Source organism: Pseudomonas sp. UMAB-40 (assembly GCF_900095275.1).
Taxonomy (GTDB): domain Bacteria; phylum Pseudomonadota; class Gammaproteobacteria; order Pseudomonadales; family Pseudomonadaceae; genus Aquipseudomonas; species Aquipseudomonas mandelii_B.
Genome location: NZ_LT607560.1, coordinates 1 through 56,959, shown reverse-complemented (window position 1 = coordinate 56,959; position 56,959 = coordinate 1). Strand labels below are relative to the sequence as shown.

Annotated in this window: 54 protein-coding genes and 1 tRNA gene (1 of these 55 cut by a window edge); 26 read left to right on the top strand and 29 right to left on the bottom strand. The window is 57.8% G+C overall.

Translation table 11 applies throughout. The features are described from left to right. From K0F88_RS15255 to minC, 4 genes are all read right to left on the bottom strand, one after another. Positions 1–435 carry the 5' portion of an RluA family pseudouridine synthase gene (locus K0F88_RS15255; protein WP_030131660.1) on the bottom strand. 201 nt of this gene lie to the left of the window's left edge, so 435 of the gene's 636 nt are visible here — the first part of the coding sequence; its start codon is at positions 433–435; the stop codon falls past the left edge of the window. A 90-nt stretch (positions 436–525) separates the two neighbouring features. Then, complete coding sequence (gene minE, locus K0F88_RS15250; RefSeq protein WP_007898843.1) at positions 526–780, bottom strand: cell division topological specificity factor MinE; 255 nt, start codon at positions 778–780, stop codon at positions 526–528. Continuing rightward, positions 780–1,592, bottom strand: a complete 813-nt coding sequence (gene minD, locus K0F88_RS15245; RefSeq protein ID WP_219095579.1) for a septum site-determining protein MinD — start codon at positions 1,590–1,592, stop codon at positions 780–782. Before minD ends, minE begins: the two co-directional genes overlap by 1 nt. Positions 1,593–1,783: 191 nt before the next feature. Next, a complete protein-coding gene (gene minC, locus K0F88_RS15240) occupies positions 1,784–2,521 on the bottom strand; it encodes a septum site-determining protein MinC (RefSeq protein ID WP_219095578.1) in 738 nt (245 codons plus the stop codon). A 118-nt stretch (positions 2,522–2,639) separates the two neighbouring features. Between minC and K0F88_RS15235 the strand changes: the two genes are divergently transcribed. Next, complete coding sequence (locus K0F88_RS15235; protein WP_219095577.1) at positions 2,640–3,572, top strand: lipid A biosynthesis lauroyl acyltransferase; 933 nt, start codon at positions 2,640–2,642, stop codon at positions 3,570–3,572. A gap of 36 nt (positions 3,573–3,608) precedes the next feature. After that, entirely contained in the window at positions 3,609–4,781 is a 1,173-nt protein-coding gene (locus K0F88_RS15230) for a patatin-like phospholipase family protein (RefSeq protein WP_219095576.1), read from the top strand. Between the two features lie 147 nt (positions 4,782–4,928). Here K0F88_RS15230 and K0F88_RS15225 read toward each other — a convergent pair whose 3' ends face one another. The 8 genes from K0F88_RS15225 to puuE all read right to left on the bottom strand — a co-directional run bounded on the left by K0F88_RS15225 (position 4,929) and on the right by puuE (position 13,025). Next, positions 4,929–5,714, bottom strand: coding sequence for an outer membrane protein OmpK (locus tag K0F88_RS15225; RefSeq protein WP_094471378.1), 786 nt, complete (start codon positions 5,712–5,714; stop codon positions 4,929–4,931). 376 nt (positions 5,715–6,090) lie between these two features. Then, positions 6,091–6,876, bottom strand: a complete 786-nt coding sequence (locus K0F88_RS15220; RefSeq protein ID WP_219095575.1) for an outer membrane protein OmpK — start codon at positions 6,874–6,876, stop codon at positions 6,091–6,093. Between the two features lie 161 nt (positions 6,877–7,037). Then, positions 7,038–8,390 (bottom strand): nucleobase:cation symporter-2 family protein, encoded by a 1,353-nt coding sequence (locus K0F88_RS15215; protein ID WP_219095574.1) that lies wholly within the window; start codon positions 8,388–8,390, stop codon positions 7,038–7,040. 138 nt (positions 8,391–8,528) lie between these two features. Beyond that, a complete protein-coding gene (locus K0F88_RS15210) occupies positions 8,529–9,821 on the bottom strand; it encodes a urate hydroxylase PuuD (protein ID WP_219095573.1) in 1,293 nt (430 codons plus the stop codon). A gap of 50 nt (positions 9,822–9,871) precedes the next feature. Then, positions 9,872–10,375, bottom strand: a complete 504-nt coding sequence (locus tag K0F88_RS15205) for an ureidoglycolate lyase (protein ID WP_010456681.1) — start codon at positions 10,373–10,375, stop codon at positions 9,872–9,874. A 127-nt stretch (positions 10,376–10,502) separates the two neighbouring features. Further along, the gene (alc, locus tag K0F88_RS15200) at positions 10,503–11,498 is read right to left on the bottom strand and encodes an allantoicase (RefSeq protein ID WP_219095572.1); all 996 of its coding nucleotides are present in this window, start codon (positions 11,496–11,498) and stop codon (positions 10,503–10,505) included. Positions 11,499–11,586: 88 nt separating this feature from the next. Beyond that, positions 11,587–12,102 (bottom strand): 2-oxo-4-hydroxy-4-carboxy-5-ureidoimidazoline decarboxylase, encoded by a 516-nt coding sequence (gene uraD, locus K0F88_RS15195; protein WP_219095571.1) that lies wholly within the window; start codon positions 12,100–12,102, stop codon positions 11,587–11,589. After that, the gene (puuE, locus tag K0F88_RS15190) at positions 12,099–13,025 is read right to left on the bottom strand and encodes an allantoinase PuuE (RefSeq protein ID WP_059404690.1); all 927 of its coding nucleotides are present in this window, start codon (positions 13,023–13,025) and stop codon (positions 12,099–12,101) included. Before puuE ends, uraD begins: the two co-directional genes overlap by 4 nt. Positions 13,026–13,444: 419 nt before the next feature. On the opposite strand from puuE, the gene uraH reads away from it, so the two are divergent. Beyond that, entirely contained in the window at positions 13,445–13,798 is a 354-nt protein-coding gene (uraH, locus tag K0F88_RS15185; protein ID WP_219095570.1) for a hydroxyisourate hydrolase, read from the top strand. A 156-nt stretch (positions 13,799–13,954) separates the two neighbouring features. Here uraH and K0F88_RS15180 read toward each other — a convergent pair whose 3' ends face one another. The 10 genes from K0F88_RS15180 to K0F88_RS15135 form a co-directional block, all read right to left on the bottom strand. Beyond that, a complete protein-coding gene (locus K0F88_RS15180) occupies positions 13,955–15,814 on the bottom strand; it encodes a hypothetical protein (RefSeq protein ID WP_176457778.1) in 1,860 nt (619 codons plus the stop codon). A 109-nt stretch (positions 15,815–15,923) separates the two neighbouring features. Next, positions 15,924–16,316: a hypothetical protein gene (locus K0F88_RS15175; protein WP_219095569.1), complete on the bottom strand. Its 393-nt coding sequence runs from the start codon at positions 16,314–16,316 to the stop codon at positions 15,924–15,926. A 573-nt stretch (positions 16,317–16,889) separates the two neighbouring features. After that, positions 16,890–20,489 carry a calcium-binding protein gene (locus K0F88_RS15170; protein WP_094471389.1) on the bottom strand — a complete coding sequence of 1,200 codons (3,600 nt, stop codon included), beginning with the start codon at positions 20,487–20,489 and terminating at the stop codon, positions 16,890–16,892. Positions 20,490–20,696: 207 nt separating this feature from the next. Then, on the bottom strand, positions 20,697–21,326 hold the full coding sequence (locus tag K0F88_RS15165; RefSeq protein ID WP_219095568.1) for a LysE family translocator: 630 nt from the start codon (positions 21,324–21,326) through the stop codon (positions 20,697–20,699). Positions 21,327–21,398: 72 nt separating this feature from the next. After that, positions 21,399–22,748: an NCS2 family permease gene (locus tag K0F88_RS15160; protein WP_109628747.1), complete on the bottom strand. Its 1,350-nt coding sequence runs from the start codon at positions 22,746–22,748 to the stop codon at positions 21,399–21,401. A 406-nt stretch (positions 22,749–23,154) separates the two neighbouring features. Further along, positions 23,155–23,526 (bottom strand): glutathione S-transferase N-terminal domain-containing protein, encoded by a 372-nt coding sequence (locus K0F88_RS15155; RefSeq protein WP_219095567.1) that lies wholly within the window; start codon positions 23,524–23,526, stop codon positions 23,155–23,157. A 101-nt stretch (positions 23,527–23,627) separates the two neighbouring features. Beyond that, a complete protein-coding gene (gene folE / locus K0F88_RS15150; protein WP_003204506.1) occupies positions 23,628–24,173 on the bottom strand; it encodes a GTP cyclohydrolase I FolE in 546 nt (181 codons plus the stop codon). A 77-nt stretch (positions 24,174–24,250) separates the two neighbouring features. Further along, entirely contained in the window at positions 24,251–24,808 is a 558-nt protein-coding gene (locus K0F88_RS15145) for a Smr/MutS family protein (RefSeq protein ID WP_219095566.1), read from the bottom strand. Positions 24,809–24,896: 88 nt separating this feature from the next. Next, positions 24,897–25,217, bottom strand: a complete 321-nt coding sequence (locus K0F88_RS15140) for a hypothetical protein (protein ID WP_010456650.1) — start codon at positions 25,215–25,217, stop codon at positions 24,897–24,899. Positions 25,218–25,347: 130 nt separating this feature from the next. Further along, a complete protein-coding gene (locus K0F88_RS15135) occupies positions 25,348–25,938 on the bottom strand; it encodes a cysteine hydrolase family protein (RefSeq protein ID WP_094471395.1) in 591 nt (196 codons plus the stop codon). Between the two features lie 238 nt (positions 25,939–26,176). Between K0F88_RS15135 and prmB the strand changes: the two genes are divergently transcribed. Beyond that, on the top strand, positions 26,177–27,085 hold the full coding sequence (gene prmB, locus K0F88_RS15130) for a 50S ribosomal protein L3 N(5)-glutamine methyltransferase (protein ID WP_219095565.1): 909 nt from the start codon (positions 26,177–26,179) through the stop codon (positions 27,083–27,085). A 121-nt stretch (positions 27,086–27,206) separates the two neighbouring features. Here the strand turns inward: prmB and K0F88_RS15125 are convergent, their stop codons facing one another. Together K0F88_RS15125 and K0F88_RS15120 are read right to left on the bottom strand one after the other, a co-directional pair. Beyond that, positions 27,207–27,998, bottom strand: a complete 792-nt coding sequence (locus tag K0F88_RS15125) for a hypothetical protein (protein WP_094471397.1) — start codon at positions 27,996–27,998, stop codon at positions 27,207–27,209. Between the two features lie 99 nt (positions 27,999–28,097). Next, complete coding sequence (locus K0F88_RS15120) at positions 28,098–29,051, bottom strand: alpha/beta hydrolase (RefSeq protein WP_094471398.1); 954 nt, start codon at positions 29,049–29,051, stop codon at positions 28,098–28,100. A gap of 129 nt (positions 29,052–29,180) precedes the next feature. Here K0F88_RS15120 and aroC point away from each other — a divergent pair, with 129 nt between their 5' ends. From aroC to mtnC, 5 genes are read left to right on the top strand one after another with little or no spacing between them, the layout of a single operon-like run. Further along, entirely contained in the window at positions 29,181–30,272 is a 1,092-nt protein-coding gene (gene aroC, locus K0F88_RS15115) for a chorismate synthase (RefSeq protein ID WP_219095564.1), read from the top strand. Between the two features lie 34 nt (positions 30,273–30,306). After that, the gene (locus K0F88_RS15110) at positions 30,307–31,452 is read left to right on the top strand and encodes an MFS transporter (protein ID WP_219095563.1); all 1,146 of its coding nucleotides are present in this window, start codon (positions 30,307–30,309) and stop codon (positions 31,450–31,452) included. Then, positions 31,449–32,075 (top strand): methylthioribulose 1-phosphate dehydratase, encoded by a 627-nt coding sequence (locus K0F88_RS15105; RefSeq protein WP_094471401.1) that lies wholly within the window; start codon positions 31,449–31,451, stop codon positions 32,073–32,075. Before K0F88_RS15110 ends, K0F88_RS15105 begins: the two co-directional genes overlap by 4 nt. Before the next feature lie 34 nt (positions 32,076–32,109). Beyond that, entirely contained in the window at positions 32,110–32,655 is a 546-nt protein-coding gene (locus K0F88_RS15100) for an acireductone dioxygenase (protein WP_010456634.1), read from the top strand. Between the two features lie 4 nt (positions 32,656–32,659). Beyond that, positions 32,660–33,343 carry an acireductone synthase gene (gene mtnC / locus K0F88_RS15095; protein WP_094471402.1) on the top strand — a complete coding sequence of 228 codons (684 nt, stop codon included), beginning with the start codon at positions 32,660–32,662 and terminating at the stop codon, positions 33,341–33,343. A 137-nt stretch (positions 33,344–33,480) separates the two neighbouring features. Here mtnC and K0F88_RS15090 read toward each other — a convergent pair whose 3' ends face one another. Then, positions 33,481–33,759, bottom strand: coding sequence for a DUF3509 domain-containing protein (locus K0F88_RS15090; protein WP_208671975.1), 279 nt, complete (start codon positions 33,757–33,759; stop codon positions 33,481–33,483). 344 nt (positions 33,760–34,103) lie between these two features. Between K0F88_RS15090 and K0F88_RS15085 the strand changes: the two genes are divergently transcribed. The 10 genes from K0F88_RS15085 (at position 34,104) to K0F88_RS15040 (ending at position 43,293) form a co-directional block, all read left to right on the top strand. Beyond that, positions 34,104–35,930 carry a long-chain-acyl-CoA synthetase gene (locus K0F88_RS15085; protein WP_219095562.1) on the top strand — a complete coding sequence of 609 codons (1,827 nt, stop codon included), beginning with the start codon at positions 34,104–34,106 and terminating at the stop codon, positions 35,928–35,930. A gap of 96 nt (positions 35,931–36,026) precedes the next feature. After that, entirely contained in the window at positions 36,027–36,545 is a 519-nt protein-coding gene (locus K0F88_RS15080) for an ankyrin repeat domain-containing protein (RefSeq protein ID WP_094471405.1), read from the top strand. A gap of 273 nt (positions 36,546–36,818) precedes the next feature. Continuing rightward, positions 36,819–37,349: a hypothetical protein gene (locus K0F88_RS15075; RefSeq protein WP_219095561.1), complete on the top strand. Its 531-nt coding sequence runs from the start codon at positions 36,819–36,821 to the stop codon at positions 37,347–37,349. 64 nt (positions 37,350–37,413) lie between these two features. Next, positions 37,414–37,605 (top strand): PLDc N-terminal domain-containing protein, encoded by a 192-nt coding sequence (locus K0F88_RS15070; protein WP_010456621.1) that lies wholly within the window; start codon positions 37,414–37,416, stop codon positions 37,603–37,605. 261 nt (positions 37,606–37,866) lie between these two features. Further along, the gene (speE, locus tag K0F88_RS15065; protein ID WP_094471407.1) at positions 37,867–38,742 is read left to right on the top strand and encodes a polyamine aminopropyltransferase; all 876 of its coding nucleotides are present in this window, start codon (positions 37,867–37,869) and stop codon (positions 38,740–38,742) included. Between the two features lie 177 nt (positions 38,743–38,919). Further along, positions 38,920–39,153, top strand: a complete 234-nt coding sequence (locus tag K0F88_RS15060) for a hypothetical protein (RefSeq protein ID WP_094471408.1) — start codon at positions 38,920–38,922, stop codon at positions 39,151–39,153. A 214-nt stretch (positions 39,154–39,367) separates the two neighbouring features. Further along, positions 39,368–39,709: a ribonuclease E inhibitor RraB gene (locus K0F88_RS15055; protein WP_219095560.1), complete on the top strand. Its 342-nt coding sequence runs from the start codon at positions 39,368–39,370 to the stop codon at positions 39,707–39,709. A 399-nt stretch (positions 39,710–40,108) separates the two neighbouring features. Then, entirely contained in the window at positions 40,109–41,518 is a 1,410-nt protein-coding gene (locus tag K0F88_RS15050) for a circularly permuted type 2 ATP-grasp protein (RefSeq protein ID WP_017337349.1), read from the top strand. Positions 41,519–41,530: 12 nt separating this feature from the next. Next, on the top strand, positions 41,531–42,481 hold the full coding sequence (locus K0F88_RS15045; protein ID WP_131062458.1) for an alpha-E domain-containing protein: 951 nt from the start codon (positions 41,531–41,533) through the stop codon (positions 42,479–42,481). Continuing rightward, the gene (locus tag K0F88_RS15040; RefSeq protein WP_219095559.1) at positions 42,478–43,293 is read left to right on the top strand and encodes a transglutaminase family protein; all 816 of its coding nucleotides are present in this window, start codon (positions 42,478–42,480) and stop codon (positions 43,291–43,293) included. Before K0F88_RS15045 ends, K0F88_RS15040 begins: the two co-directional genes overlap by 4 nt. A 118-nt stretch (positions 43,294–43,411) precedes the next feature. On the opposite strand, the gene K0F88_RS15035 is transcribed toward K0F88_RS15040, so the two are convergent. Beyond that, positions 43,412–44,233, bottom strand: a complete 822-nt coding sequence (locus K0F88_RS15035; RefSeq protein WP_094471413.1) for a cytochrome c — start codon at positions 44,231–44,233, stop codon at positions 43,412–43,414. 591 nt (positions 44,234–44,824) lie between these two features. On the opposite strand from K0F88_RS15035, the gene K0F88_RS15030 reads away from it, so the two are divergent. The 3 genes from K0F88_RS15030 (at position 44,825) to K0F88_RS15020 (ending at position 49,024) form a co-directional block, all read left to right on the top strand. Further along, positions 44,825–46,030 carry an acetyl-CoA C-acetyltransferase gene (locus tag K0F88_RS15030; protein WP_010456599.1) on the top strand — a complete coding sequence of 402 codons (1,206 nt, stop codon included), beginning with the start codon at positions 44,825–44,827 and terminating at the stop codon, positions 46,028–46,030. A gap of 25 nt (positions 46,031–46,055) precedes the next feature. Continuing rightward, positions 46,056–48,200 (top strand): 3-hydroxyacyl-CoA dehydrogenase NAD-binding domain-containing protein, encoded by a 2,145-nt coding sequence (locus K0F88_RS15025; protein ID WP_219095558.1) that lies wholly within the window; start codon positions 46,056–46,058, stop codon positions 48,198–48,200. A gap of 95 nt (positions 48,201–48,295) precedes the next feature. Continuing rightward, positions 48,296–49,024 (top strand): amidotransferase, encoded by a 729-nt coding sequence (locus tag K0F88_RS15020; protein ID WP_219095557.1) that lies wholly within the window; start codon positions 48,296–48,298, stop codon positions 49,022–49,024. 55 nt (positions 49,025–49,079) lie between these two features. Here K0F88_RS15020 and K0F88_RS15015 read toward each other — a convergent pair whose 3' ends face one another. The 3 genes from K0F88_RS15015 to K0F88_RS15005 form a co-directional block, all read right to left on the bottom strand. Next, positions 49,080–50,051, bottom strand: a complete 972-nt coding sequence (locus K0F88_RS15015) for a magnesium and cobalt transport protein CorA (protein ID WP_219095556.1) — start codon at positions 50,049–50,051, stop codon at positions 49,080–49,082. Positions 50,052–50,212: 161 nt separating this feature from the next. Continuing rightward, positions 50,213–50,935, bottom strand: a complete 723-nt coding sequence (locus K0F88_RS15010) for a 1-acyl-sn-glycerol-3-phosphate acyltransferase (RefSeq protein ID WP_219095555.1) — start codon at positions 50,933–50,935, stop codon at positions 50,213–50,215. A gap of 214 nt (positions 50,936–51,149) precedes the next feature. Beyond that, a complete protein-coding gene (locus K0F88_RS15005; RefSeq protein WP_219095554.1) occupies positions 51,150–51,839 on the bottom strand; it encodes a crotonase/enoyl-CoA hydratase family protein in 690 nt (229 codons plus the stop codon). A gap of 308 nt (positions 51,840–52,147) precedes the next feature. Here K0F88_RS15005 and K0F88_RS15000 point away from each other — a divergent pair. The 4 genes from K0F88_RS15000 to K0F88_RS14985 all read left to right on the top strand — a co-directional run bounded on the left by K0F88_RS15000 (position 52,148) and on the right by K0F88_RS14985 (position 56,925). Then, a tRNA-Ser gene (locus tag K0F88_RS15000) sits at positions 52,148–52,237 on the top strand. A gap of 907 nt (positions 52,238–53,144) precedes the next feature. Continuing rightward, a complete protein-coding gene (locus tag K0F88_RS14995) occupies positions 53,145–53,534 on the top strand; it encodes a hypothetical protein (protein ID WP_219095553.1) in 390 nt (129 codons plus the stop codon). A gap of 1,364 nt (positions 53,535–54,898) precedes the next feature. Next, positions 54,899–55,612: a recombinase family protein gene (locus K0F88_RS14990; protein WP_219095552.1), complete on the top strand. Its 714-nt coding sequence runs from the start codon at positions 54,899–54,901 to the stop codon at positions 55,610–55,612. Between the two features lie 593 nt (positions 55,613–56,205). Continuing rightward, on the top strand, positions 56,206–56,925 hold the full coding sequence (locus K0F88_RS14985; protein WP_219095551.1) for a hypothetical protein: 720 nt from the start codon (positions 56,206–56,208) through the stop codon (positions 56,923–56,925). Positions 56,926–56,959 lie beyond the last annotated feature (34 nt).

Sequence of the window (56,959 nt, the reverse complement as noted above, 5' to 3'; positions counted from 1 at the left end):
TTCGACGCGGCACCAGTCGCCACAACGTTCCAGCACTCGCCAGAAGGTCAGGGCGTGTTTGCCGAACTCGTGGTCCACCACATGGCGTGGCTTGGTCGGCGGATCGTAGCGCAAGGGCAGGTCGATGCTGCCGCTGTCCAGTTCCGGTTGTCCCCAGCACAGGGCGGTGTAGGCTTTTTCGGTTTCGCGGTCGTGAAATTGCCGAGACAACTCGCGATGAGTGTCCGGGTCACGGGCCAACAGGATGATGCCGGACGTTTCCCAGTCCAGTCGATGGACGATTCGCGCTTCCGGGTAGCCGTTTTCTTGCAGGCGGGTAATCAGGCAGTCCTTGTTGTCATCAGCCCGGCCAGGGACAGAGAGCAGCAGGGTCGGTTTATCCACCACCAGTACGGCGGCGTCCTGATGGATGATGCGGATGTTGGACAACGGCATTAAAACAGCCTCGTAACAAACGCCAACGGCGGCTCAGGCCCCGTCCAGTGAAAGAAGGGCCCTGAGCCGCCGTGGCTCCCGCTGGATCGACTAGCGATCCGGCAGGGTGATATTGAGTTCCAGAATCGAGCAGCTGCCCTGGTTTTCCAGCGCGACATGCACGTCGTCGGACCCGATATTGACGTACTTGCGGATCACTTCCACCAGTTCCTTCTGCAAGGCTGGCAAGTAGTCCGGCGTACTGCGCTGGCCGCGTTCATGCGCCACGATGATCTGTAGACGCTCTTTCGCTACCGACGCGGTGCTGACCTTTTTGCTGGCACGAAAGAAGTCAAAAAGATTCATTATCTACCTCCAAACAGGCGCTCGAAGAAGCCCTTCTTCGTCACATCGAGAAAACGATGTTCCACGGTTTTGCCCAGCAGACGATCGACCGCATCGCTGTACGCCTGACCGGCGTCGCTCTGGTCGTCGAGAATCACGGGCACGCCCGAGTTGGAAGCTTTCAGTACCGCTTGGGATTCCGGAATGACACCCAACAGGGCGACCGCCAGGATTTCCTTGACGTCTTCGACGCCCAGCATTTCGCCATCGCTCACACGCTGCGGGTTGTAGCGGGTCAGCAGCAGGTGTTCCTTGATCGGATCTTCGCCGTTTTCGGCACGACGGGATTTGCTCGCCAGCAGGCCGAGCATGCGGTCCGAGTCACGTACCGAGGACACTTCCGGGTTGGTCACGATAATCGCTTCATCAGCGAAGTACATGGCCAGGTGGGCGCCTTTCTCGATGCCGGCAGGGGAGTCGCAGACCACGTATTCGAAGTCTTCTTTCAACGCCATCAGGACTTTTTCCACGCCTTCCACAGTCAGCGCGTCTTTGTCGCGGGTCTGACTGGCGGCCAGGACGTAGAGATTTTCCAGGCGTTTGTCTTTGATCAGGGCTTGTTGCAGGTTGGCTTCGCCGTTGACCACGTTGACGAAGTCATACACCACGCGGCGCTCGCAACCCATGATCAGGTCGAGGTTACGCAAACCGACGTCGAAGTCGACGATCACTGTTTTGTGGCCGCGCAGTGCGAGGCCGGTACCGATAGCGGCGCTGGTGGTGGTCTTACCCACACCACCCTTGCCGGATGTAACCACTAGAATCTTGGCCAAGGTGTTTCACCCCTAAGGAAAAAGGACTTTTAGCCCCTGAAAAACATCTCTTGAAAAACTACTGCAGTCGGACAGCCTTGGCTGGAATCCGGTCCAGAACAGCGTTAAACACTGCGTTTGGCCTTTTTCCTACTTCGTTTGAGCCGTTTTCGCTACGTTTTAGAGATGCTTGGAAAATGCGGCAGTATCCGTTAAAGCCGAATGATGTTCAACACGTCGCCTGACAGGCTGACTTGCACGCCCGCGCCCCACAAAGGGTCGCGGCGCAGATCCTCGGAAACCTTGTAGTGGCCGGCGATGGAGACCAGTTCAGCGCTCATCTGCTGACAGAAAATCCTGGCTTTCGTGTCGCCTTTGACCCCGGCCAGCACGCGACCGCGCATCGGGCCGTATACATGGATGTTCCCATCGGCGAGAAGTTCCGCACCCGGGCTGACCGAGGAGATCACCACCAAGTCGCAACCCTGGGCATAAATCTGCTGGCCACCACGTACTGGCGACGTGATGATTTTCGTCGGTTTGAGGGTCGGCTCGGGCGGCTTTTCCGGCTTTTTCTTCACCTGGCCTTCGAGCGGGTCCAGGGGACGCTCACGCGCGCCGGACGGCGGCAGCACCGGCAAATCGACCGCGATGGCGGCGGCGATGTCTTCGATGCGGCTGGCTCGGATCGCCAGGGTGCGCAGGCCATGCTGGCGGCACACGCGCATCAGGCCCGGCAGATCGACCGCGCCTTCACTGGCCGGGAGTTTGTCCAGGGCCAGCACCAGCGGCGCATTGCTGAAGAAGTTAGGCGCCTGGGCGACCTTGGCGGCCAGTTGTCGATCAAGGTTCTCGAGGTCGTTGCGGGCCAGTTCCAGCACCGTAATGGCGAGCATGCTGCCCTTCAACTGGAACACGGGATCCTGGTCTTGCGGTTCGGTTTGGCTCATGGTCGGCATACAACGGCTTGTCACTAAAAGTGCCGAGACTTATAACGAGAACGCCCGCAAGCCGCAAGCCGGGTCGAACGATGTAGAATGCGCGGCCATTGTCTTTCCGGAACCTTTAATGGATCGCCCGCGTTTTCGAAAAACATTTCTTATGCCGCGTTTCTGGCCGCTATGGTGTGGCTTGGGGCTGTTGTGGCTGATTGTTCAGTTGCCGTATCCGGCGTTGCTGTTTATCGGTCGCCTGCTCGGCGCACTGATGTATCGGCTGGCCGGCGACCGACGGCGCATTGCCAAGCGCAATCTGGAACTGTGTTTCCCTGAAAAATCCACCGACGAGCGTAAGCGCCTGCTCAAGGAAAACTTCGCCTCCACCGGCATCGCTTTCTTTGAAATGGCCATGAGCTGGTGGTGGTCGCGTCAGCGGCTGGCGAAGCTGGCCCATGTCGAAGGCCTGGAGCATCTGAAAAAGGCTCAGCGCGAAGGCAAGGGTGTGATCCTGATGGCGGTGCATTTCACCACGCTGGAAATCGGCGCGGCGCTGTTGGGGCAGCAGCACACCATCGACGGCATGTACCGCGAGCACAAGAACCCGTTGTTCGACTACATCCAGCGCCGGGGTCGCGAGCGGCACAATCTCGATTCGCTGGCCGTGGAACGCGACGACGTGCGCGGCATGCTCAAATTGCTGCGCGCCGGTCGGGCGATCTGGTACGCACCGGATCAGGACTACGGCGCCAAGCAGAGCATCTTTGTGCCGCTGTTCGGGATTCAGGCCGCGACGGTCACGGCCACCAGCAAATTTGCCCGGTTGGGCAAGGCGCTGGTGGTGCCGTTTACCCAGGAGCGTCTGGCGGACGGCAGCGGCTATCGGTTGATGATCCACCCGCCGCTCGAAGGTTTCCCCGGCGAGACCGAAGAGGCCGATTGCCTGCGCATCAATCAGTGGGTCGAAGGTGCCCTGCGTGAGTGCCCCGAGCAATACCTTTGGGCCCATCGACGCTTCAAGAGCCGTCCACCGGGCGAGCCGAAGTTGTACAAGAAACGCGGCTGATCCCCAGATCCCTTTTTTGCACCATGGAGTGTTGCGATGAGTCCTGCTGAACCGGTTACAGGGTTGATTCTTTCCGGCGGCGGGGCTCGGGCGGCGTATCAGGTGGGGGTGCTGGCGGCGATTGCGGAGTTGCTGCCGGTGGGCGCATCGAATCCGTTTCCGGTGATTGTCGGCACCTCGGCCGGGGCGATCAATGCGGTGAGCCTGGCCAGTGGGGCGATGGACTTTCGTGGCGCGATCGAGCGCCTGACCGCCTTCTGGCAGGGCTTTCGCAGTCATCTGGTGTTGCGCAGCGACTGGCCCGGCGTGATCAGCCAAGCCAGCCGCTTTGTCAGCCACAGTCTGCTCGGGCTTGGCGCCCAGGTTCCGGTGGCGCTGCTCAACAGTTCGCCGCTGCGCGGTTTGCTCGACGACAAACTGCACATGAACGGCATCGCCGAGGCCATCGCCCAGAAGCAGTTGCAGGCGGTGGCGGTCACGGCGTTCGGTTACGAGTCCGGGCAGGCCGTCACGTTCTATCAGGGTGGCGGCACCATCGATGCCTGGTTGCGCCACCGGCGGATCGGCGTCCCCACGCAATTGACCGTCGATCACTTGCTGGCCAGTTCAGCGATTCCCTTGTTGTTCGCACCGGTAAAAATCGGCGAAGAGTATTTCGGCGATGGTGCGGTGCGCCAATCGGCACCGATCAGCCCGGCCCTGCATCTGGGCGCCAGTCGGGTGCTGGTGGTGGGCGTCAGCGGCAACCCGCGCGGCGTCGACCCGGAGCAGCCGCTGCAACGCGCCTACACCGGTCAGCAGCCGACCCTGGCGCAGATCGGCGGACACATGCTCAACAGCACGTTCATTGACAGCCTGGAAAGTGACATCGAGTTGCTGCAGCGTCTGAATCAGTTCAGTCACTTGCTGCCCGATGACACGCCGACGCGCGCGTTGGGCGTGGCGCCAGTGGACGTGCTGGTGATTTCGCCGAGTCAGCCGATCGATGAAATTGCCGCGCGGCATCGGCAGGAATTGCCGGCGGCGTTGCGCCTGTTTCTGCGCGGGCCGGGCGCGACCAAGACGAGCGGGGCGGGGGTGCTGAGTTATCTGCTGTTTGAGGCGGGGTATTGCAGCGAGCTGATTGATCTGGGGCGGCGGGATGCGTTGGCCAAGCGCGGGGAGTTGTGCCGGTTTCTGGGGTTGTCGGAATCTATGGTATCGGCTTGAGATTGGCGGTGCGGCCATCGCGGGCAAGCCTGGCTCCCACAGGTTTTGTGTTGTGCCACAGATTGTGAGCACACCATAGATCCCTGTGGGAGTGGCGGTGCGACGATTCGACTTGCTCGCGATGGCGTCCTTACAGACGCCGCCGGATCAGAAGTGAACCTTGACCAGGAAGCTGGTCACGCTCTGATCAGTCTTGAAACCCTGGCTGTCTTCGATGCCGTACTTGTCTTTCCAGTAGTCATATTCGACGCCGACGTACAACTGCTTTTCGCCCAGGTTCAGTGCCTTGCCCAGGTCGTATTTGATCTGCGGATTGAAGTGCAGGTTGGCGTGATATTCGCCTTTTTTGTTGACGTCGTTGTCGACCACCCAGTCCATGAAACCATCGATCAGGATGTTCGAATCGCCGACCGGAATGGTGTAGGACCAGACCGGGGTGATCTGCCAGATGTTGTCACCCGGACGGTCGCCTTCGGTATGGCGGTTGTAGAAATTCAGCTGGAAGTAGTCGAACCCAGGGATCGCCAGGTCGAAACCAGGACCGATCAGGTAGGACTCGGTATCGTCTTCACCGAACTCGTAAGTCATGGCCAGCAGCACGTCTTTGATCGGGCCAAATTCGAGTTTCTGGTCGAAGATCTTGTTAAACGACAAGCGAGGGCTGAACTCACCGTAGTGGGTGTTCTTGCCCGCGAAGGTGTCTTCCTTGCCGTTGTAGAAGATCTTGTCGATGAAGAAGAAGTTGTCGCCGTATTTCCAGCCATCGGCGTGTTCGAAGGTCACCGTTTGCTGAATGCGCGGGTTGACCTGGAAATCCTTGCCATACAGATAAGTCAGGCTGTTGTTCTGCCATTGCAGCAGGTCGCCGGCCATTGCCTGGCCCCCGGCCAGTAACGATCCCGCAAGCATCAGGCTGGTGCACGTGCGTTTCATTCGGTTGCTCCCAAAAAGTAGGTGGTTCCACGTTTTTTTTCTAAGGTCGACGCTCTGGTGTGGCGCCTTTTTCTGTAGCGGTAAAAAATCATCCAGTCGGTCAGCTTTAGTGCTGTTAGCAAGAGCTGAGCCAAGGCGTTCGAAAAGCCAAAAAACTCCCGCTCGGCTGCTCAAGAGCAGTCGATTGAGAGGGGGGTTGGAGTGCCTTGGTACCGTGCAGAGCCGGGATAAGTTGGCTTTCTGGTCAGGAATTAAATCCGGGCTTTTTTTTAAAGCGGATTCAGGCGGCCGCGGAGAATACTGACTCCTTGGCCAGGTCTCAAGTGCCCCGCAACAGCGCACCGACGACAGGTTTGGAGCACGGTTGCGGGCCATCTTAAAAGTGCACCTTCACCAGCAGGCTGGTGGTGTTTTCATGGGTGTCGAAGTTGCCGTTGTTTTCGATGCCGTACTTGTCTTTCCAATAGCTGTACTCGACGCCGACGTACACCTGTTTCTCCCGCCAGCCCAAGGCTTTGCCCAGGTCGTACTTGATCTGCGGGTTGACGTGCAGGTTGGCGTGGTAGGTGCCCTGTGAGTTCTGGTCGTTATCCACGACCCAGTCGATGTAGCCGTCGATCAACAGGCTCGAGTTGCCCAATGGCAGGGAGTAGGACCAGGCCGGCGTGATCTGCCAGACATCGTCGCCGGGACGCGAGCCTTCGGTCTGGCGATAGTAGAAGTTCAAGGTGAAAAAATTGAAGCCCGGTACCGCGAGATCGAAACCGGGGCCGATCAGGTAGGCCTCGGTGTCGTCTTCGCCATTCTCGTAGGTCATGGCCAGCAACACGTCCTTGATCGGGCCGAATTCGAAACGGCGGTCGAGGATTTTGCCGAAGGAGAGGCGCGGGCTGAATTCGCCGTAATAGGCGTGAACGCCTTTGTTCCGGTCTTTCTCGCCGTTGTAGTAAGTGCTGTCGACGAACAGAAAGTTGTCGCCGTACTTCCAGCGGTCGGCGTGCTCGAAGGTTATCGTCTGCTGGATCGACGGGTTGACCGCGAAATCCTTGCCGTACAAATAGCTCAGGCTGTTGGTCTGCCACAGCAGTAAATCGCCGGCCATGGCCTGGCTTGCAGCCAGGAGACTGCTGCCCAACAGCAGGTTTGTTTGAGTCCGAATCATCTGTTGCTCCCTCTTGTTTTTATTGTTTGAGGCACAGGCAACCCCCAACCCTGTGGGAGCGGGCTTGTTCGCGAAAGCGGTTTGCCAGTCAACATTGATGTTGGATGTGACGACCTCTTCGCGAGCAAGCCCGCTCCCACAGGGTTTTGTGTCGTTACCTGTTACTGGGCGTGGCAGTCGTTGATCGCCGCGCGTTCGCGGCCGCCAAGAATGTTGAACAGCAGGTTCAGCGACAGCGCACTCAACGTCGCCATCGCAATGCCGCTGTGGGTGATCGGACTCATCCACAACGGCAAGTGCGCGAAGAATTCCGGACGCACCACCGGGATCAGCCCCATGCCGATGCTCACCGCCACCAGCAACTGGTTGCGACGGTCACCGATGTCGGCTTCCTGAAGAATCTTGATCCCGGTCGCGGCCACCATGCCGAACATCGCAATCGCTGCGCCGCCCAGCACCGCCGGTGGAATCGAGGCCACCAGGAACGCCGCTTTCGGCAGCAGGCTCAGCACCACCAGCAAACCGCCGGCAACGATGGTCACCGAGCGGCAACGCACGCCCGTCATCTGCACCAAGCCGATGTTCTGCGCGAAAGAAGAGTGGGTGAAGGTGTTGAAGAAACCGGCAAAGAACGAGGCGCCGGCATCACACAGCAAGCCGCGACGCAGCATGCGTGGGCAGACTTCCTGGCCGGTGATTTTGCCCAGCGCGAGGAACATCCCGGTGGACTCGACGAATATGATCACCACCACCAGGCACATGGACAGGATCGGTGCGAGTTCAAACTTGGGCATGCCGAAGTGCAGCGGGGTGACAATCTGCACCCAGGGGGCATCCGCCATGCCGCTGAGGTCGACCATGCCAATCAGCCCGCAGATTACGTAGCCCAGGCACATGCCGATCAGCACGGAAATATTGACCCAGAACCCGCGCATGAAACGGTGGACCAGCAGAATGGTGGCCAGCACCAGCGCGGCAATGGCCAGGTAAATCGGTGAACCGAATTGCGTGGCGCCGGCACCGCCGCCCGCCCAATTGACGGCCACGGGAAACAGCGACAAACCGATCGAGGTGATGACCGTGCCAGTCACCAGCGGCGGGAAAAAGCGCACGACCTTGGACATGAACGGCGCGATGATCATGCCGAAGAAACCGGCGGCGATGGTTGCTCCGAAGATCCCTTGCAGGCCGATACCGGGCATGCCGGCCATGGCGACCATGCTGCCGACGGCGGCGAAACTGGCCCCCATCATCACCGGCATGCGGATGCCCATCGGGCCGATGCCCAACGATTGCACGATGGTCGCGATCCCGGCCACCAGCAGGTCGGCGTTGATCAGGAAGGCGATTTCCTCACGACTCAGGCCGGCGGCCTGCCCGATGATCAGCGGCACCGCGATGGCGCCGCCGTACATCAGCAGAACGTGTTGCAGGCCGACCAGGATCAGTTGCAAAAGGGGCAAACGCTGAATAGCGGGTGCGTCGGGGATGCGCGCTTCGGATAGCTCGGACATGCAACACCTCGGATCTTTTTTATTCTTGTGATTTTGTGCATCAGGTTGACCGCAGTGCGGCCAATCGCGAGCAAGCTCGCTCCCACAGGATGTGTGTTGCCTGTGTGGGAGCGAGCTTGCTCGCGATGCTTTTGCTACTTAATTGGTCGGAGCTCCCTGCACAATCCACGCACCGATCAGGTCACGTTCCTGCTGGGTCATCTGGGTGATGTTGCCCAGTGGCATGATCTGGCTCGTGACGGCCTGAGCCTGGATGCGCGCGGCGTTCTGGCGGATCTGCTCGGGGGTGTCGAACATCACGCCAGCCGGTGCTGCACTGAACAATGGACTGGTCGGTTTGGCCGAATGGCACACCGAGCAACGTTCCTGGATCACGCTGTGCACCTTGTCGAAACTCGGGCCGGCGTTGGACGCCTGGACCGGTGCTTCTGCAGGCTTCGCAGCGGCAGGTTTAGCACCGCCACCGACCGCGGTTTCCGGCAGCGGCTGGTACTCGATGGTGCCAGGCGCCTTGGCCACTTCAGGTGCGCTCGGCATTTGCGCCGGGCCCGTCACGTAAGCCAGGCAGATCATGCCAACAGCCGCGACAGGCAACGTCCAGGCGAACTTGTGACTGTCATGACGGGTGTTGAAGTAGTGACGCACCAACACCGCCAGCACCGCAATCCCGGCCAGGATCAGCCAGTTGTATTGGCTGCCGTAGGTGCTCGGGAAGTGGTTGCTGATCATGATGAACAGCACCGGCAAGGTGAAGTAGTTGTTGTGCCGCGAGCGCAGCAAGCCTTTGGCTGGCAGCGCCGGATCGGGCGTGCGGTTTTCGGCAATGGCGGCAACCAGTGCGCGCTGGGCCGGCATGATGATGCGGAACACGTTGCCGACCATGATGGTGCCGATGATTGCGCCAACGTGCAGGTACGCACCGCGACCACTGAACACTTTGCTGAAGCCGTAGGCGGCGCCAATGATCAGCACGAACAGGATGAAGCCGAGCAGGGCAGGGCGTTTGCCCAGGGCCGAGTCGCAGAGGAAGGAGTAGACGAACCAGCCGACGAACAACGAGGCGATGCCCAGTGCGACCCCTTCAGGGCCGGTCAGGCTGCTGCCGGGTGCCAGCAGGTACAACGTCGGGTTGGAGTAGAACACCACGCACAGCAGCGCGATCCCCGACATCCAGGTGAAGTAGGCTTCCCATTTGAACCAGTGCAGGTTGTCCGGCATGGTCGGTGGGGCCAGTTTGTATTTTTCCAGGTGGTAGATACCGCCGCCGTGGATCGCCCACAGATCGCCGGCCAGACCACTTTTCGGGTTGACCCGATTGAGGTTGTTTTCCAGCCAGACGAAATAGAACGACGCACCGATCCAGGCCACGCCAGTAATCATGTGAACCCAGCGCACGCTCAGGTTCAGCCATTCCAACAGATGTGCTTCCACAGTCTTTACCTCTCGCCTGTCACTCTGTTGTCGAGTGATCAGACCTTCTCTTATTGGTGGGGGGCAAGGATCAAACGCTCATCCTCTTTGAAAAAATGCTCATCGCAGTTATTGCCTGTGCCACTGCGATCAACCACCAGGAAGTCATCCCGCTTTTCGATCGTCAGCACCGGATGGTGCCAAACGCCGCGATGGTAATTAATGCCCTGCCTGCCGTTGGTGACGAAGGCGCGGACCAAGCCTGATACAGGTTCATCGCCAAGTGGCGCGACCACGATCAGAAAGGGGTTGCCGAGCAGCGGAATGAAAGCCTGGCTGCCCAGCGGGTGACGCTCCAGCATGCTGACGGTCAGCGGCATGTCCTGCGCGTCGGCGCGGAAAATGCTGATGATCGCGTTGTCCTCTGGCGTGGCGGTTTGCACCGTCGCCAGTTTGTGAAAGCGCATGGTCGAACCGTTGTTGATCATGAAGTGATCGCTGCCGTCGGTTTCGATCACGTCACCGAAAGGGGCGAAGGCTTCTTTGGTCAGCGGTTCAATCGTCAGTGTGCGCATGCTGGTCTTCTTTTCTGAATTCTGTGTTGTGGGTTCTATCGTCATCGCTGGCAAGCCAGCTCCCACAGTGGACTGTGGCGTTCACAAAACCTGTGGGAGCTGGCTTGCCAGCGATGAGGTTCAGCGCTTATTTAGCGACCTTGCCCAATACGCGCAGGCGGCTCACACCACCATCCGGGAACACGTTCAGGCGGATGTGGGTGATCGGGCCCAGGGCCTTGATCTGCTCGGCGAAGGTGTGTTCGGCGTGCATTTCCAGTTTCTGCGCCGGCAGCAGTTCACGCCAGAACAGCGATTGGGTTTCGATCTGGCTGTCGGTGCCGCCCTTCACGAACGCGCCCTGGATCGAGCACGTGTCCGGGTAGTTGCCCTTGAAGTGCAGGGTGTCGACGATGACTTTCTCGATCTCGCCGGCATGACCCAGCGCGACGATGACCCAGTCATTACCTGGCGTGCGACGACGTGCAGTTTCCCAGCCGTCGCCCATGTTGATGCCACGGCCCGGGTTGAGGATGTTGCTCATGCGGCCGAAGTGTTCGTCGGAGCAGGCGAGGGCGCGGCCACCGTTGAGGGCGGCGGCCAGGTCGACCTGCTCGTTGTCGCCGACAGCGGACCAGTCGCGGAACGGAATACCGTAGACACGCAGACGGGCCACGCCACCATCCGGGTAGATGTTGAAGCGCAGGTGGCTGAAGGCCTGGTCGTTGCTGATTTCGTGGTAGTGATGGCTGTTGCCTTGCAGCTCCACGGCCGACAACACTTCAGTCCACTGGGTGTTGTCGGCCGGCTCGCCCGAGGCCAGGAAGCAGGCTTCCAGGGACGCCGACGGCGGGAAGTTGCCGGTGAAGAATGAAGTGTCGATGTCTACGCCTTTGATCGAACCCGGTACGCCCAGGCGAATCACTGCGCTGTCGTAGCCTTCGAAGCGCTTGCGGCGCGACTCCCAGCCGTCCATCCACTTGCCGTTGTCATCGAACACGCCCTCCTTCCACACAGCCGGGGTCGGCTGGAACAGGCGGTTGGCGTCTGCGAACCAGTCATCGGTGACCGAGATGATTTTGGTGCCCAGGCGGGCGTCGGCCAGGTTGACGAACTTCTCGAAAGGTACGGCGTAAGCTTTCATTCTTCTTGTCTGCCTTTAATAAGTTGGCTTGGGATGCTTGCAGTGCCCTGGGTGCTTTTCGCGTTTAAGAACACTCGGGCAAGGCTCGCTATAGGGTCAGTAAACGGAACAGGGCGATCTTGTTGATCTCCGCCAGCGCGCATTTGAATTCGGTATCCGCCGAATTGTGAATGCGCGTTTCGAACGCCGCGAGGATCTGATGCCGGTTGCTGCCTTTTACCGCCATGATGAAGGGAAACTTGAACTTGGCCTTGTAGGCGTCGTTCAGCTCGGTGAAGCGAGAAAACTCTTCGGCCGTGCATTGGTGAATACCGGCGCCAGCCTGCTCATTGGTACTGGCTTCGGTCAACTGGCCCTGGACGGCGGCTTTGCCGGCCAGGTCCGGGTGAGCGTTGATCAGGGCCAGTTGGCTTTGCTGATCGGCGCTCAACAGGATGTCGCTCATGCGCTGGTGCAGGGTTTCGATCTCGTCGATCGAGGCGTCCAGGCCCAGGTCGAATGCCTTCTCGGCCACCCTTGGCGAATGTTCGTAAATGTCGGCGAAAGCGGCGACAAACGCGTCGCGGCTCAAGGACGAGGGTTTCAGCGTTTGAAAGGTGCTCATTTGGCAGCCCCTTGGTACGGGTGGGTTTCGTGCCAGTGGCGCGCGATGTCGACGCGACGGCTGAACCACACCTGTTCATGACTTTTAGCGTATTCGATAAAGCGCTTGAGCGAGGCCAGTCGCGCCGGACGGCCGATCAGACGGCAGTGCAGGCCGATCGAGAGCATTTTCGGTGCTTCGGCGCCTTCGGCATACAGCACGTCGAATGCGTCCTTCAGGTATTCAAAGAAATCATCGCCCTTGTTGAAACCCTGGACCTGGGTGAAGCGCATGTCGTTGGTGTCCAGCGTGTACGGGATCACCAGGTGCGGCTTGCCGGTCGGGTTGTTGGGTTCCCAGTAGGGCAGGTCGTCGTCGTAGGTGTCGCAGTCGTAGAGGAAACCGCCTTCTTCCATCACCAGGCGACGGGTGTTCGGGCCGGTGCGGCCGGTGTACCAGCCCAGTGGACGCTCGCCGGTGATTTCGGTGAGGACGCGGATCGCTTCGAGCATGTGCTCGCGTTCCTGCGCTTCATCCATGTACTGATAGTCGATCCAGCGGTAGCCGTGGCTGCAGATTTCATGGCCGGCATCGACCATCGCGCGGATCACGTCCGGGTGACGCTGGGCGGCCATGGCCACGGCGAAGATGGTCAGCGGAATGTCGAATTCCTTGAACAGTTTCAGAATCCGCCAGACGCCGGCACGGCTGCCATACTCGTAAAGGGATTCCATGCTCATGTTGCGCGCGCCTTGCAGCGGCTGCGCCGAGACCATCTCCGAGAGGAAGGCTTCGGATTCTTTATCGCCGTGCAGGATATTGCGCTCGCCACCTTCCTCGTAATTGAGCACGAACGACAGGGCGATGCGGGCATTGCCGGGCCAATGTGGGTGAGGAGGGTTACTGCCGTAACCGATCAGGTCGCGTGGGTAGTCAGCGCTCACTGCAGTCTTCCTTCTTGTTCGTTGACAGGTTGTGTGGCGGCCTGGCGGTGAGATGACAGGCTGGCGTCACAGCGATGGGCTGATTGTATACAACTTTATATTCACTTTGTAAGCCTGAATTTTTGCATTTTTGATGAACTGTCATCTGTGCATGTTATTGCAAGAAACCTGCCTAATTGGTCAGTTAATGGATAGGAGGTCCTTTGAGCGTAAGGTTTGGCAATGGATTCGCTGCAATCCCCTGGTTGGCGAGGGCAGCGCTAAAAATGTCGTTTTTATTGTGTACAATTTTTTTGAAAAGTGTCTTAATCAGCCCCTCGCCGCAGCGTTTCGTGCTCCGAACCGGTGCGGTCTCCTTTTCAACTGACTTCGGGAGGCGCGAGGCCTGACTGCTCCGTGCAGGCAGGCGCGCAGAATCAATGGGACGTTTGACTACACACGTTTTGGACGCTGCACACGGTTGCCCGGGCAGCTCGATCAAGGTCGAGCTGTACCGTGTTGAAGGCTCGCAGCTGGAATTGGTCGCCAGTGCGATCACCAACAGCGACGGCCGTTTCGACGCACCGCTGCTGCAAGGCGATGACTACCGTTCCGGGGTCTATCAGGTTCAGTTTCATGCGGGCGATTACTACCGCGCCCGCGGTGTTCAGCTGCCGGAACCTGCGTTCCTGGACGTGGTAGTGCTGCGGTTCGGCATCTCTGCGGAACAGGATCACTACCATGTGCCATTGCTGATTTCGCCTTACAGCTATTCCACGTACCGCGGCAGCTGATCCCCCAAGCAGCTGCCTCAACCTGGAAGCGACTGCGCATATAGCTTCTTTGGTCTTTCGCCCGCTCACACTGCGGGCTTTTTTTTGCGTCGTGTTTGACCCAACACATTTGGGTTGCGCCCCGCTAACCGACGACGAGGTGCGCACGTTTCTCTGTCAGCGTTCCTTGATAATGAAAACAGAAGGATTTCCTGCGAGCGGGTGCTGGACGCCACCTATCAGCCATACCACATCACCCTTCGCATTGGCGGCAAGCAGCAACTGGTGGGCTTCGGCACCCACTCGTGCCCTCAGCAGAGGGTCGGCAAGCTCTGGTATGGGCGGCGGCTTGATTTCAATCGCATCGGTCTCCACACGTCCCAGTTTAAGAAAGTAGACCTTGTTGTGATTGGGCTTTTTAAATACCAGCGTTGGGGGCGTGAGCTGAACATTCTCAGCGTTTGCAGGAAGGAAGACCTTGTAGCCGTTGTGGCCCAGTATCGAAGCAAGTAGTAACGAAAGTCGACCCGGTCCGTTGGGCAACTCGGCGTAGGACTGCCAGGCATGAGTGCTCTCGGGTCTGAAGTTCAACTGCTGTAAGGGCGCTACGGAATCTGGAGTGAGCAATTCGACGATCCGTCTGGCGCCTTCATTGCCGGACGCGACAGGCAACATATCCAACGGGTCGCCGAGTCGTGGCACGCCGATGGTCGACTTGCCCTGCCAATGGCGAAAGGTTTGCATCATTAGCGCCAACCCGCGGCCATTGAACACCTGCGACTCATTGGAAACCTCAAATAGTCGCTTGGCAACGGCGCGCGAAGTCGGCTCCGTGAAACCCTTGTAGACATCCGCGACCTGTTGCGTCAGTGATTTCTCAAAGAGGCGAGTAGCGCCGTCGACTTTCCGAATATTTGTGCCGGCGTGGTGGGACGTGGCAACGGGTTGCAACGAAGGTGCTTCCTGCAACATGCGTTCGAATACCTCGAAACGCGAAGGCGCAAATCCGGGGTGTTGAATGAAAACGAGGGGTAGCTGATCGGCCATCGGCCCCTTTGGCACGATCGGGTAGTGGAGCTGACCAATTTTTATGGATTCGCCCGAATCTGGTTTGGTTATTCTTCCCCAGGAGGCCCACAAATAGGGGTTTTCATTCAAGGTGCCGGCAGGATGGCTGTTATCTGCCACGGGGTCGGACGCCTCGGCATTTTGATCCAGGCGAGGGCGCTTGCCTGGCGTGGGGCCTGACTCTTCCGCGTCTGAGGCTGTGGTGTTGATTGTCTTGCGTTGCCATAGCGTCATCCCATCAATGCCTTCGAGTAGCGGGCCCGAAGGGGTCAATTCGCTTGTTGAGGAGGCCTGATAGTCCCCGTTCGTATTTTTACGAACCATGACCGTGCCTTCTTCCGCAAGGTCGACATAGGTTCTTTTCAGCTTGTCGTAGCGCAGGCCGTTGGCATTGGGTGGCGTCAGTTTTTCGGCCAAGTGCCGGGGAATGATCTCCAGCGCTTCCGGCCTCGCTGGTACGCCTGCGGTGGGGAGAACCAGGCCCTCTCGGGCGATTCTCCACTGTGGCTGGCCAGGGATTTTCTTGAGGATCGGGCCGGGTTGGCCTGGGGCAAACGGGAGGGGAACCTGATAATCGCCTTTCGCATTTGTTCTGATCAGAAAAATGCCCTCCTCTCCAATATCCGCGTAAAGCTGTTGCCGGCTGCTCATGAACAGCCCGGTGTTGGCGATCTTGAAGAGCTCATCGACCTTGTTTCGAGGCCAGGAAATCATGCTGGCAGCGATTTCGGCGGCGCTTGTTGCGGGAACCGGCATGTCGGTAACGACGACTGGCTGACGAGGCAAGGTACTTTGCGATGAACTTGACACATTGGCGTCGGAAACGGGATTGGCGTCTCCCAGCGGTCGGCCGACCGTTGCGGCGTGACTGCTTCCTCGTACCCGACTGTCTTCTGATGAAGACCTTGGAAGGGTTGTTGAAGTGGCGGGTGTATTGGAAGTTGCAACTCTTTTTGGCGGTTTAGCCATGAGCAGTGTTCCTTAAAAGTTAGTTAAGTTGGTGATGTCTGAGCGATAAGCATCGAAGATCTGATAAGGAGCTTTAGTGAATTTCGGCTGTAAATAAAGATGGCTGTTATTAACGCTCTCTGATAATGAAAACTGACTGCCAGCCTAACGGAGCTGTTTGAAATCCACCTATTAGCCAGACGATGTTGTTTTGTAGATTGGCGGTGGTGAGTGCTTGCTGGGCTTCATTACCCACCTGTGAAACTAAAGCTGGGTAGGCAAATTCGGGCACGGGAGACGGGTTTATTTCAATCGCATTTCTCTCAACAATGCCGAGTTTCAGGAAGTAAACCTTCTCGTGGCCTGCGCGTTTGAATATCAGCTTGGGATTGCGATGCTCATTCAGTAAAGGAAATACCTCATACCCGTTGCGGACCAGCACGGTGCTGACGGAAATAGACTTGGTAATCGCCGTTGGCGTTGGGTTCCACTCTGCCAATCCCTGCTTTTTCAAGATTGGCATATAACCTTTGCTCCTTGTTCATGAAGAGCCCTGTGTCACCGACTTGAATCAGTTGGTCAATCCGTTCAAGGGGCCAGGACACCAGGTTTTCGTGTTGCACGAAGTGGCCGGCGGTGCGGCCAGGCATGTTGGTGACGACAACGGGCGGTTGTTGAGACGTGTCGCCCTGGCAAGGTATTTGGGGCAGGTGGGTCTGTAGGCGTTTCGCCTCCACGCACAGGCGTGTCAGCGCGGCCGGATGGGCCGATCCTGGCCACGTCATCCTCAGGGGAGGGTCTGGGGAGGGTCGATGAAGTGCCAGGCGTATTGGGGCTGGAAACTTTTTTGGGTGGTTTAGCCATGACCGAAGTTCCGATAAATAATCTGGTGAAGGTCTAGATCAGGAAGGGCATCTGAAATGGACGAACAATTAGTTGGGTGAAAAACAGGGCTCGTGAAGGTACACGGCCCTGGACATCACAGTGGTCAGTTTTGATTGAATCAGCTGTTGAGAGGCTATAAATATTTATAGGGTGTGGCGGTATTTGCTACAAAAGGCTTCAACTTGATAGTGATATAGGTCTTGATCAGGCTCTATAAAAGTTTGCAGGTATCTAAAAGTATCTGCAGATTGGCAGCGCTTGCAGGAGGGGTTGAGTTGATACCGAATTCCATCAGCTCATAACAGTGTTCGAGTTGGTGCGCGCACCGATGTATTGGTACGAGGTCGGTGTAAAGGACAGTGCGGGACTTGTCTGTATCAAGTATCCAGCGACGGTCGGACAGGTTGTAAGACAGACTGCCGGCAGTACCGTCTCTCATGGCTATGTGTCGAACGGCGACCTCTTCCAGTTCTAATGATGTCAGTTCTGCCGCTAGGGCTCCTTCGTTCAAAAGGAGGCCTTTAAAGTACCTGCCATCCAGCGAATCAATGTAGACCTCGTCGAAATCAAGATCGACTTTGTAGACAACCCCGTCTGGCGTGATGACACGTATTTGATCGATCAAATCCTGGGGATCATCGTAGTGGGGTAGATGAATGACGGTATGTCCGATCAGCAGATGGTTATCCACCCGTTTGATACGGGTGTAGGCGAGGCCCGTTGCATCGAATTCCCAGGTAGACGCCGATTTTGATTTAAGGTTGGCGTTCGCCCGAGCACCTGGGGTTGAAATGCTTAACGTCATTTCGGTGCTGAGGTGGACAAGGTACGTCGAGCCGTCACCCTCTAGATGTTCGATGGCTGTTTGATCCGGGTAAGCGATAAGTTTGACGCATTTCTCCCGGTTGCCCAGCTTATGGCCTTCGTTGTCCAAGGGTTGACGAAAAATAGACTTTCCATCTCTAGCCGCTAGTGGCAGCGGCACTTCGTTGGTGCGCTCCATCGGGCCGTTTATCTGGAACTGATCGTTCGAAAATGCTGTATCGGGTAGGGAGGGTGGGCCAACTCTATAAGAAACGCCATCGTTCATAATCAGAATAAAATGCTGGTTCAACAGGTTGGTGGGGCGCGTTAGTCGGCTTGTGATTCTATGGTCTCCGCTCCAGATAGAGCTGGCCAGGTTCTTGATAGTCAATCGCTTATTGTCAAAGTGAAAGGTCATGCCGCATTCTTTATACATGATGCGGTCGAAATCAGGCTGGCGCATCAGGTCTACGTTGTAGTAAGCCTCGGCCCGGGTCAGTTCATGGCTGGCGTAATCCAGATAAAGGGTCGCAAGCGTGTTTGTGCTTCGTTGCTTTACTGCAAGGGTCGTATGCTCATTGAATTTCGAAATGTAATAGCTCGTGTTTTTGTCGTGTGCAACCGTGTATTCGCGGTTGTAAAGTATGACCGGGTTTTGTGTTGTTCCCTGTTGGGTAATGACGGTTTTGATGTCGAACGGGTCAGCCGTCTCAAGGGTGTCAGGAAGTTCAGGCATCAAATGAAACCCGTCCTGTGTAACAAAAGTCAGTTTCCTGTTCTGCAGTTGTCGTTCATTGTTGACTGTTTTATAGACGCCCTTGATATACACATCCCTCTCGCTGATGTCATCGAGATCAAATCCTGAGGTGATGACCAGTTCCTGTTCTTCGATCCTCCAGCCTTTGATCAGGTCCATTCTCCAGTCCAGTGCAATGACGCTCTCGTCCACACCATCTTCAGTAATAAATACGCTGCCGGATTTATGGGCCACTGCATAGTGATCCTTTCCCGGCCCTCCGGAGGCCGACCCTTGATTGTTCAGAAGGTAGATTTTGTCATCCCCGGCGCCCGCCTCAATGGTGTCGCGACCCCGAGACTTGATAGTGTTCGGCCCATCGGTACCTATGACCTTGTTTTCCGCACCCGCCAGGGTTTCTACGTTCTCAATGCTCTCTAGAAGCGTGTGTCGATAGTTAAAGCGGCTGTCATTGGTCTGGTCACGGGTGATGATAGAAAGCCGCCCATCGTCCAGATCGATGAAATATCCAAATCGTTGTTGGTTACGCCCGGTGTAGCTGCCGGAGACGACTAATGTGTCGTTGCCCAAGCCACCTTTCAATGTAGTGGGTAGAGGGTCTTTTGGGCCGTTTTTGAGGAGTTCGGCAGCGCCCTCGAAGACGAATTCATCCTCTTTTTCGCCCCCGGTCAGGTTCTTGATACCTGCGCCGTAATAGAATCTGTTCGGCTTTTTTTCGATGCCAAGAATGGTGTCGTTTCCGCCGCCAATAAACCACACCGCTCCTTTGTTCTCTCCGGGTGCTCCAAACTCCGCCCCCGGCATATTTGCAGTCACTCCGCTGCGCGCATCAAGGGTGTCGTTACTGTCAATAACATGGGGTTTTTGGACGGTTTTATACGTGTAGTGTTGGGCATCCCAATCGAAGCTCGGCACCCGTGTTGGCGTCAGTTCTACTGTAAACCTGCCGTTTACAATGACCTCGGTACTGTCCTTTAACCTGCCTTCCAGTAGTTTTCGGGCGGTCGCTTGTAACAATCTCGAATGTTCAACGGTTGATTTGGCAACCGCGTGGCGGGTTTGTATGTTTTCGTCGGGACTGATTCCCCAAAACGCGAACCAGCCCGTGCGCAGGCGCTCGTGGGTAGTGAGTTCGATGTAATCATCGATATCGTCGACAACGCGTACCGCCGCGTAGACCTGGGAACCTGCAACCAGCAGAAGTCCGGCTGCCAGCCCCACCGGGCCGATAACGGAGAAGCCTGCCAACGCGGCGGCACCCAAAATCAACGTCATTGCCGCGCTGGTCACGCTCAAGCCCGCGGTGACATATTGATCCATGGCTTCTTTGCCTGTCGCCGTCGCTGCATGGTTAAAGGATTTAACGGCGGAAATAACATCGAAGGGCAGCGCCAGTGCGCTTGCGATCAGGCCGGCACCACGTCCCAGACGAACGCCGAAGCTGGTTCTGGCGAAATCCTTGTAGGCTTTTTGCCCCGCCTCGATCATGTATTTTGCTTGCTTGGTGACCGCAACTTCGACGGCTAACGAAGTGACTTCCGCTGAAGTGCTGAGGCTGTTGAATACAACTTCGCCGTGGTCTTTGCGTGCAATGGCGTCTTGAAGCCCACGCAATCCGCTGTAAATGCCAAAGGCCTGAAGCCCGGTCCCCATACTGACCATGCTGCTGCTCTTGATCCGATTCACCCATGGGGGCGTACTTTTGGATAAGTGCGCGTGGCGTATATCAAGCTTCTGTGCCGCTTTCAGAAGTTTGTCCAGTTTGTGTCGGTACTGTTCAGGATCGGCAGGCGTATCGAGTTTGTCACTTAACAGGGGCGGAGCCGTTAGCGGGCGTTGTGACGCCATTTCAAACAGTAATGAAGGAAGTGTGTAATCGTCTGTTGTACCGGTGGAGCGCATACGGGCTTCAATGTACAAAGGGTCAAACTGCAACGCGTTGACAAAAGATCGCTTGGGATGGCGAAAGAACGTGTTTTGACCGTTCAAACGCTGACCATTCGATGTCGCACCCAATGCATCCAGCGCGCATCGGGTAATCGAATGGGAGCCTATCTTGATAGGACCGAATAGCTCATCTATAACCCTTAGCTGGCTTTTATTGGCGTTTGTTGGTTGTGGGGCGGAGGTGATGCTTTCTTTGTCGACATCAATAGTGGTCGGCGAATACTCATTGGCTTGCAGGTCAATGTCCGTCACTTCGACGGCGTTATAGTGATCAAGGTTGGCTGGTTGGAAAACAATTGCCATAAGAACTTCCTTTTTCAGGCGTTGTGTGCGAAGTCGCTGCGCCATGTTAGGGGGAGTTCTGAAAAGACAACTATATATATGTATATCGCGTGTTGCTGTTTGTTGCGGGGCGGGGTTGAAGTGTTGCCATCCTTGGCAAACGGTTCCTGGTCCGGTGATGTCAATAAAGCCTTATTGAAATTAAGTGTGGGGGGTAACGCGTTCTGATCAGTGGTTGCTTAATAAGGAGGCCGCGCCCGCGCCACTGAAAAGTCCTGCGCTCACCCGGTTAAACCAACTTTGTCCCTTGCCACTGCGCAGATATTTCGCTGCGCCATGAGCGCCGAGCCCATAGGCCAACTTGCACAGCAGGTCCAGCACGGTCCAGGTCGCAATCATAATCAGCAATTGCGGGAGGAACGGTTGTTCGGCGCTCAAAAACTGCGGCAGGAAAGCAGCAAAGAACAAAATATCCTTCGGATTGCTTGCGCCCAACACGAATGCGCGTCCAAACAGGGCGCGAAAACGCGGCACCGGCGCCGTCTGGGGCACTTCAGCGCCTACCGATGGCTGGCGCGATTGCTGCCAGCTCTGCCAGGCGAGGTAGAACAGGTACAGCGCACCAACGATTTTCAGCGCGCTAAACAACTGTTCCGATGCCAACAGCAGCGCGCCCAGGCCCAGCGCCGAGGCACTGAGCAAGCAGATCGAGGCAATCACTCCACCCAGGAACGCGGGGTAAGAACGGCGCAAACCGAAATTCAGGCTGTTGCTGATCATCAGCAAAGACAGGGGCCCCGGGATCAGGATCACCACCAGCGCAGCGCCGCTGAACAGTAGCCAGGTTTCCAGACTCATCACTTTCCTCCATTTGTGCAAAAGCCCCACCCGACGGGGTGAGGCTGATTTGAAACGCTTACGGCGTAACGCTTACAAGAAAATAAACTTGGCGATGAAGATCGCGCACAGCACCCACAAACTGACGGAAATTTCCTTGTGCTTACCGGTGAAGGCCTTCAGCACTACGTAAGTGATAAAACCCAGCGCGATACCATCGGCGACCGAGAAGGTCAGCGGCATCATGATCGCGGTGACGATCGCCGGAATGCTGTCGGTCGCTTCGTCCCATTCGATGTGCGCCATGCCGCCCATCATCAGCATCGCCACATAAATCAGCGCACCGGCCGTTGCATAAGCAGGGATCATGCCCGCCAGTGGAGCGAAGAACATGGCTGCAATAAATAACACACCTACGGTGACGGCGGTAAGACCAGTCCGACCACCTGCCGCTACGCCAGCGGCACTTTCCACATAGCTTGTGACGGGCGGGACGCCGACTACAGCGCCAAACACGCTGGAAGCACTGTCGGCTTTCATGGCACGAGAGAGGTTTTCGATGCGGCCGTCCGCGTTCACCAGATTGGCGCGCTGGGCGACGCCCATCAGGGTGCCGGCGGTGTCGAACATGTGCACGAAGAGGAAGGCCAGCACCACGCTGATCATGCTGACGTTGAACACGCCCGCAACGTTCATGGCCATCCAGGTGGGCGCCAGGCTTGGCGGGGCAGACATGATGCCTTCGTAGTGGACGAGGCCCAGGCCCCAGCCCGCGAGGGTCACGGTGATGATGCTGATGAGGATTGCACCGAACACTTTGTGGTAGCTGAGCACGGCGATCATCAGGAAGCAGATGGCGGCCAGCAGCGGGCCGGGCTCGCGCAGGGAGCCGAGCTTGATCAGGGTGGCCGGGCTATCCACTACGATGCCGGCGGTTTTCAGGCCGATCAACCCAAGAAATAACCCCACGCCGGCGCCCATGGCGTAGCGCAGGCTCACAGGAATGCTGTTGAGCAACCATTCGCGAATCCGCGAAAAGGTCAGGAACATGAACAACACACCGGAAACAAACACCGCGCCAAGGGCGGTTTCCCAGTTGTAGCCCATGGTGCCGACCACGGTGTAGGTGAAGAAAGCGTTCAAGCCCATGCCCGGTGCCAGGCCGACCGGCCAGTTGGCGTAGAGGCCCATCAACAGGCAACCCAGGGCAGCCGCGATGCAGGTCGCGACGAATGCGGCGCCATGATCGATACCGGCGTCGGCCATGATGTTGGGGTTAACGAAGATGATGTACGCCATGGTAATGAAGGTTGTCAGACCGGCAATCAGCTCGGTCTTCACCGTGGTGCCATGCAAGCTGAGTTTGAAGATGCGCTCCAGCCAGCCATTGCGTAACGGCGGCGAGAGTTCCAGCGTCGGGGCTTCGGATTTGCGGCTTTCCACAGCGAGTACTCCTCAAGAGTTTTATTTTTATTTCCAGGGCCGGACCCATGAGGGTGGCAGCGGCCCTTTGAGGCACTTGCGAATTTGTTGACCGGTTGGTCAGGAACTCGCACGAAGTGGATTATGCTTTTGTATACAAATAAAGCAAATAATGTTTTTGGTTTTGTAGACGAAAAGATTGGCAATAGGGATATATCGCCGGGAGGGATGCGTTCGCGAGCAGTCTGTCGCCGGTGTGGGGGCGAAAAAAAACCGGCGATCGGCCGGTTTTTTTCTGTTCGGGATTTGCGGTGTTGGTGCGGGCCTCATCGCGAGCAAGCTCGCTCCCACAGGTTTTGTAAGCACCACAAATCACTGTGGGAGCGGGCTTGCCCGCGATGGCGTCAGTCAAACCACCACAAAACCATCAGGCTGCAGCAAATCGCTTATCCAGATAATCAATAATCACCTTGGATTCATACATCCAGGTGGTCTGCCCATTTTCTTGAATGCGCAGGCACGGCACCTTGATCTTGCCGCCTTGCTCCAGCAGGGTCTGGCGGTCCTGTTCGTTGTTCTTCGCATCGCGCAACGCCACTGGCACATTCAGGCGACGAAGGGTGCGGCGGGTTTTCACGCAGAACGGGCAGGCGTGAAACTGATACAGCGTCAGCTCTTTGGCCGCCGTTTCGACCTGGGCTTGAGCGGCGGCGGGGCGCTGCTTCTTGCTTGGGCGGGTGATGAAGTCGATGAAGATGATCAGTTGGCCAAGGCCGACACGAAGCGCTTTTACGAACACGGAATAAGCCTCACAGGGCGAACGGAAGGCGCGCAGCTTACCTGATTTTTCTCAGGCGAAAAAAAACCGGCGATGAATGCCGGTTTTCTTCGTGTAACAAATTACTTGATCAGGCTGAGAAACTCGCTGCGAGTCGCCGCGTTTTCGCGGAACTCACCCAGCATCACCGACGTGATCATCGACGAATTCTGCTTCTCCACACCGCGCATCATCATGCACATGTGCTTGGCCTCGATTACCACCGCAACGCCCAGGGCACCAGTGACTTGCTGGACCGCATCGGCGATCTGGCGGCTGAGGTTTTCCTGGATCTGCAGGCGGCGAGCGTACATATCGACGATCCGCGCGACTTTCGACAGGCCCAATACTTTGCCGCTCGGGATGTAGGCGACGTGAGCCTTGCCGATGAACGGCAGAAGGTGGTGTTCGCACAACGAGTAAAGCTCGATGTCCTTGACCAGCACCATTTCGCTGTTGTCGGAACTGAACAAGGCACCGTTGGTGACTTCTTCCAGTGTCTGTTCATAGCCGCGGCAAAGGTACTGCATGGCTTTGGCGGCACGCTTTGGCGTGTCGAGCAGGCCCTCGCGGGAGACGTCCTCGCCCAATTGGCCGAGAATCGCGGTGTAATTCTGTTCCAGGGACATGAAACTACCTGTGGGGATTTTCGCAAAGGGCAAGGGTACGGTGGCAAACACGGCGCTGCAAGCGTGAAGCGACAGCTTTACTCGTCGCGACCTTCCATCATGGTCCGTTTGAGCATCACATAAACCGCGCCGGCACCGCCATGTTTCGGTTGGCACGAGGTGAAGCCGAGCACTTGGGAATGCTGACGCAACCATGTGTTGACGTGGCTTTTGATCATCGGCCGCTTGCCGTCCAGACGCACGGCTTTGCCGTGGGTGACACGCACGCAGCGGATTTCGAATTTGGTGGCTTCGGCCAGGAACGCCCAGAGGGTTTCCCGGGCTTTTTCCACCGACATGCCATGCAGGTCGAGGCTGCCTTCGAACGGAATCTGTCCGACCTTGAGCTTGCGCATCTGGCTTTCCTGAACGCCGTCACGGGCCCACATCAACTCGTCTTCCGGGCCGACGTCGATCACGAACTGATCGGAAAGACCATCAACGGTGGTGGCATCGGTGCGAACGGTCGCGGCCTGGCGCAGCTTGGCGATTTGCGCGCGGTCGGCCTTGGGTTTGCCGGTGTCGGCGCGATCGTGCTTGATCGGCTTGACGCCTTGGATCGCACTTTTGAACAGGGAAAAATCGTCGTCTTGCATGTCAGCCTCCGCGAAGGGCGGCCAGTTTACCCAAGTCGAGGCGCTATCCATAACAATTGAGGCCCGCCAAAAAAGCCGGACCTTCGATTCAATCGTGTTTTTTCATCAGGTGCGGGGACATGTTCAGCTCTCGTGACTGGCGCGAACGACGCCGGCAGCGACGCCACAGCCACACACCGATATAGAGCACGAACAGGCCAACCGCCAGAATGATCGCCGAACCCAGCGGGCTGGCGTTCAACTCGCCCAGGGCCGGGGGACGGCCGAGCAGGCTGGCGGCGCCGGCCATTGCCAGCAACACACCGCACGTCGCCAGCAAGGCAGCAAAGGCTGCGCCGAATCGAAAACGCCAGTTGCGTTGGCCCTTGGGCCGCAAGCGGCGTGCGTCAAAACCATCGGATAACTTCATTCCGACCTTCCTCAATGGGTATCGGCCCTTCGACCGGGAGTTGTCCGGGTTGTTCCTGAGGCTAAGTCAATTGCAGCAAATGAGAGGCTTTTGCGGATGAGCGGCGGTATTGACCGCTCTTCGCGGCCGATCAGATCAGTTCGTGAGTGAGGGCGAGGGTGGCGAAGTTGTCCGCCATGATCGCCATTTCAGTCTGTTGAACGTGCTCGGCCGTCAGTACGCCACCCTTGTAGGGCAGATCGCGAGTCGCGCAAGCGTCTTCAACCAGTGTGCAGCGAAAGCCCAGGTTCTTTGCCGCACGTACGGTAGTGCTGACGCTGGAGTGACTCATGAAGCCGCACACGATCAGGTCCAGCGAACCAAGGTTCTGCAAGCGTTCCAGTAATTCGGTGCCGTGAAACGCACTCGGCAGCAGTTTGCCGATAATGGTTTCGTCCGCCTGTGGCTCCAGCCCCGGGATGAACTCACCGCGTTCGCCCTGTGGATCGAACAGCCCGCCGACGGTGCCGAGATGGCGCACATGCACGATCGGACGACCGGCTGCACGGGCAGCAGCCACCAGTTGTTTGATGTTCGCGACGGCAGCATCCATGCCGGTCAGGGCCAGTGGGCCGCCGAGGTATTCTTTCTGGGCATCGATGATGACAAGGGTCGCATGACCCAGATTGGCTGCTGCGTAACCGCGGCCGCTGAGTTGAAACATCGTTTTTGGAACGGACATTCTGGGGCTCCTTGGAGTGGGGCTTTTGCGACATTGTCCTCTGGCTGAGCGGTTCTGTGAATCGCTACTATCGTAGGCGCCGTCGTTGCTGGCGTGCAGCCTTGTCAAGATGCAGGTTTTGTTCAATGGCCAACGGCAAAAATGGACATGTCCTACATCTGATCCGCTGTTTTCCCGCGTCGTCGTGGCGCGTTTTGGCTGTTAGAATCGCCAGTCGTTTTTTCTGGAGTTTGCCCCCGTGATCACTTCCCGCCTTCGTACCCTGCGTGACCATATCCGTTGGGCCGTCAGCCGCTTCCATGGGGAGGATCTGTTTTTCGGCCATGGGACCGACAACGCCTGGGACGAAGCCCGTCAACTAGTGTTGGGTGCCTTGCACTTGCCGTGGGAAATCGCCGACAGCTACCTCGACTGCAACCTGGAAGAGGACGAACTGGTCAACCTGCAACGCATGCTCAAGCGCCGTATCGAAGAGCGCATTCCGACTGCTTATCTGCTGGGTGAAGCGTGGTTTTGTGGCATGTCGTTCATTGTCGACGAGCGCGTGTTGATCCCGCGTTCACCGATTGGCGAGCTGATCGAAAAACGTTTTGAGCCATGGTTGGGCGCCGAACCTGCGCGAATTCTAGACCTGTGCACCGGTTCCGGTTGCATCGGTATCGCCTGCGCCTACGAGTTCCAGAATGCCGAAGTGGTGCTGGCCGATCTGTCGTTCGAAGCGCTGGAAGTGGCCAACCAGAACATCGAGCGCCATGGTGTTGATGAGCGGGTGTACACCGTTCAGGGTGATGGGTTTGACGGCTTGCCGGGTCAGCGTTTCGACCTGATCGTGTCGAACCCGCCTTACGTTGACGCGGAAGATTTCGCCGACATGCCGGACGAATATCAGCATGAACCTGAACTGGGTCTGGCCTGCGGTGATGATGGTCTGAACCTGGTGCGACGGATGCTCGCTGAAGCAGCGGATCATTTGACCGAGAAGGGCTTGCTGATAGTTGAAGTGGGCAACAGCCAGGTTCACGTCGAGGCGCTGTACCCGGAAGTCGACTTCGCCTGGCTCGATTTCGAGCGCGGCGGGCATGGTGTGTTCATGCTGAGCGCGGAGCAGTGCCGCGATCATCAGGCCTTGTTCGCTTCGCGCGTCTAACCCGCAATGATCGTTCCCACGCTCTGCGTGGGAATGACTCAATGGACGCTCAGCGTCTGCTCGTGGGGACGCGGAGCGTCCCGGGCTGCATTCCCACGCAGAGCGTGGGAACGATCAGCCATCAGCGGTGCGTAGCAATCCAGATCAACAACCCCGCCTGAAACACCGCAAACGCCACCAGGCACGTAATGGTAAAGCGCAGCCCGGCGTCTTCACGCTTGTACTTGCTGACCTTCTCTTCGTGCTTCTTCAGCTTCACTTCCTGCTCCGCCAGATTCTGCTCGGCCTGTTGAAGCATCTGCGCGGCTTCGAGAATTTCCACCACTTGCAGCTTTTCGCTGTTCCAGTCACCGACCAGATCTTCGACCCGAACTTCTTTGACGCTGCCTTTCAGATGCTGGGCGTCGGCGTAGACCACCTCAAACCCATGCGACTTCAGGAAGTGATCTCGGCGCAGGCGCGTGTCTTCGTTCAACGCATCTTTATTGTTCAGATCCGTGCCGTCGACGGTGTAGCCGGGCCAACGCTTCTTCGCCCAGGTAATCCCTTGCGCGGCCATGAACCGGCCGATGCCACGGTTCATCGGTTCAATCTGCAAGCCGCTTTCGGGCTCGAAATGCACACGCTTGGCGGTGTGATCGACCCACACGTCCAGATGATTCTGCTCTTTGCGCACGCGCTGGCCAGGCAGCTTGATGTTCATGCGCATCAGGCTGTGGTCCTTGCTGTGGCGGTCGGCGTAACCGAATTCGACAAAGCGCAATGGCCGCCCACCGGTATTGCGGTCGGTTTGCAGCGGCGCCAGGCGGAGCATCTTGTGGTGCTCGACGTGAACGTCCGCCCACGGCAGCTCGACCGCTGGCGGTGCGTCTTTTTCAGCGGTCGTGTCGGGTGAAGTCTGGGTATCAGTCATAACGGCGAGATCCTGTCCAAGCTCTGCTTGTCGTCAGTCATAGCGCTGGCGACAAAGGCTTATCGGCCGTTTTTTTCAGGACTGGAGGGTGAGTAGTGGCTAACTGGTGCGAAGTCCGTCAATAAACCCGAGGATTCGCGCGCCGAGTTCGGCGGCCAACGGCAATTGCGGGTCCTTGTAAGAGGCCATTTGCCGTTTCACATCGTTGGGCACGATGCGCATGACGTGGTTCATGCCTTCGATCAGCGCCAGTTCAGCGTCCGGTTTGGCCGCCTTGAGCATCCTGGCGTCACCGACGCCGACCTGGATGTCGTTGCTGCCCTGGATGATCAACGCCGGCATTTTCAGTTTGGCGAACGCCGCCGCCGGGTCCTGGCGGAACAGCGAAATCAGATACGGCTGCACGCTCGGGCGGAAAATCACCTGCAACTGCGGTGGCACGTTGTCGTCGGTGTGGCCGGCCTTGAGGCTGTCGAGCAGTTCATTGCTGCGCAGCATCAGCGGCGGTGGCAGGCGATTGCTCAATTGCTGACGCAACACCTGGTCGATCGGCCGGGCGCTGCCAGACATCGAGATGACCGCGGCAGCATTGATGCTGGGCGCCGCAAGGCTGGCGATCAAGGCGCCTTCGCTGTGGCCCAGCAGAATCAGCTGGCCAAAGCGCGGATCGGTTTTGAGCTTGCGACCCCAGGCCTCAGCGTCGGCCACATAGGCTTCCACCGACAGATTGCGCTCGTCCGGCGTCGCCGCGAGGCTCGCCGCCACGCCGCGCTTGTCGTAACGCACGCTGGCGATGTTGTGTTTGGCCAGCACCCAGGCCAGTCGCTTGAGGCTGTCGTTACGTCCGCCATCAGGGTTATTTCCGTCGCGATCCGTAGGACCGGAGCCGGAAATGATCAGGACAACCGGCACCGGGGTCTCGGATTTCGGCAGCAACAGCGAGCCGAAAAGCTCTCCGGTGCCGGTATCCAACGTGATCGGGCGTTGCAGGACAGTGGCCTGGGCAAAGCCGGTAAACAGGGTAAGGCTCAAGGCTAGAACTCGCAGCATCATCACGCCATCATTCACAAAGGTGCCGGTTGGACTCGCGGGCACCCATAAGGTTCGAGGATGAACTACTTGGGTAGCCTGCGTATACTGGCGCGCATTACGTATTCAGGTTCATTTCACGGAGCGTCCTGCATGTCCGGCAATACCTACGGCAAGCTGTTCACTGTCACCACCGCGGGCGAAAGCCATGGTCCGGCGTTGGTCGCCATTGTCGACGGCTGCCCGCCGGGGCTGGAGATTTCCCTTGAGGATCTGCAGCGCGATCTGGATCGCCGCAAACCCGGCACCAGCCGCCACACCACCCAGCGCCAGGAAGCCGACGAAGTCGAAATCCTCTCCGGCGTGTTCGAAGGTCGCACCACCGGTTGCGCCATCGGCCTGTTGATCCGCAACACCGACCAGAAGTCCAAGGACTACTCGGCGATCAAGGACCTGTTCCGCCCGGCCCACGCCGACTACACCTATCACCACAAGTACGGTGAGCGCGATTACCGCGGTGGCGGACGCAGCTCCGCCCGTGAAACCGCCATGCGCGTGGCCGCCGGGGCGATTGCGAAGAAATACCTGGCGACCCAGGGCATCGTCATTCGCGGCTACATGAGCCAGCTCGGCCCGATCGACATTCCGTTCAAGACCTGGGACTCGGTGGAAGAGAACGCATTCTTCAGCCCTGACCCGGACAAGGTCCCGGAACTGGAAGCCTATATGGACCAGCTGCGCCGCGATCAGGATTCGGTCGGCGCGAAGATCACTGTCGTCGCCGAAGGTGTGATGCCGGGCCTCGGCGAGCCAATCTTCGATCGCCTCGACGCCGAACTGGCCCATGCGCTGATGAGCATCAACGCGGTCAAAGGCGTGGAAATCGGCGCCGGTTTCGCCAGCGTCGCCCAGCGCGGCACCGAACACCGCGACGAAATGACCCCGGAAGGTTTCCTCAGCAATAACGCGGGCGGCATTTTGGGCGGTATCTCCTCCGGTCAGCCGATCGTTGCGCACTTGGCGCTCAAGCCGACCTCGAGCATCACCACGCCGGGCCGCTCGATCGACGTTCATGGCAACCCGGTGGATGTCATCACCAAGGGCCGTCACGACCCCTGCGTCGGCATCCGCGCCACGCCGATCGCCGAAGCGATGATGGCCATCGTGCTGATGGATCACCTGTTGCGTCATCGCGGGCAGAATGCCGACGTGCGCGTGAGCACGCCGGTGCTGGGTCAGCTTTAATGGCTCACCTCACAGCCGCTTTGGTCTGAGGACTATGGCGGCGCTCCCGTACTGGCGGCTCTCCAGTTTCTATCTGTTCTATTTCGCCTTGCTCGGTTCGACAGCGCCGTTTCTGGCGCTGTACTTCGATCATCTGGGCTTTTCCAGCGCGCGCATCGGCGAGTTGGTGGCGATCCCGATGCTGATGCGTTGCGTGGCACCAAACATCTGGGGCTGGCTCGGTGATTACACCGGCCGACGCCTGGCCATTGTGCGCTTTGGCGCCGTCTGCACGCTGCTGACGTTTTCTCTGATTTTCGTCAGCAAGACTTACGCCTGGCTGGCGATGGTCATGGCGTTGCATGCGTTCTTCTGGCACGCAGTGCTGCCGCAGTTCGAAGTCATCACCCTGGCGCACTTGAAAGGGCAGACGTCGCGCTACAGTCAGATTCGCCTTTGGGGGTCCATCGGTTTCATCATCACCGTGGTCGCGTTGGGCCGGATGTTCGAATGGCTGAGCCTCGACATCTATCCGGTGGCGCTGGTGCTGATCATGGCCGGCATTATCATCAGCAGCCTGTGGGTGCCCAACGCGCAACCGGTTCAGGGCGAGCGAATTGCCGGAGACGGGTTTCTCAGGCAATTGCGCAACCCCGGCGTGTTGGCGTTTTACGCTTGCGTGGCGCTGATGCAGGTGAGCCACGGGCCGTATTACACCTTTTTGACCCTGCACCTTGAACGGCTCGGTTACAGTCGAGGCGTGATCGGCATGCTCTGGGCGGTCGGCGTGGTCGCCGAAGTCCTGATGTTCCTGGTCATGAGCAAAATCCTCGCGCGCTTTTCGGTGCGTCGGGTGCTGCTGGTGAGTTTCCTGCTGGCGGCCGTGCGTTGGTTGCTGCTGGGCTCGCTGGCTGAATTCCTTTGGGTGCTGCTGTTAGCCCAGGTGCTGCACGCTGCAACATTCGGCAGCTTTCACGCCGCTGCCATCCAGTTCGTGCAACGTAGCTTCGGTGCACGTCAGCAAGGTCAGGGCCAGGCGCTTTACGCCGCGCTCGCCGGCACTGGCGGCGCATTGGGTGCGTTGTATTCCGGCTACAGCTGGAATGCGCTCGGGGCCACGTTCACCTTTAGTATTGCCAGTCTCGCAGCCTTCGCCGCTGCCGTTATCATTGCCACACGCATGCAAGAGGACAGGCCATGAGCCTTACCCGTGAACACCTCGCCCAGGAAATCATCGACGCCGGGCGTTTTCTGTATGGCCGCGGCTGGTCGCCGGCCACCAGCAGCAATTACTCGACCCGCCTGTCGCCGACCGAAGCGCTGCTGACCGTGTCCGGCAAGCACAAAGGCCAGTTGGGTGTGGATGATGTGCTGGCCACCGACCTGTCGGGCAACAGCCTGGAACCGGGCAAAAAACCGTCCGCCGAAACCCTGCTGCACACCCAGCTCTACAGCTGGCGCCCGGAGATCGGCGCGGTGCTGCACACCCATTCGGTAAACGCCACGGTGTTGTCGCGCCTGACGCCGCAGGATTTCATCGAGTTCGAAGATTACGAACTGCAAAAAGCCTTCAGCGGCGTCTCGACCCACGAGTCCCGGGTGCGTGTGCCGATTTTCGACAACGATCAGGACATTGCGCGTCTCGCCGCCAAGGTGCAGCCTTGGCTTGAAGCCCATCCCGATTGCGTCGGCTACCTGATTCGCGGCCATGGCCTCTACACCTGGGGTGCGCGCATGAGCGACGCACTGCGGCAGATCGAAGCGTTTGAATTTTTGTTCGAATGCGAGTTGAAGATGCGCGCGGTTTTGAACCGTCAAGCATGAACCGCAACGCATGAACCGTTAAGGAGTTGCCCTGATGAGCAGCCTGTCCGTTTACCACGTCTCAAGCCCTGATCTTCCGAACAAGGTGCTGACCCATTTCGAAGACATCGCCTCGACCCTGGCCGAGCAGGGCGTGCGTTTCGACCGCTGGCAAGCCACGGCGAAGATCCAGCCCGGCGCCAGCCAGGAAGAAGTGATCGCCGCGTATCAGGAACAGATCGACAAGCTGATGACCGAGCGCGGTTACGTCACCGTCGACGTGATCAGCCTGAACAGCGATCACCCGCAAAAAGCCGAACTGCGCGCCAAATTTCTCGACGAACACCGCCATGGAGAGGACGAAGTACGATTTTTCGTCGCCGGCCGTGGGCTGTTCACCCTGCACATCGACGATTACGTCTACGCCGTGCTGTGCGAGAAGAACGACCTGATCTCCGTACCGGCCGGCACGCCACACTGGTTCGACATGGGCGAGCATCCGCACTTCGTCGCGATCCGACTGTTCAACAATCCAGAAGGCTGGGTCGCCAACTTCACCGGCGAAGACATCGCCAGCCGCTTCCCGCGTCTTGAGGACTGAGTCGATGCCGATCAAAGCGATTCTCACCGACATCGAAGGCACCACCAGCGCGGTGAGTTTTGTGTTCGACGTGCTGTTTCCGTATGCCGCCAAACACCTGCCGGACTTTGTTCGCCAGCACGCCGTGCGCCCAGATGTGGCCGAGCAACTGGCCGCCGTGCGCCGCGACAGCAACGAACCGGGCGCCGACGTTGAGCGGGTGATCGAGATCCTGCTGGGCTGGATTGCCGAAGACCGCAAGGCAACGCCGCTGAAAGCATTGCAAGGCATGGTCTGGGAGCAGGGCTATCATGCCGGACAGTTGAAAGGCCACGTTTACCCGGACGCCGTTGAAGCGCTCAAGCGCTGGCATCAGGACGGTTTCAAACTGTTTGTGTATTCCTCGGGCTCGATCCAGGCACAAAAGCTGATCTTCGGCTGCTCGGAGGCGGGTGATTTGTCGCCCCTGTTCAGCGGCTACTTCGACACCACGTCGGGGCCCAAGCGTGAAGCGCAATCTTACGAACGCATCACCTATGCCATCGGGCTGGAGGCTGCGCAGATTGTGTTTTTGTCAGACATCGTCGAGGAACTGGACGCGGCGCGCATGGCCGGCATGGCCACCTGCGGGCTGGCCCGAGAAGGCGGCGAGCTGGCGGGGCATGTGACCGTCGACAGTTTTGCCCGGATTGATCTTTCCACTTTCTAAGGTCCAGACACATAACCTGTGGGAGCGAGCAAGCTCGCACAGGGGATCGGTGTACCGTCAGAAACAAAACAGGCCGTGAAGCTAAAGCTTTCACGGCCTGTTTGTTTACAGCGCGTTTATTGACACAACCGCAAGGTTCACGCCGAGTGATAGGTCGGCAGGGCAAACCGCTGCTGGCTTTGCAGCATGGAAATCTGCGGCAGTTCACTGGCCTGTTCGGCCAGGTCACGGCGAATCGCACTGATCACCCACGACAACTGATCGCCGGCATGCAATTGCTGGTACGAAATCGAACGCTTGAACACTTTGCCTTCGGTGCTGCGCAGGGTCAGCAGAATGCCACCATCCGGACGCGGCTGGGTGGTCACTTCGAAGTTGGAGAACAGGGAGGTAAATTTTTCTTGGATCAGGCTCATGTCTATCAGCTCCGTTAGCACTTGATTGGCAAGCATGGAGAGGTAGTTGCAGTGATTGTGCCAGCACCTGATATTTTTAAAATCGTTATAAATCAATGGCTTATATTTTTGGTGAATTTTTGCTTTCGTGCAATCTGCATGAATGGCCATCGTGCATCCTGCATTTTGCGTGGTTGGCCACGATTCGATGGAACCAATCACCTGCGCTGAGGTTCGCGATCTCGAATGCTCGGGGCGCGGATACAAAACATTTCAAAAACCGCGTGTACAGCTCAAGAACCGCTGACGTATTTTCAGACTCATAGACGGCCGCCCGACAATAAAAAGATCGAACGGGAGCAAGCATGAGCGACACGATTACCTGGGGCATGATGCTCCGCAAGCTGCCTTCCATTGCCAAAGCCATTCCTCGCGTGGTGAAGGGCATGAAGGTTGCCAACGTCAAGGACCCGACCCAACCGTGTGGCCTCGGACGGACGTTCGAGCAAGCGACCTTGCGCAATCCCGATGGGCCCGCGTTGCTGCAAGGCGACGTGACGCTGAGTTATGCACAGGTCAACCAGTGGGCCAATCGCATCGCCCATCATCTGATTGCCCAAGGCATCCAAAAGGGCGACGTGGTGGCGGTTTTTCTCGAGAACCGTCCCGAACTACTGGTGACGATATTGGCAGTGGCCAAGGTCGGCGCGATCAGTGCCTTGCTCAATACCTCGCAAACCCGCGATACCCTGGCTCACAGCCTGAACCTGGTGGCGCCTGCGGCGATCATTGTTGGCGAAGAACTGGTCCCGGCTTTCAGTGCCGTCCGCGAGCGGGTGTCGATCGAACCGACGCGCACCTGGTTCGTCGCCGATCAAGACACCTATCGACATCCCGGCCATGCGCCCGACGGTTTCATCAACCTGATGAGCGCCAGTGCCCAGGCGTCCAGTGAAAATCCGGTCAGCAGCCAGCAGGTTTTTTTCGACGATCCTTGTTTCTATATCTACACCTCAGGCACCACCGGATTGCCCAAGGCGGGCGTGTTCAAACACGGTCGCTGGATGCGCAGCTCGGCGAGTTTCGGCCAGATCGCCCTGAATATGCAGCCCGAAGATGTCGTCTATTGCACCTTGCCGCTGTATCACGCCACCGGACTCTGCGTGTGTTGGGGTTCGGCGATCAGCGGCGCCGCAGGATTTGCCATCCGCCGCAAGTTCAGCGCCAGCCAGTTCTGGAATGACGTGCGCAAATACCAGGCGACTACCCTCGGTTACGTCGGCGAATTATGCCGCTACCTGGTGGATCAACCGCCCGCGGCCGACGACAGCAAACACCGCGTGACCAAAATGATCGGCAATGGCCTGCGCCCCGGAGCCTGGCGCGAGTTCAAGACGCGCTTTGCGGTTGATCACATCTGCGAGCTGTACGCCGCCAGCGACGGCAATATCGGGTTTACCAATATCCTCAACTTCGACAACACCATCGGTTTTTCCCTGATGGCCTGGGAGCTGGTGGCCTACGACCACGACAGCGGCCTGCCGATTCGTGACGCCAAGGGCTTCATGCGCAAAGTCGCCAAAGGAGAGCAGGGCCTGTTGGTGGCGAGAATCGACGACAAGGCGCCGCTGGACGGTTACACCGATCCGCAGAAGACTGAAAAAGTCGTGCTCCACGACGTGTTCACCAAAGGCGACCGCTACTTCAATACCGGCGATCTGTTGCGCAACATCGGGTTTGGCCATGCGCAGTTCGTTGATCGGTTGGGGGACACCTACCGCTGGAAGGGGGAGAACGTCTCGACCACCGAGGTCGAGAACATCCTGCTGCAACATCCGAATATTTCTGAAGCCGTGGCGTATGGCGTCGAAATTCAGAACACCAACGGACGTGCCGGCATGGCCGCGATCACGCCAGCCGAATCCTTGGCGACCCTGGACTTCAGCGAGTTGCTGGCGTTTGCCCGCCAGCAAATGCCCGCGTATGCGGTGCCGCTTTTCCTTCGGGTCAAAGTGAAAATGGAAACCACCGGGACCTTCAAATACCAGAAGACCCGGCTCAAGGACGAAGCCTTCGACCCCGGCAAAACCGGCGATGACCCGATCTACGCCTGGCTGCCCGGCACCCAGACTTACGTGCAAGTCACCGATCAGGTCCTGGCGGATATTCACAGCGGCAAGTACCGCTATTGAATGTGGCTATGGCGGCTCTTGAGAAAAAAGAAGTGACAGCCTCGGGGCTGCTCGGGAAACTGTCGGCTTTCCGAATGACAGACAGTGGAGTCCCCGATGTCAGACCAAAGCCGCCAGATGACCCCCGAAGAAGCCGCTGAATTTGCCGAACAGGTATTCAACAAAGCGCGCGAGGGCGATGCGGCCATGATGGCTGCGCTGCTGACCAAAGGCCTGCCGCCGAACCTGCGCAACCACAAGGGCGACACCTTGCTGATGCTCGCCGCTTACCACGGCCACGTTGAGACGGTAAAAGTGCTGCTGGAACACAAGGCCGACCCGGAAATCCGTAACGACAATGGCCAAAGCCCGATTGCCGGCGCCGCGTTCAAGGGCGACTTGGCGGTGGTCAAGGCGTTGGTCGAGGGTGGTGCCCAAGTGGAAGGCTCATCCTTCGATGGCCGCACCGCGCTGATGATGGCGGCGATGTTCAACCGCGTTGAAATTGTTGATTACCTGATCAGCAAAGGCGCCGATCCGAAAGCCAAGGATGCCAATGGCGTCACCGCGCTGGATGCGGCGAAGACCCTCGGCGCTGTCGATACCACCGCGCAGCTGCAAAAACTGCTGTCCTGATTACGCACGCTCCCCTGTGGTGGGTAATCCTGTTCACTTAAAATAATCTTCAGTCGAGCAGAATCCTGTGGCGAGGGGGCTTGCCCCTGTCCAGCTGCGAAGCAGTCGCAAAACCCGACAACTCGGTTTGTCTGAGCGGACGCTGGGGGCCGCTTCGCTGCCCAACGGGGGCAAGCTCCCTCGCCACAGGAAGCCCTCGCCACAAGTCCGCATCTCACGCTGAATGCGCTATCCTTCGCGCCCTCAAAATTCACTCGCTACAGGATCCGTCCCATGAAAGCCGCACTCGTCGAACTCATCACTAAAATCAGCTCCGGGTGCATGAGCGATGATGCCATCGTGAAAGTCGCTGACGAAGCGGCTCAGGCCTACGCCGATCCCGAGGCTTTTCTGGCAGCCAATCCGGATATCAACTACGACGACTCCTTCCCGATTCCACTGGGCGAGTGGGTTGTGGTCGGCAGCCTGCCGGAAACCGTGCTGTTCCAGGCCGACACCTACGTCGACCTGTTCGCCCAGATCGTCGCCTCGTTCGGCCCCGGTGTTGATTTCAACATCAAACCCAAGCAACTGGCCAAGACCGAAGCCCTGACCGCGCTCAACCGCATTCAGGTGCAGATGGGCAGCATGAACAAGGAAAACGGCGGTTACACGCTGATGAACTTCAGCCAGTTGCTCGACGACGAACTGCAAGTGGTACTGGTCTACGGCAACGACGTACCGCGCGTACTCGAGTTGTGCGCGCAAGTGGGTATCACCGCCGCGCCATCGCTCGAAGCCCTGAAAATCGCGGTCCACGTTTAAAAAACGGAACCCTCGCAAGGCGCGGCTATCCTAAGAGTGCACACCACTCTTAGGGAGCGACACCATGGGTTCCACGTTCAATGGCCTGATTGGCCTGATTATTCTTGTCCTGGACATCTGGGCAATCATCAACGTGCTCAAAAGTGGCGCCGACACAGGGATGAAAATCATCTGGGTGCTGCTGATCCTGCTGCTGCCGGTCCTGGGCCTGATCATCTGGGCCATCGCCGGGCCACGGGGCAACGTCCGGATCTGAGCTGTTTCCCAAAAACAACACTGAACCTGTGGGAGCGTGGCTTGCCCGCGATGGGATCACAGCGGTGTATCTGACAGACCGCGACGTCCGCATCGCTGGCAAGCCAGCTCCCACAGGGATTGTGTCGCGTCGTTAACTGACGTTCGACCTGTCATCTTCCGCAACGTAGAATGCGCGCCTTTCCCGGTTAATCGAGCCGCTCGATTGGCCATCATGGGCGGGTAACCGTCCGTTGCCACCGCATTCATCGGAGCACTTCCCATGAGCAACATCACCACCAGCGAATACCTGGAAACCCTTTACGAAGGCTACGGCCAGCGTTTTCGCATGGAAAAACTGCTGCACGAAGTGCGCACCGAACACCAGCATCTGGTGATTTTCGAAAACCCGCGCATGGGCCGGGTCATGGCGCTGGACGGCGTGATCCAGACCACCGAGGCTGACGAATTCATCTATCACGAGATGCTCACCCACGTGCCGATCCTGGCGCACGGCACCGCCAAGCGCGTGCTGATCATCGGTGGTGGCGACGGCGGCATGCTGCGTGAAGTGGCCAAGCACCGCAGCATCGAGCACATCACCATGGTCGAGATCGACGGCACCGTGGTCGACATGTGCAAGGAATTCCTGCCGAACCACTCCAAGGGTGCGTTCGATGATCCACGCCTGAACCTGGTGATCGACGACGGCATGCGTTTCGTCGCCACCACCACCGAAAAATTCGACGTGATCATTTCCGACTCCACCGACCCGATCGGTCCTGGTGAAGTGCTGTTCTCCGAAAACTTCTACCAGGCCTGCCGTCGCTGCCTGAACGAAGGCGGCATCCTGGTCACCCAGAACGGCACGCCGTTCATGCAGATCGAAGAAGTCAAAACCACCGCTGGCCGCCTGCGCAGCCTGTTCCCGGACTGGCACTTCTATCAGGCCGCAGTGCCGACCTACATCGGCGGCGCCATGACCTTTGCCTGGGGCGCGACAAACACCGCCTATCGCAAGTTGTCCCGCGAAACCCTGCAACAGCGTTTCGCCGGCAGCGGCATCATCACCCGCTACTACAATCCGGAAATCCACATCGGCGCTTTCGCCTTGCCGCAATACGTGCTGCAAGCGGTGAACAAGCCAAGCAACGACTAAACTGTACGCATAGCCCCATGTAGGAGCGAAGCTTGCACCGCTTTCGCGAGCAAGCTTCGCTCCTACAGGTTCTCAGTATTTTTCATGTTTGCGTGCGGTGATCCGTTTGAACGATCACTCAGGCCAAAAGTCCAGATGGTTGTAAGCCCATTTGCGGATTTGTTCGAGGAGGCACTGATGCAAAAGTGGAAAATCACTTTCGTGGATGATCACGGTGAAACAGTCGATGAAGTCTTTGAGTGCGACGAGTGCCCGGATAACGAGCAAGCCGCGAAACTCATCAAGGCCCGGCTCCTTCCTGTCGCCGCCGAACTGGATCTGAATGATCTGGAAGGGCGAACCACTGATGCCTGCGTCAAAAGTCTCAAGACCCAGAACAGCATTCAAATCCTCGGCATCACGCCAATCTGAACAACACCTGTCTCATTCTTATCCAGGCCTTGGCAGCGCCTCTGTCTTGGGGCTACTCTGCAATCGAGATCAGCGAACGGATCGCTAAGGTCTGGTCTTGTCAGCTACATGCTTGCTTCCCACCGGCAACCTGGTTGCCGCATCACTCGCACCAATCGGTTGCTTGTGCCGGGAATACGGAAAGTCTATCCATCATGATTGAGGGGGACGTTTCATGAGCACAGCCTATCAAGAAGACATCAGCAGCAGCGTGTTGCGCCGCATGAAAGAAGGCGGTTTCGATTTTTCACGATTCCATCCCATCGAGTTCTACGCCATTTTCCCGGACGAGGAGCGGGCACGCAGGGCGGCAGGGCAATACAAAGGTGAATCCTTGAACGCGCAGATCAGTGTGCGCGATGACGGCGCATGGGCGCTCGAACTGAGCAAAGTCATGTACGCCACCTACGATGACATCGGCGATTTCGAACAGGGTTTCGAGGCTGTGGTTGAGCCTCTGGGCGGCATCCTCGAAGGGTGGGGCGTCAAGCAGGAAGTACGAGGGCGACTCGCATAACGTTATGAACAGTGACAACGCTCAGCAACGGCTGACCTTCGGGTTGGCCGTTTTCGTTTGTGGCATCCGAAATATCCCCTCGGCAAAATTCTGAAACAAGAATCCCGGCGCAAAAAAAACCGCCTGAGCAGGCGGCTAAAGGGAAGTTCGGTCAGGTTTTGCAGCGGATGCGCGGATTATCCGCACCGCTGGCCGGGCAGTGAAATCAACTCTGACTATGCTGGTGATAGGCGACAACGTCGCCTTGCAATGAAGCGGGGGCGATCAGCTTGGGGCGTTTGCTGCACAGGATTGGTGCGGTGCAAACAGCGTGATTATCCAACTGATTGATAACAAAGCGTTTCTGCCGATGGCACGGGCCTTGCGAAGCCTAGATGTCCGGGTGACAAGGAGTACGGCATGATCCGCACCTATTTTGATGAGATGTACGATGCCGGCGGCCAGGTCCGCCCGCATTATCGGGAGTTTGCCCGTTGGCTGGCCGAGACGCCTGACGAGCTCTTGGCACAACGGCGACGCGAGGCCGATCTGTTATTTCATCGCGCCGGGATTACCTTCACGCTCTACGGTGATGAGCAGGGGACAGAGCGCCTGATTCCTTTCGATACCATCCCGCGCAGCATCCCCGCCAGTGAATGGCGGATCGTTGAGCGCGGCTGTATCCAGCGGGTCAAGGCGTTGAACATGTTCCTCGCCGACCTCTACCACGAGCAGCGCATCATCAAGGCCGGCATCATCCCGGCCGAGCAAGTGCTGGCCAACGAGCAATACCAGTTGGCAATGCAAGGGCTCGATCTGCACCGCGATATCTATTCGCACATCTCCGGCGTTGATCTGGTGCGCGATGGAGACGGCACGTACTACGTGCTCGAAGACAACCTGCGTACTCCCAGCGGCGTGAGCTACATGCTCGAAGACCGCAAGATGATGATGCGGTTGTTTCCCGAGTTGTTCTCGGCCCAGCGCATCGCACCGATCGACCATTATCCGAACCTGTTGCTCGACACTCTGAAAAGCTCCAGCCCGATCGATAACCCGAGCGTGGTGGTGCTGACACCGGGTCGCTTCAACAGCGCGTTCTTTGAACATGCTTTTCTGGCGCGGGAGATGGGCGTTGAGTTGGTGGAAGGTGCGGACCTGTTCGTGCGCGACGACAAGGTGTTCATGCGCACCACGGACGGGCCGAAGGCGGTCGACGTGATTTACCGTCGCCTCGACGATGCGTTCCTCGATCCGCTGGCGTTCAACCCGGATTCGATGCTCGGTGTTCCGGGGCTGCTGTCGTCTTACCGATCCGGCAACGTGGTGTTGGCGAATGCCATCGGCACGGGGGTGGCGGACGACAAGTCGGTGTATCCGTTTGTCACGGACATGATCCGTTTCTACCTGGACGAAGAGCCGATCCTGAAGAACGTGCCGACGTTCCAGTGTCGCAATCCTTCTGAGCTTTCCCACGTGCTGGCCAATCTTCCAGACCTGGTAGTCAAGGAAACCCAGGGCTCCGGCGGTTACGGAATGCTGGTGGGGCCGGCGGCGACCGCGGCGGAAATCGAGTCGTTCCGCGCGCGGATCAAAGCCAAGCCCCACGCGTATATCGCGCAACCGACGTTGTCCCTGTCGACCTGTCCGACCTTTGTCGAAAACGGCATCGCGCCACGCCATATCGACCTGCGTCCGTTTGTATTGTCTGGCCGCGAAACCCGGGTTGTGCCCGGCGGTTTGACCCGTGTCGCCCTGCGTGAAGGCTCTCTGGTGGTGAACTCCTCCCAGGGCGGCGGAACCAAGGACACCTGGGTGGTCGAGGATTGAAGGAAGCTTGCCATGTTAAGTAGAACTGCCTCGGATTTGTATTGGATGTCGCGTTACCTCGAGCGGGCGGAAAACCTCGCACGGATGCTCGACATCAGTTATTCGCTGTCGCTGATGCCGCAGGACGGTCGCGGTGACGGTCTGCACGAACTGGCCATGCCGCTGCTGATCACCGGCACCCTGGACGATTACCTGGAACGTCACGGTGATTTGCACGCCGAGCGGCTGCTGCATTTCTTCGCGCTGGACGCGGCCAATCCGGCGAGCATCTACAGCTGTCTGGGCTCGGCGCGGGCCAGTGCCCATGCGGTGCGTGGGCGAATCACCGCCGACATGTGGGAAAACATCAACGCCACCTGGCTGGAAATTCGCGGGATCGCCGAACAGGGGCTGAGTCGCTATGGCATGAGCCGTTTTTGCGAGTGGATCAAGGAACGTTCCCACCTGTTCCGCGGCGCGTCCTACGGCACGATCATGCGTAACGATGCGTTCCGCTTCATTCGCTTGGGAACGTTTATCGAACGGGCCGACAACACGTTGCGCCTGCTCGACGCCCGCTACGAAATGGCCGGCGATCAGGCTGAAGCGGTCAGTGACGGCACGGCTCACGCGTATTACCAGTGGAGTGCGCTGCTGCGGGCGCTGTCCTCGTTCGAGGCCTACACCGAGATCTACCGCGATGCACCCGGCGCCCGGCATGTGGCCGAGTTGCTGTTGCTGCGCGCCGATGTGCCGCGTTCCCTGCGCGCCTGCACCGAAGAAATCGACCAGATTCTCGCCCAATTGCCGGGGGCCAATGGCCGTCCCGCGCAACGTCTGGCGGCGGAGATGGACGCGCGCCTGCGCTACACCGGCATCAACGAAATTCTCGACGAAGGCCTGCACGCCTGGCTGACCGAGTTCATCCCGCTGGTGCGCCAGTTGGGTAACGCCATACACAGTTCCTATCTGGAGGCTGCATGAGACTTTCCATTAGCCACGAAACCACCTATCACTACGAAGATCAGGTGCGGGCGAGCATCCAGTACCTGCGACTGACACCCCACGACAGCGAGCGTCAGCATGTGCTCAGCTGGCAACTCGACCTGCCGCGCCCGGTGCGCGCGCAACTCGATCCGTTCGGCAACATCCTGCATGTGCTGACCATGGACGAGCCCCACGAGGCAATCATCATCGGCGCTCGTGGCCAGGTAGACATCGACGAACTGCGCGAAGCCGAACATGAAAGCCAGTCGGCACTGCCGTTCCTGCGTTTCACGCGCTTGACCGAAGCCGACGAGGCTCTGCGTGCGTTTGCCGAGAAGGAATGCAAGAAACGCCGGGATCGCACGGCGTTGATCGACTTGATGCATGGCCTGAATTCGCACATGACCTACACGCCGGGTTCCACCGAAGTGGACACCAGCGCCGCCCAGGCCTTCGCCGGGCGTTCCGGGGTCTGTCAGGACCACACCCACGCGTTTCTCGCCTGTGCCCGCAGCCTGGGCATTCCGTCGCGTTATGTGTCGGGGTATTTGTACAGCGAGAACAGCGAACACCTGGCCAGTCACGCCTGGGCCGAAGCCTGGCTCGATGACGCCTGGTACAGTTTCGATGTGACCAATGAACTGGCCCGGCCGGAGCGACATTTGAAACTGGCCGTGGGCCTGGATTACCTGGATGCTTGCCCGGTACGCGGGATGCGTCGGGGCGGTGGGTGTGAGCAGATGCACGCGAAGGTGTTTGTTTCGCCGACGCCGATGCCTGCGCCGGTTATCTCTGTCCAACAGCAATAACCGGAACGCCTCAACCCTCTGTGGGAGCGGGCTTGCCCGCGATAGCGTCCTATCAGTCAGCACTTCCATGGCTGACACACCGCCATCGCGGGCAAGCCTGCTCCCACAGGGATAAGTGTCAGGGCTTAACTTTGCGCCCAGCCATATGCTTCAAATACCCCACCAGCATCTCCAGATCCCCCTCCGGCAATACCGTCGGCGCAAAACCCGGCATCTTCGCCTGAGGCCATTGCCGTAAGCTCTGCGGATCTCGAATGTAGCGCTTCAGAAAATCCGCCCCGAAGTACTCGGTCGGATTAAACGGAATATTCAGATCCGGCCCGAACTGCGCATCCCCGGCACCGTTCAATCGATGACACGCCAGGCAATTTTTCTGAAACAGCGCAAAACCTTTATTCACCGGGTCATCCGCCTTCAGTGCAGGATCAGGCACCAGGGCAGGGAAGCGCTCGGCCACCGGCGCCATGCGCTTGATACTCGCCACCTGGAATGGCCATTGCTCCGGGCTGATGTTGCCGGCTTGCGGATCGACCCACACCAGATAAAACGGCCCGGCACCCGGTTTTCCTTCAGATAACGCAGGCCACGGCTTGGCCGGGTCTTCAATCGCCAGCCACGCGCGCGCGCCCTTGGCGTTCAGCAACGGCGCCGCGGACAACTCTGCGGCAAACCCGTCCAGCGCGACGGCTTGCAGATGGTCGTCAGGCTTGATGCCGGTCAACAGGGCTGCCAACGGGACGGCGCGATAACTCATCTCCCGCTTGTAGGAAACGTCGTCGCTGATGGTGATGGTCTGGACCTGAGGGTGCTTGAGCAACTCCTCTGTCTGCCAGGTGCGACTGCTCGCGCCCAGCTCGAGGTTCAGCTGTGCGGCATACAAGGGCGTGCTGAGCAGCAAGGCCCCGAACAGAATGAGCGTTTTCAAATGATCGCCGTCCATGTCGTGGAAGTGCCGCAAAGGTTGGCACACCCACGCTGGCCCGGGTAGCGAGCCAGTCACATTTTTAAGAGGGCGATATAAAAACCTGGCGCCGTATTTTTGAAGTCCGACTAGCCGATCACCTTGGTCAGGTTCGGCAAAATCAACAACAGCGTAGTGGCGAAAAGAATGAGCCCGGCTTGACGTACTTTCGAATGCTTGAACATGGCTTGACCGCCTTTTTTGTTATTTCCCGATGCCTGCCTGCATATCTCCATGACGGCAGAGCGTTGAACTTCCTGTAAGACGAGTGCCTCGGCAAAACCCGACGACAACTTCGTACATGTTCACCTTAGAGCCCGCGTCACGCTTGGTTTAGATCCATTTCGTATGGTTCGCGCACTTAAAGCTTTTAAAAAGGCATGAGGCCTATTGCCAGCTTCTTGGGCGCCCGTTTGCTAGACAGCTTGGTGACGTGAATCGGTTAATCCGGCCGTGGGCGACCGTCCGTCTGAGCGTGTCCGTCAACGCCAGTGAGCATTGCGGTCATTGAATCCATGGCCGCTCGGCCTAAGGTGGAAGCTCAGTATTTCGCCCAGTTTCGAGGACGTCATGACCCAAGCTTTGATTTTCGACGCGTTACGCACGCCCCGTGGCAAAGGCAAGGCCGATGGCGCCTTGCACAGCGTCAAACCGGTGAATCTGGTGGCCGGGTTGCTCACGGCGTTGCAGCAGCGCACGTCGCTGGACACCAGCCAGGTCGATGACGTGGTACTTGGCTGCGTCACGCCGATCGGCGATCAGGGCTCGGACATCGCCAAGACCGCGGCACAAGTCGCCGATTGGGACGTCAGCGTGTCTGGCGTGCAGATCAATCGCTTCTGCGCTTCGGGGCTTGAGGCCGTGAACCTCGGCGCGATGAAAGTCCGTTCCGGCTTCGAAGACCTGGTGGTGGTCGGCGGCGTCGAATCCATGTCCCGCGTGCCGATGGGCAGCGATGGCGGCGCCTGGGCGCTGGACCCGGAAACCAACCTGCACAGCCATTTCACCCCGCAAGGCGTCGGCGCCGACCTGATCGCCACGATTGAAGGCTTCAGCCGCCAGGACGTCGATGCTTACGCGCTGCACTCCCAACAAAAAGCAGCACGGGCGCGAGCCAACGGTTCGTTCAACAAATCGCTGGTGCCGGTGCAGGATCAGAACGGCATCATCCTGCTCGATCACGATGAGTTCATCCGCGCCGAATCCACTCTGGAAGGCCTGGGCAAACTCAAGCCGAGCTTCGAGATGATGGGGCTGATGGGCTTCGACGCCACCGCGCTGCGCGTTTACAGCCAGGTGGAGCGGATCAATCACGTCCACACCCCGGGTAACAGCTCCGGGATCGTCGATGGCGCCGCCCTGATGCTGATCGGCTCCGAGGCCAAGGGCCGGGCGCTGGGTCTGCAGCCACGGGCGCGGATCGTCGCCACCGCCGTCACCAGCACCGATCCGACCATCATGCTCACCGGCCCGGCGCCGGCCACCCGCAAGGCATTGGCCAAGGCCGGGCTGCGGGTCGAAGACATCGACCTGTTCGAGGTCAATGAAGCTTTCGCTTCGGTGGTGCTGAAATTCATCAAGGACATGGCCATCGACCCGGACAAGGTCAACGTCAACGGCGGCTCCATCGCCATGGGCCACCCGCTGGGCGCCACTGGCTGCGCGATCCTCGGCACTCTGCTCGATGAACTGGAAACCCGGCGTCTTCGCTATGGCCTCGCGACCCTGTGTGTCGGCGGCGGCATGGGCATTGCCACCATCATCGAACGCCTCTGAGCCCCGACCTTAAGGAACAAGTGACATGACTGAAGCCATTCGTTACGAAAAAGGTCAGGACCAGATCGTCGTCCTGACCATCGACATGCCGGGCCAGAGCGCCAATACCATGAACGCGATTTATCGCGAAGCCATGGCCGCCTGCGTCGCCCGCCTGGTGGCCGAAAAGGACAGCATTGCCGGTGTCATCATCACCTCGGGCAAGAAAACCTTCTTTGCCGGCGGCGACCTCAACGAACTGATCAAGGTCGGCAAACCCGAAGCCAAGGCCTTTTACGACATGGTCCTGACACTCAAAGGCCAGTTGCGTACCCTGGAAACCCTCGGCAAACCGGTGGTGGCCGCGATCAATGGCGCGGCGTTGGGTGGAGGTTGGGAAATCTGCCTCGCCTGCCATCACCGCGTCGCGCTGGACAATCCATCCGTGCAACTCGGCCTGCCGGAAGTCACCCTTGGCTTGCTGCCGGGCGGTGGCGGGGTAGTGCGTATGGTGCGCATGCTGGGCATTGAAAAAGCCTTGCCGTACCTGCTCGAAGGCAAGAAAGTCCGGCCGCAACAGGCCTTGCAAGCGGGTTTGATCGATGAACTGGCCGCTGATCGCGATGAGCTGCTGAGCAAGGCGCGCGCGTGGATTATTGCCAATCCGGCCGCCGCACAACGGTGGGACGTGAAGGGTTATCAGATACCCGGCGGCACGCCGTCGAACCCGAAAGTCGCGCCAATGCTCGCCATCGCACCGTCGATCCTGCGCAGCAAAACCCAGGGCTGCATGCCGGCGCCGGAGAAGATTCTCTGTGCCGCTGTCGAAGGCGCTCAAGTGGATTTCGACACCGCGCACCTGATCGAAACCCGCTATTTCACAGAACTGACCACCGGGCAAATTTCGAAAAACCTGATCGGCACCTTCTGGTTCCAGCTCAACGAGATCAACGCCGGCGGCTCGCGGCCCAAGGGGTTTGCACCTTGCGTCACGCAAAAAGTCGGCGTGCTGGGCGCCGGGATGATGGGCGCGGGCATCGCCTTTGTCAGCGCCTCGGCCGGCATTGAAGTGGTGCTCAAGGACATCAACCTCGCAGCAGCGGAGAAGGGCAAGGCCCATTCGGCGGCGCTGCTGGACAAGAAAGTCGCCCGCGGCCAGTTGATTGCGGAGCAGCGCGAGGCGATTCTGGCGCGGATCCGTACCACAGAAAGCGATGCAGACCTGGCCGGTTGCGATCTGATCATTGAAGCGGTATTCGAAGATCGCGAGCTGAAAGCCAAAGTCTCCTCGGCGGCACAGAAAGTCGTCGGCCCGGCCGCGGTGATCGCCTCCAATACTTCGACCTTGCCGATCAGCGGCCTGGCCACTGCGGTGCCGGACCAAACGAAGTTCATCGGCCTGCATTTCTTCAGCCCGGTGGAGAAAATGCCGCTGGTGGAAATCATCAAGGGCGCCAACACCAGCGACGAAACCCTGGCGCGCGGTTTCGATTTCGTCCTGCAAATCAAGAAAACCCCGATTGTGGTCAACGACAGTCGCGGCTTCTTCACTTCGCGGGTGTTTGGCACCTTCACCAACGAAGGCATCGCCATGCTCGGCGAAGGCGTGAGCGCACCGATGATCGAGACGGAAGCGCGCAAGGCCGGCATGCCGGTCGGGCCTCTGGCGATCTCTGACGAAGTTTCCCTCAGCCTCATGAGCCATATCCGCCAGCAAACAGCCAAAGACCTGCAAGCAGAAGGGAAACCGCTGATTGAGCACCCCGCATTCGCCGTGATTGACTTGCTGCTCAACGAATACAAGCGGCCTGGTAAAGCCGCAGGAGGCGGGTTCTACGAGTACCCGGCCGGAGGCCAGAAACATCTGTGGCCTGAGCTGAAAAGCCGTTTCGAGAAAGCCGACGGGCAGATTTCGCCAAAGGATGTGCGCGATCGCTTGCTGTTCGTGCAAGCCATCGAAACTGTGCGTTGCGTGGAGGAGGGTGTGCTGACCTCGACGGCGGACGCCAACGTCGGCTCGATCTTCGGTATCGGCTTCGCGGCCTGGACCGGTGGCGCGCTGCAGTTCATCAACCAATACGGTGTGAAAGACTTCATCGCCCGCGCCCAGTACCTGGCCCAGCAGTATGGCGAGCGGTTTGCGCCGCCGGCGTTGCTGCTGGAGAAAGCCGCCAAAGGGGAGGCCTTCTAAGGGACGTATGACGCCTTCCGGGGCTTGCCTTGTTACGGTGTTTCGAGGCAGGCTCTGGGGTGTGCATTATTCCCATCACGTGTCAGGTATTTTTTATGTCGTTACGCATCTGCATTCTGGAAACCGACATCCTGCGTCCGGAACTGGTCGATCAATATCAGGGTTACGGGCAGATGTTCCAGAATCTGTTTTCGCAGCAACCCATCGCTGCCGAGTTCACCGTGTACAACGTGATGCAGGGCGAGTACCCGAGTGACGATTTGACCTTCGACGCCTACCTCGTCACCGGCAGCAAGGCCGATTCCTTTGGCACCGATCCGTGGATCGAGACCCTGCGGGCCTACTTGCTGAAGCGCTATGAGCGTGGCGACAAGTTGCTGGGCGTGTGCTTCGGTCATCAGTTGTTGGCGCTGCTGCTAGGCGGCAAGAGCGAACGTGCGACCCAAGGTTGGGGCGTCGGCACGCACAAGTACAAACTCGCTGCCAAGGCGCCATGGATGAGTCCGGTTCGAGAAGAACTGACCTTGTTGATCAGCCACCAGGACCAGGTGACGTCGCTACCGGAAAACGCCACGGTCATCGCCTCGAGCGATTTCTGCCCGTTCGCCGCGTACCACATCAACGATCAGGTGCTGTGCTTCCAGGGACACCCGGAATTCATTCACGATTATTCCCGTGCGTTATTGGAGATTCGGCAGGAGGCGCTGGGTCAGCAGATTTATACGAAAGGTGTGGCGAGCCTTGAGCAAGAGCATCACGGCACGACCGTTGCGGAGTGGATGATGCGGTTTGTGGCGCACAAGCCAGAAGCTAAAGCGGTTTAAAACCATTGCGGTGAATGTGTGGCGAGGGAGCAAGTTCCTTCGCCACAAAAGCGTTTCAAAGCCACCCGGACTTCTTGAAACTCGCCCACAAACTTACACACCCCACCGCAATAAACCCCAGCACCGCGAAATACCCGTAATGCCAGGTCAACTCCGGCATGTTCTGGAAATTCATCCCGTAAATCCCTGCCACCGCCGTCGGGAACGCCAGAATTGCCGCCCACGCCGCAAACTTGCGCTGCACCACGCTCTGCCGTGACGCCTCCAGCAACACCCCGACCTCGATGGTCTGGCTGGCAATGTCCGCCAGGGTCGTCAGGTCTTCCATCTGCCGTGTGACGTGGATCTGCACATCGCGAAAGTACGGGCGCATGTTCTTGTCGATAAACGGAAAGCTCAGCTTCTGCAGTTCCTCACCGATTTCCACCATCGGCGCCGCATAACGCCGCAAGCGCAAGACGTCCCGGCGCAGGCCGTGCAGCTTCTGGATGTCATGTTCATTCAGCGCGCTGCACAACACGTTGCGCTCCAGCTCATCGATCTCGGCATGGATCGCTTCGCCCACCGGCTGGTAGTTTTCAATCACGAAATCGAGGATGGCATAGAGGACGAAATCTTCTCCGTGCTCCAACAACAGCGGACGCGCCTCACAACGCTGGCGGACAAGGGCGTAGGACGCCGAATGACCGTTGCGCGCGGTAATGATGTAGCCGTTGCCGGCGAAGATATGAGTCTCGATAAACTCCAGTTTGCCTTCATGCCGGACCGGAGAATACGTGACGATAAACAAGGCGTCGCCGAAGGTTTCGAGCTTCGGTCGGCTGTGTTTTTCCAAGGCGTCTTCGATGGCCAGTTCGTGCAGGTTGAACTGGCGTTGCAGGTTGGCCAGCTCCAGGGCGTTCGGCTCTTCGAGGCCGATCCAGACGAAGTGGCCAGGCTTTGCAGCCCAGGCAGCGCCTTCGTCGAGGGTGATATTGGTGACTTTTTTACCGGCGCTATAAACCGCAGCAGCAACAACTCTACCCATGATTTTGGTTCACTTCTTATTAGCGCTTTTGATTAACAAAGACCCAGTGGCAAGCCGTGCTCAGCTTAGCCTTGTCTGCTGCTTGAGAGTCAATGAAATCTGCCGAGTTCGCCGGCAAAAGTTCACAGGCGAAAAAAACCCGCACCAGGCGGGTTTTATTGTTAAGCGGCCTGGAGTTGCCGGTCCATCGACTCGATGCATTCGCGCATCTGCTCGCGGCACTGAGCCATCAGCAGGGGCATGTCGTCCAGGCTCAATCCGGCCGTAGGAATCGCCGGGAGCGAGCGGATCAGAATTTTCCCACTGCGCCAGCGGTTCAATCGCATGTGTTTGACGTAACTGCTGACACACACCGGCACGATCGGCACGCCGGCGGCGATCGCCATCTGGAACGCGCCTTTCTTGAACGGCAGCAACTCTTCACCGAGGTTGCGCGTACCTTCGGGGAAAACCCAGATCGACGTGTCCTCATGCTGCAAGGTGTGCGTGGTGGTCAACATCGACTGGCGCGCCTTGTGCGCATTGCCGCGATCGATCAACACATTACCGGCCAGCCAGAACAACTGCCCGAACAGCGGCACCCACTTCAGGCTCTTCTTGCCGATGCACACGGTGCGGCGGGGCACCACGTTGCCGAACACAAACAGATCGTAGTTGGACTGGTGGTTGGCGATGATCACGCAGCTGTCTGGTTTATCCATCAAAGGTCCGACATCGGTCTTCACCCGCAAACGCAAAATACACATCGCCGGCCACGCATACAGCCGCGCACACAATCGGCTGTTGTCCGGGTTGAACGGGCGGCACAGGCCCAGAATCACCCCAAGCACACCGGCCAGAATAAAGTGCAGGCCCATCAATAACATACGAAACACGAACAGCATCTACAGGCCCCACCGGGACAAAAGGTGGCGCAGTGTACGGATGTGCACTGTTTTCGGCAATTGCCGCTATAGAGGGAGGAGATAGGCGATGTTTGTGCGCATGTTTCCGACTTGTGGGTCAGACGCGAGCTAGAGCGGTTGTGGGATTTTCAACAGCGTGCGTATGAAAAAGCCCGACACGACGGTCGGGCTTTTCTGTGCAGCCTGTCCGGGCTTAACCCATGTGTTCCTGATCCAGGATGATCGCATTGTCCAGCGTATCCAGCAGCGCCTTGCGCACTTTCAGCTTGGTGTTCTTGTGCGCGGTCATGTTGATCTTCTTCAACTGACGCGCCGCCGCCAGCGCAGCACCTTGCAGCTCTTCGGCCGACACCACCACATCGAGGAAACCGGCATCCACGGCGCTCTGTGGATTAAACATCTCACCGTTGATGACGGAGCGGTGGAACGCCGACTTGCGCAGACGATCACGCGCGATCTCGATACCGGCGTGGTGCATGGTCATGCCGATCTGCACTTCGTTCAGGCCAATGCTGAACGGGCCGTCGACACCAATGCGGTAGTCCGCCGACAACAGCAGGAACGCGCCCTTGGCCACCGCATGCCCAGGGCACGCCACAATCACCGGGAACGGATGCGACAACAGACGACGAGCCAGCGTCGAGCCGGCCGTCACCACCGCGACCGCTTCTTTCGGGCCGGACGTCATCACCTTCAAGTCATAACCGCCGGACAGAATCCCGGGCGTACCGGTAATGATCACCACCGCACGATCAGTCACCGCCTGATCCAGCGCAGCATTAAACGCAGCAATCACGTCCGGGGAAATGGCATTGACCTTGCCGTTGCTCAAGGTCAGGGTCGCGATACCGTCTTCGAGATGGTAGGAAATCAACTCACTCATGACGCTATTCCTTGTATGAAAGTTGGGGCAGACGTTACCCACCGCCGCAGGCCAGGTAAAGCGCCGTGACTGACCCGCCAGTCACCCTTTCCCCGCCGGGCAAGCGTAGCTCGCCACTCCCGCCGTGCATTCCTCTCCTTATAGAAGAGGGCGCGAAGCCGGAGATTGGCAGGTTTGCCATCGCCCGGAACCGACAGGAACGACTAAAACGCTAAGCACATGAAAATTCTGCAAAAAAAGTTTGCCATCAGAAAAGCTTTCGACTACATTAGCGCGCCTCGACAGACAGAACATGTTTGACGAGATACGGTGAAGTGTCCGAGTGGCTTAAGGAGCACGCCTGGAAAGTGTGTATACAAGAAATTGTATCGAGAGTTCGAATCTCTCCTTCACCGCCAAATTAAGGAAGCCCTGTGAATTCAGTTACTTAGAGTTCACGGGGTTTTTCGTTTGTGCCACTCAATTGTGCCACTTCCGTCTGTCTGAACATCCTACCGGCTCATCTTCTCTGCATACCCCCGCTGTAGACGTCACCATCCGAACCCTTACCGTTGCTGTTCGTATCGTCAGCACTGAGACTGTAAGGTCTGTGATTCGTACGCGTAGTTTTAAACCAGTCTCCGATAGACAGGCACGACGCATTGCGAAGGTGGCTACGTTTGCCATTGGCGGCATTGATCTTTATTTGTCACGCAATCCTGAGGTGATGAATACTCTACAGGGCGAAGTTGATTTCATTACGTCTTATAGGGTTTCACCGATGGAATATATCAGTGCTTGAATTACGGTCGGATATAGAGAGTGTAACGAACGCCCAATACCGTGAGGTATCGGCGGTTACACAGTTGAAGTAATACGGTTGGATATAGAAACGTCAGTGCGGAGCACTACGGTGATAACTCGTTGATGGACAATAGCCGCATCGTCCCGATTCAGGATCAGCCCACCGTCCAATACAATACTATCAACACACATCAAAGCTCTTCGCTTTTGATCTGCTGCACCGAAGGTGACGTGCAATCACTGTCAGCGACCGCTGACGGGGTTACTACTGGATGCGTCCGCATTCGTTTATGCACCGAAGCAAAAGGCAAGATCAAAGGCAAGAGCTGGATTTTTGTTTATTTGTATTTGTGTCGAGGTACATCCGAAGGGTAGTCAGCGGTCACGCCGTAGCTGAATCAAGATGAAAGCTAAACGCTTTCGGTGCGACCATCTTATGGCGAGGCTAGTGTGTTTGGTCTGCTACAGTCGGTGAGGCAGGCATGCTTTTAGTCTCCCCTCACAACACAACGAGAATGGCTAATGTCACTAAAGTCCACCGCCTTGCTAATGTCATTGATCTCAGTGGCTTACACGGCTCAAGCCCAGATGAAGCTAACGTCAGGCTACATCCTCATTCTTTACGAGAATGCAGACTTCGATCTGGCCACTGCGAGGGGGTGTAACCGTCCCGACCTCTACCAAGATTTCACCGTCGCTCTAGAAGATGCTCTACAGCATATCCCCAATGTGAAGCACGATAAAATCCCAGCGTTGATGCGAAATCTGAAAGCCAAAACCGAAGACACCTATAACGTCTTGGGATTTGAGAATCCAGCACATCAAGCAGAACAGCAGGCTAGCTGCCCCGAGAACATAAAGAACCTCATCGAACGCCTTGCAGACCTAAATCGCTGGGTGGTGGAAAGCTGACCCGGTGCCATGGGCGTGACTACGCTGGGTCTAGCCCTTCTGAAACGCAGATGTTATCCGGTCAAGCTCCACCCAAGGGTGTGATCCCTGTCCGGCGTAGCCACACCCAGCACGGTGCTGGAATACCAGTTGCTTGTCTGACTCAGCCTGTTCCGCGTTGCACGTCTTGCAGGATACAACGCCGGGTGACAGCCGCCACCGCGTGCTCCATAAAATCAAATCATCGTTGGCAGACATCAGATATTTCACTCGCACCAAAAGCTTGTTTTCAATTGGTAGCGATTGCTATTGAGAAGTTCCCCAGCGAAGCCAGTGAGTTATCCCACCTTGGAGCGAAACCCTCGGTACATCCTGCCAATCCACCATCCAGCGACGTACAGAATCACAACCACTGGCGTTGCCAAGAATAAGTAAGCCTCTACCCAAGACATCGATGACAACCAATCACCGATGCCCATTTGATGAAGTGCTGCGAGTTGCAGAGCAACTGGAAGCTGCAACAACACGAATGAGCCTTTGGAATCGCCCGGAGCGAGTGACCATGAAATACATGCAAGTGTTGGCAGAATGTACAGCATGGAGAACGCTACACCCAGTTGGCTCAGCCGCATTCGATCTTTTCCATAGGTTCGTTAACTCATGCTGTAGCATTGAATCAAGATGTTAGTTCACAGGTCAAACCTTCGCTAAACCTCGAATAACCCATCAGAAACCTCGTGCAAGCCATGCCCCTATCAACGGTTATAACGACGCCACTGGTTAGACCATCGGCCTATAAGCCAGTGTTCACGCGGGGTGTGGTGTGTAGTGGCTAACATCGGCGCTGTGGGAGCGCTCTCATTGCGTCAACTCTCGCCAGATTTCACTTTTTGCACCAAAAACGCGTTATTCGTCATCGCTGATACGATCAAACAAGAATAATTCCCATTTGACCCTCTTTCTGGTTTGATAGTCAAAACCACAGAGGGTCACCATCATGAGAATCACTCTCACCCACCAACAGCGCACCGCCTTGTCTGGAATTGCAGACGGATCGATACTGCATTGTGTCGAATCCTTGAATGGTCCCAAGGTGTACCGTCGTCTGTACGAGCTTCGCCTTATCGACGGTAGTGCCCCCGGTGCTGATGATCAGTTTGAATTACGGAATGTCTACCTCACCCCAGCAGGATTTGACCTGCTAAAACAGGCCATCCCTCATTGGAGAAGGTGGGCGTGGTGGGGCGTAACCCTTGGCTTTGTAGGCGCAGTGTCTACCTTCGGAATGGAGGTTGTGACGTTCATCAGGTCGATATAACAAACCTACAACGAACGTTCCAAAAATGTTATGGTGGCCCCCACAACCACTTTCGGAGGGCCGCACCATGACAAACCAGACAATTACTCAAGTCGTGGCCTACGTCCGAGTTTCTACCGGTGCTCAGGAAAAGAGTGGGTTGGGCTTAACTGCTCAGCTTGAGTACATTGCAGCAGCAGCGCTTTCAAATGGCTGGGAAGTGGTAGCTGAGTACACCGAAACCGTTAGCGGCACAGTCGCCCCCTTGGATCGTCCAGAGTGTAAGAAGGCGTTAGCTCATGGTCTGCCTATCTTGGTTGCCAAAGTGGACAGGATCAGTCGGGACGTTGAGCACATCGCTGGCCTGATGAAGCGTGCAACCATCAAGATTGCCACGATGCCCCACGCTGATAACTTCCAAATCCATCTGTTCGCTGCTTTGGCTGAACAGGAGCGGGCGTTCATCGCTGGTCGCACCAAAGACGCTCTGGCTGCACTCAAGGCAGACGCTGCTAAGGGTAATTCCAAGGCCGTACAGGCAGTGCAAAACCGCACCGATGTACTGGCTAGGGGGCGTACCGATGCCAACCGTGAGAAGGCTTCAACAGCCGTTCAGCAACGTGTTTCTAGTTGGCTTGAGACAGTGCGTGACCCAATTGATCTATGCATCATTCGTGGCGCCAAGACGCTTCCAGCCGTTGCCAAATGCATGAACGACAAAGGAATCACCACCAGTAGGGGCGGTGAGTGGTCTCCGATGCAGGTGAAGCGTGTGATGATGTCATTACACTTGACATTCTAACCCTTATGCGCACTGTAAGCTCCTGTTGTGCGATTACAGGCGTTCTATTCTATAGAGTGCTACATGGGTAGCTACAAGCTCTCAGGGAGGCGTGTGGAGGCTTACACAGATGATCTTATCAAATGAGAGCGGTTCTTATTTTGAATTTATCACGGGTTAGGTGATGCCGTCTCGTAATCTGTTAAGAGGCGCGGCTGGTTTTCCATAATCTCGCTGATGCTACAATCTCGCCGCTCGCTCACACCTACAGCACCACGAATGCAGGATGACAGTCCGTAGGGGTGGGCGGGCCACCAGATTATTTTTGCAGATTCTCAATCGGCTCAATCCGAAGTTGGTCGGCTTTCCGGCGAAAAATATGGAATCTGGAAAACTTCGCCCTAACGCTTCGTTCGGTGCAATAGCTGTATGTAGAGTCTTTTGGATCATACATGTTCTCGTATGTCAATACTCTGGTTGACATTTCTGACCGAAAGGCGTATGGTTCTCTTCAGTCGCCACTACCGGCGAACACACCACACCTCACCACACCATCAGGCTAAACAGTCTTGAGGATTTGCCTATTGAACTGAACTGATAAAGGAGACACGCCCTTGAAGACATTCGTCCTCAGATTGACCCCCGACACCATCGCAGCAAACCAAGACTCCATCCCCCAGTCCATCGATGAGCAGATTGTTATTCTTCATCGGCAGGGCATCGCTCGCCGTAAGATTGAACAAGCCCTACAAGTAACCGAGTATCACGTTCGCCGCGTTACCAAGGGTGTTCCCGTCGAGAAGGCTCAGAAGCCCTCTATTACGCCTTTTGAACGTGCCGTAGAGCAATGTTACCCGTTGGCTATCAGTCCAAATGGTCTGAAGGATTGCGAGCTACGCGATATCCTGTTTCGTGTGTACGGTTCCGAGTGGAATGCAGGCACGGGCAGACATGACGCCCTGTACAACGATGACCATGTTTACCGTGTTCGAAAGCGTATCCGTGAGCTTGCTGCTGAGAGTGGTGAAGTTGCTATATTCCCGATGGATTGGTTCAACACTGATCATCCTATTGAGTCCAACCATAAGATTCGCCAGTGTGCGATTGGTCTCGCCGAGCGAGTGCAGGACGCTGTAGATGAATACATGAGTGCTTGCAGTGTTGAGCTTCTGTGCGACGGAACACCTACAGCGTATGAAGGAGAGCAGCACCGTATTGCCTTGTTGAAACAGTCGCAGGCTGCACGGTTACACGTTCTCAAGCTGGCTATCCCTGAGGTTGGGTCTGAGCCCATCAGCGTGTTGATTGAGCGTGCAGAAGTGAATCGCCCCTAGTTTCGTAGACACCTCCAAGCCTTAAAATGAGGCC

What these genes read in the sequence shown, in the direction of transcription:
- minE (WP_007898843.1), bottom strand. Translation starts at nt 780, where the DNA reads ATGAATCTTTTTGACTTCTTTCGTGCCAGCAAAAAGGTCAGCACCGCG.
- minC (WP_219095578.1), bottom strand. Translation starts at nt 2,521, where the DNA reads ATGAGCCAAACCGAACCGCAAGACCAGGATCCCGTGTTCCAGTTGAAG.
- K0F88_RS15235 (WP_219095577.1), top strand. Translation starts at nt 2,640, where the DNA reads ATGGATCGCCCGCGTTTTCGAAAAACATTTCTTATGCCGCGTTTCTGG.
- K0F88_RS15230 (WP_219095576.1), top strand. Translation starts at nt 3,609, where the DNA reads ATGAGTCCTGCTGAACCGGTTACAGGGTTGATTCTTTCCGGCGGCGGG.
- K0F88_RS15225 (WP_094471378.1), bottom strand. Translation starts at nt 5,714, where the DNA reads ATGAAACGCACGTGCACCAGCCTGATGCTTGCGGGATCGTTACTGGCC.
- K0F88_RS15220 (WP_219095575.1), bottom strand. Translation starts at nt 6,876, where the DNA reads ATGATTCGGACTCAAACAAACCTGCTGTTGGGCAGCAGTCTCCTGGCT.
- K0F88_RS15215 (WP_219095574.1), bottom strand. Translation starts at nt 8,390, where the DNA reads ATGTCCGAGCTATCCGAAGCGCGCATCCCCGACGCACCCGCTATTCAG.
- K0F88_RS15205 (WP_010456681.1), bottom strand. Translation starts at nt 10,375, where the DNA reads ATGCGCACACTGACGATTGAACCGCTGACCAAAGAAGCCTTCGCCCCT.
- alc (WP_219095572.1), bottom strand. Translation starts at nt 11,498, where the DNA reads ATGAAAGCTTACGCCGTACCTTTCGAGAAGTTCGTCAACCTGGCCGAC.
- uraD (WP_219095571.1), bottom strand. Translation starts at nt 12,102, where the DNA reads ATGAGCACCTTTCAAACGCTGAAACCCTCGTCCTTGAGCCGCGACGCG.
- uraH (WP_219095570.1), top strand. Translation starts at nt 13,445, where the DNA reads ATGGGACGTTTGACTACACACGTTTTGGACGCTGCACACGGTTGCCCG.
- K0F88_RS15180 (WP_176457778.1), bottom strand. Translation starts at nt 15,814, where the DNA reads ATGGCTAAACCGCCAAAAAGAGTTGCAACTTCCAATACACCCGCCACT.
- K0F88_RS15175 (WP_219095569.1), bottom strand. Translation starts at nt 16,316, where the DNA reads ATGCCAATCTTGAAAAAGCAGGGATTGGCAGAGTGGAACCCAACGCCA.
- K0F88_RS15170 (WP_094471389.1), bottom strand. Translation starts at nt 20,489, where the DNA reads ATGGCAATTGTTTTCCAACCAGCCAACCTTGATCACTATAACGCCGTC.
- K0F88_RS15165 (WP_219095568.1), bottom strand. Translation starts at nt 21,326, where the DNA reads ATGAGTCTGGAAACCTGGCTACTGTTCAGCGGCGCTGCGCTGGTGGTG.
- folE (WP_003204506.1), bottom strand. Translation starts at nt 24,173, where the DNA reads ATGTCCCTGGAACAGAATTACACCGCGATTCTCGGCCAATTGGGCGAG.
- K0F88_RS15145 (WP_219095566.1), bottom strand. Translation starts at nt 24,808, where the DNA reads ATGCAAGACGACGATTTTTCCCTGTTCAAAAGTGCGATCCAAGGCGTC.
- K0F88_RS15140 (WP_010456650.1), bottom strand. Translation starts at nt 25,217, where the DNA reads ATGAAGTTATCCGATGGTTTTGACGCACGCCGCTTGCGGCCCAAGGGC.
- K0F88_RS15135 (WP_094471395.1), bottom strand. Translation starts at nt 25,938, where the DNA reads ATGTCCGTTCCAAAAACGATGTTTCAACTCAGCGGCCGCGGTTACGCA.
- K0F88_RS15125 (WP_094471397.1), bottom strand. Translation starts at nt 27,998, where the DNA reads ATGACTGATACCCAGACTTCACCCGACACGACCGCTGAAAAAGACGCA.
- K0F88_RS15120 (WP_094471398.1), bottom strand. Translation starts at nt 29,051, where the DNA reads ATGATGCTGCGAGTTCTAGCCTTGAGCCTTACCCTGTTTACCGGCTTT.
- aroC (WP_219095564.1), top strand. Translation starts at nt 29,181, where the DNA reads ATGTCCGGCAATACCTACGGCAAGCTGTTCACTGTCACCACCGCGGGC.
- K0F88_RS15110 (WP_219095563.1), top strand. Translation starts at nt 30,307, where the DNA reads ATGGCGGCGCTCCCGTACTGGCGGCTCTCCAGTTTCTATCTGTTCTAT.
- K0F88_RS15105 (WP_094471401.1), top strand. Translation starts at nt 31,449, where the DNA reads ATGAGCCTTACCCGTGAACACCTCGCCCAGGAAATCATCGACGCCGGG.
- K0F88_RS15100 (WP_010456634.1), top strand. Translation starts at nt 32,110, where the DNA reads ATGAGCAGCCTGTCCGTTTACCACGTCTCAAGCCCTGATCTTCCGAAC.
- mtnC (WP_094471402.1), top strand. Translation starts at nt 32,660, where the DNA reads ATGCCGATCAAAGCGATTCTCACCGACATCGAAGGCACCACCAGCGCG.
- K0F88_RS15090 (WP_208671975.1), bottom strand. Translation starts at nt 33,759, where the DNA reads ATGAGCCTGATCCAAGAAAAATTTACCTCCCTGTTCTCCAACTTCGAA.
- K0F88_RS15085 (WP_219095562.1), top strand. Translation starts at nt 34,104, where the DNA reads ATGAGCGACACGATTACCTGGGGCATGATGCTCCGCAAGCTGCCTTCC.
- K0F88_RS15080 (WP_094471405.1), top strand. Translation starts at nt 36,027, where the DNA reads ATGTCAGACCAAAGCCGCCAGATGACCCCCGAAGAAGCCGCTGAATTT.
- K0F88_RS15075 (WP_219095561.1), top strand. Translation starts at nt 36,819, where the DNA reads ATGAAAGCCGCACTCGTCGAACTCATCACTAAAATCAGCTCCGGGTGC.
- K0F88_RS15070 (WP_010456621.1), top strand. Translation starts at nt 37,414, where the DNA reads ATGGGTTCCACGTTCAATGGCCTGATTGGCCTGATTATTCTTGTCCTG.
- speE (WP_094471407.1), top strand. Translation starts at nt 37,867, where the DNA reads ATGAGCAACATCACCACCAGCGAATACCTGGAAACCCTTTACGAAGGC.
- K0F88_RS15060 (WP_094471408.1), top strand. Translation starts at nt 38,920, where the DNA reads ATGCAAAAGTGGAAAATCACTTTCGTGGATGATCACGGTGAAACAGTC.
- K0F88_RS15055 (WP_219095560.1), top strand. Translation starts at nt 39,368, where the DNA reads ATGAGCACAGCCTATCAAGAAGACATCAGCAGCAGCGTGTTGCGCCGC.
- K0F88_RS15050 (WP_017337349.1), top strand. Translation starts at nt 40,109, where the DNA reads ATGATCCGCACCTATTTTGATGAGATGTACGATGCCGGCGGCCAGGTC.
- K0F88_RS15045 (WP_131062458.1), top strand. Translation starts at nt 41,531, where the DNA reads ATGTTAAGTAGAACTGCCTCGGATTTGTATTGGATGTCGCGTTACCTC.
- K0F88_RS15040 (WP_219095559.1), top strand. Translation starts at nt 42,478, where the DNA reads ATGAGACTTTCCATTAGCCACGAAACCACCTATCACTACGAAGATCAG.
- K0F88_RS15035 (WP_094471413.1), bottom strand. Translation starts at nt 44,233, where the DNA reads ATGGACGGCGATCATTTGAAAACGCTCATTCTGTTCGGGGCCTTGCTG.
- K0F88_RS15030 (WP_010456599.1), top strand. Translation starts at nt 44,825, where the DNA reads ATGACCCAAGCTTTGATTTTCGACGCGTTACGCACGCCCCGTGGCAAA.
- K0F88_RS15025 (WP_219095558.1), top strand. Translation starts at nt 46,056, where the DNA reads ATGACTGAAGCCATTCGTTACGAAAAAGGTCAGGACCAGATCGTCGTC.
- K0F88_RS15020 (WP_219095557.1), top strand. Translation starts at nt 48,296, where the DNA reads ATGTCGTTACGCATCTGCATTCTGGAAACCGACATCCTGCGTCCGGAA.
- K0F88_RS15015 (WP_219095556.1), bottom strand. Translation starts at nt 50,051, where the DNA reads ATGGGTAGAGTTGTTGCTGCTGCGGTTTATAGCGCCGGTAAAAAAGTC.
- K0F88_RS15010 (WP_219095555.1), bottom strand. Translation starts at nt 50,935, where the DNA reads ATGCTGTTCGTGTTTCGTATGTTATTGATGGGCCTGCACTTTATTCTG.
- K0F88_RS15005 (WP_219095554.1), bottom strand. Translation starts at nt 51,839, where the DNA reads ATGAGTGAGTTGATTTCCTACCATCTCGAAGACGGTATCGCGACCCTG.
- K0F88_RS14995 (WP_219095553.1), top strand. Translation starts at nt 53,145, where the DNA reads ATGTCACTAAAGTCCACCGCCTTGCTAATGTCATTGATCTCAGTGGCT.
- K0F88_RS14990 (WP_219095552.1), top strand. Translation starts at nt 54,899, where the DNA reads ATGACAAACCAGACAATTACTCAAGTCGTGGCCTACGTCCGAGTTTCT.